The 56367-nt window shown below is 63.1% G+C and carries 52 protein-coding genes (1 of these 52 only partly in view); 24 read left to right on the top strand and 28 right to left on the bottom strand.

Annotated features, from left to right (window positions below; all coding sequences use genetic code 11):
• Together JVX98_RS11785 and JVX98_RS11780 are read right to left on the bottom strand one after the other, a co-directional pair.
• A protein-coding gene (locus JVX98_RS11785; RefSeq protein ID WP_205238705.1) for an SDR family oxidoreductase crosses the window boundary here: on the bottom strand, positions 1-536 show its 5' portion. 277 nt of this gene lie to the left of the window's left edge; the window shows 536 of its 813 coding nt (coding positions 1-536); the start codon lies at positions 534-536; its stop codon lies off the left edge, out of view.
• A gap of 88 nt (positions 537-624) precedes the next feature.
• Positions 625-1818 carry a phytanoyl-CoA dioxygenase family protein gene (locus tag JVX98_RS11780; RefSeq protein ID WP_205238704.1) on the bottom strand — a complete coding sequence of 398 codons (1194 nt, stop codon included), beginning with the start codon at positions 1816-1818 and terminating at the stop codon, positions 625-627.
• 103 nt (positions 1819-1921) lie between these two features.
• Between JVX98_RS11780 and JVX98_RS11775 the strand changes: the two genes are divergently transcribed.
• Positions 1922-2941: a LacI family DNA-binding transcriptional regulator gene (locus JVX98_RS11775; RefSeq protein ID WP_205238703.1), complete on the top strand. Its 1020-nt coding sequence runs from the start codon at positions 1922-1924 to the stop codon at positions 2939-2941.
• Positions 2942-2967: 26 nt separating this feature from the next.
• Here the strand turns inward: JVX98_RS11775 and JVX98_RS11770 are convergent, their stop codons facing one another.
• The 5 genes from JVX98_RS11770 to JVX98_RS11750 all read right to left on the bottom strand — a co-directional run bounded on the left by JVX98_RS11770 (position 2968) and on the right by JVX98_RS11750 (position 9480).
• Entirely contained in the window at positions 2968-4455 is a 1488-nt protein-coding gene (locus tag JVX98_RS11770; RefSeq protein WP_205238702.1) for a diguanylate cyclase domain-containing protein, read from the bottom strand.
• 250 nt (positions 4456-4705) lie between these two features.
• Entirely contained in the window at positions 4706-6442 is a 1737-nt protein-coding gene (locus tag JVX98_RS11765; RefSeq protein ID WP_205238701.1) for an ankyrin repeat domain-containing protein, read from the bottom strand.
• Positions 6443-6607: 165 nt separating this feature from the next.
• On the bottom strand, positions 6608-7435 hold the full coding sequence (locus JVX98_RS11760; RefSeq protein ID WP_205238700.1) for a TolB family protein: 828 nt from the start codon (positions 7433-7435) through the stop codon (positions 6608-6610).
• 23 nt (positions 7436-7458) lie between these two features.
• Entirely contained in the window at positions 7459-7794 is a 336-nt protein-coding gene (locus JVX98_RS11755) for a hypothetical protein (protein WP_205238699.1), read from the bottom strand.
• A gap of 3 nt (positions 7795-7797) precedes the next feature.
• A complete protein-coding gene (locus tag JVX98_RS11750) occupies positions 7798-9480 on the bottom strand; it encodes an NAD+ synthase (protein WP_205238698.1) in 1683 nt (560 codons plus the stop codon).
• A 268-nt stretch (positions 9481-9748) separates the two neighbouring features.
• Here JVX98_RS11750 and JVX98_RS11745 point away from each other — a divergent pair, with 268 nt between their 5' ends.
• The 5 genes from JVX98_RS11745 to JVX98_RS11725 all read left to right on the top strand — a co-directional run bounded on the left by JVX98_RS11745 (position 9749) and on the right by JVX98_RS11725 (position 15954).
• Positions 9749-11680 (top strand): LTA synthase family protein, encoded by a 1932-nt coding sequence (locus JVX98_RS11745; RefSeq protein WP_192447157.1) that lies wholly within the window; start codon positions 9749-9751, stop codon positions 11678-11680.
• A 183-nt stretch (positions 11681-11863) separates the two neighbouring features.
• Entirely contained in the window at positions 11864-12412 is a 549-nt protein-coding gene (locus JVX98_RS11740) for a DUF1003 domain-containing protein (protein WP_205238697.1), read from the top strand.
• A gap of 285 nt (positions 12413-12697) precedes the next feature.
• Positions 12698-13120, top strand: coding sequence for a TadE/TadG family type IV pilus assembly protein (locus JVX98_RS11735; protein ID WP_043616402.1), 423 nt, complete (start codon positions 12698-12700; stop codon positions 13118-13120).
• Position 13121: 1 nt separating this feature from the next.
• Complete coding sequence (locus tag JVX98_RS11730; RefSeq protein WP_246765004.1) at positions 13122-14855, top strand: TadG family pilus assembly protein; 1734 nt, start codon at positions 13122-13124, stop codon at positions 14853-14855.
• A gap of 181 nt (positions 14856-15036) precedes the next feature.
• Entirely contained in the window at positions 15037-15954 is a 918-nt protein-coding gene (locus tag JVX98_RS11725; protein ID WP_205239432.1) for a hypothetical protein, read from the top strand.
• Between the two features lie 3 nt (positions 15955-15957).
• Here the strand turns inward: JVX98_RS11725 and JVX98_RS11720 are convergent, their stop codons facing one another.
• The 3 genes from JVX98_RS11720 to JVX98_RS11710 form a co-directional block, all read right to left on the bottom strand.
• Positions 15958-16356, bottom strand: a complete 399-nt coding sequence (locus JVX98_RS11720) for a GFA family protein (RefSeq protein ID WP_205238696.1) — start codon at positions 16354-16356, stop codon at positions 15958-15960.
• 184 nt (positions 16357-16540) lie between these two features.
• A complete protein-coding gene (locus JVX98_RS11715) occupies positions 16541-17914 on the bottom strand; it encodes a class II 3-deoxy-7-phosphoheptulonate synthase (RefSeq protein WP_043616467.1) in 1374 nt (457 codons plus the stop codon).
• Positions 17915-18280: 366 nt separating this feature from the next.
• Entirely contained in the window at positions 18281-18544 is a 264-nt protein-coding gene (locus JVX98_RS11710) for a hypothetical protein (RefSeq protein ID WP_205238695.1), read from the bottom strand.
• A 153-nt stretch (positions 18545-18697) separates the two neighbouring features.
• Here JVX98_RS11710 and JVX98_RS11705 point away from each other — a divergent pair, with 153 nt between their 5' ends.
• Positions 18698-19561 (top strand): LysR family transcriptional regulator, encoded by an 864-nt coding sequence (locus tag JVX98_RS11705; protein WP_192446273.1) that lies wholly within the window; start codon positions 18698-18700, stop codon positions 19559-19561.
• A 6-nt stretch (positions 19562-19567) separates the two neighbouring features.
• Here JVX98_RS11705 and gor read toward each other — a convergent pair whose 3' ends face one another.
• The 3 genes from gor to rpiA form a co-directional block, all read right to left on the bottom strand.
• Complete coding sequence (gene gor / locus JVX98_RS11700) at positions 19568-20956, bottom strand: glutathione-disulfide reductase (protein WP_205238694.1); 1389 nt, start codon at positions 20954-20956, stop codon at positions 19568-19570.
• 191 nt (positions 20957-21147) lie between these two features.
• The gene (locus JVX98_RS11695) at positions 21148-21696 is read right to left on the bottom strand and encodes a DUF2059 domain-containing protein (protein WP_043616419.1); all 549 of its coding nucleotides are present in this window, start codon (positions 21694-21696) and stop codon (positions 21148-21150) included.
• 119 nt (positions 21697-21815) lie between these two features.
• The gene (rpiA, locus tag JVX98_RS11690; protein ID WP_205238693.1) at positions 21816-22511 is read right to left on the bottom strand and encodes a ribose-5-phosphate isomerase RpiA; all 696 of its coding nucleotides are present in this window, start codon (positions 22509-22511) and stop codon (positions 21816-21818) included.
• Positions 22512-22736: 225 nt separating this feature from the next.
• On the opposite strand from rpiA, the gene JVX98_RS11685 reads away from it, so the two are divergent.
• Positions 22737-23411 carry an HAD family hydrolase gene (locus JVX98_RS11685; protein WP_205238692.1) on the top strand — a complete coding sequence of 225 codons (675 nt, stop codon included), beginning with the start codon at positions 22737-22739 and terminating at the stop codon, positions 23409-23411.
• A gap of 40 nt (positions 23412-23451) precedes the next feature.
• On the opposite strand, the gene JVX98_RS11680 is transcribed toward JVX98_RS11685, so the two are convergent.
• Complete coding sequence (locus JVX98_RS11680; protein WP_205238691.1) at positions 23452-25344, bottom strand: murein L,D-transpeptidase; 1893 nt, start codon at positions 25342-25344, stop codon at positions 23452-23454.
• Positions 25345-25854: 510 nt separating this feature from the next.
• Here JVX98_RS11680 and fumC point away from each other — a divergent pair.
• Both fumC and JVX98_RS11670 read left to right on the top strand, forming a co-directional pair.
• The gene (gene fumC / locus JVX98_RS11675; protein ID WP_043616470.1) at positions 25855-27246 is read left to right on the top strand and encodes a class II fumarate hydratase; all 1392 of its coding nucleotides are present in this window, start codon (positions 25855-25857) and stop codon (positions 27244-27246) included.
• Positions 27247-27438: 192 nt separating this feature from the next.
• Positions 27439-28509 (top strand): GGDEF domain-containing protein, encoded by a 1071-nt coding sequence (locus JVX98_RS11670; RefSeq protein ID WP_034795108.1) that lies wholly within the window; start codon positions 27439-27441, stop codon positions 28507-28509.
• Positions 28510-28604: 95 nt separating this feature from the next.
• Here JVX98_RS11670 and JVX98_RS11665 read toward each other — a convergent pair whose 3' ends face one another.
• The 3 genes from JVX98_RS11665 to JVX98_RS11655 all read right to left on the bottom strand — a co-directional run bounded on the left by JVX98_RS11665 (position 28605) and on the right by JVX98_RS11655 (position 31068).
• On the bottom strand, positions 28605-29390 hold the full coding sequence (locus JVX98_RS11665; RefSeq protein ID WP_246765003.1) for a M15 family metallopeptidase: 786 nt from the start codon (positions 29388-29390) through the stop codon (positions 28605-28607).
• A 46-nt stretch (positions 29391-29436) separates the two neighbouring features.
• Positions 29437-30045, bottom strand: a complete 609-nt coding sequence (locus JVX98_RS11660) for a pyridoxamine 5'-phosphate oxidase family protein (protein ID WP_192446280.1) — start codon at positions 30043-30045, stop codon at positions 29437-29439.
• Between the two features lie 114 nt (positions 30046-30159).
• Positions 30160-31068 carry an alpha/beta fold hydrolase gene (locus JVX98_RS11655; protein WP_205238689.1) on the bottom strand — a complete coding sequence of 303 codons (909 nt, stop codon included), beginning with the start codon at positions 31066-31068 and terminating at the stop codon, positions 30160-30162.
• A gap of 47 nt (positions 31069-31115) precedes the next feature.
• Here JVX98_RS11655 and JVX98_RS11650 point away from each other — a divergent pair, with 47 nt between their 5' ends.
• The gene (locus tag JVX98_RS11650) at positions 31116-31613 is read left to right on the top strand and encodes a MarR family winged helix-turn-helix transcriptional regulator (RefSeq protein WP_371826541.1); all 498 of its coding nucleotides are present in this window, start codon (positions 31116-31118) and stop codon (positions 31611-31613) included.
• On the opposite strand, the gene JVX98_RS11645 is transcribed toward JVX98_RS11650, so the two are convergent.
• Complete coding sequence (locus JVX98_RS11645) at positions 31610-31984, bottom strand: gamma-butyrobetaine hydroxylase-like domain-containing protein (RefSeq protein ID WP_205238687.1); 375 nt, start codon at positions 31982-31984, stop codon at positions 31610-31612. The two genes, JVX98_RS11650 and JVX98_RS11645, sit on opposite strands and share 4 nt — an antisense overlap.
• Positions 31985-32198: 214 nt before the next feature.
• Between JVX98_RS11645 and moaA the strand changes: the two genes are divergently transcribed.
• On the top strand, positions 32199-33248 hold the full coding sequence (gene moaA, locus JVX98_RS11640; protein ID WP_205238686.1) for a GTP 3',8-cyclase MoaA: 1050 nt from the start codon (positions 32199-32201) through the stop codon (positions 33246-33248).
• 267 nt (positions 33249-33515) lie between these two features.
• Here moaA and JVX98_RS11635 read toward each other — a convergent pair whose 3' ends face one another.
• A complete protein-coding gene (locus tag JVX98_RS11635) occupies positions 33516-36059 on the bottom strand; it encodes a methyl-accepting chemotaxis protein (protein ID WP_205238685.1) in 2544 nt (847 codons plus the stop codon).
• A gap of 453 nt (positions 36060-36512) precedes the next feature.
• On the opposite strand from JVX98_RS11635, the gene JVX98_RS11630 reads away from it, so the two are divergent.
• Genes JVX98_RS11630 through mobB form a run of 3 tightly spaced genes read left to right on the top strand, consistent with a single transcriptional unit; the run spans position 36513 to position 38620 of the window.
• Positions 36513-37421 carry a DMT family transporter gene (locus JVX98_RS11630; RefSeq protein ID WP_205238684.1) on the top strand — a complete coding sequence of 303 codons (909 nt, stop codon included), beginning with the start codon at positions 36513-36515 and terminating at the stop codon, positions 37419-37421.
• Positions 37422-37430: 9 nt separating this feature from the next.
• Positions 37431-38096: a molybdenum cofactor guanylyltransferase MobA gene (mobA, locus tag JVX98_RS11625; RefSeq protein ID WP_205238683.1), complete on the top strand. Its 666-nt coding sequence runs from the start codon at positions 37431-37433 to the stop codon at positions 38094-38096.
• The gene (gene mobB, locus JVX98_RS11620; RefSeq protein WP_205238682.1) at positions 38093-38620 is read left to right on the top strand and encodes a molybdopterin-guanine dinucleotide biosynthesis protein B; all 528 of its coding nucleotides are present in this window, start codon (positions 38093-38095) and stop codon (positions 38618-38620) included. Before mobA ends, mobB begins: the two co-directional genes overlap by 4 nt.
• A 28-nt stretch (positions 38621-38648) precedes the next feature.
• On the opposite strand, the gene JVX98_RS11615 is transcribed toward mobB, so the two are convergent.
• The 3 genes from JVX98_RS11615 to JVX98_RS11605 all read right to left on the bottom strand — a co-directional run bounded on the left by JVX98_RS11615 (position 38649) and on the right by JVX98_RS11605 (position 43581).
• Positions 38649-40250 carry a tetratricopeptide repeat protein gene (locus JVX98_RS11615; RefSeq protein WP_205238681.1) on the bottom strand — a complete coding sequence of 534 codons (1602 nt, stop codon included), beginning with the start codon at positions 40248-40250 and terminating at the stop codon, positions 38649-38651.
• Between the two features lie 206 nt (positions 40251-40456).
• Entirely contained in the window at positions 40457-41200 is a 744-nt protein-coding gene (locus tag JVX98_RS11610; protein WP_205238680.1) for a polysaccharide deacetylase family protein, read from the bottom strand.
• Between the two features lie 113 nt (positions 41201-41313).
• Positions 41314-43581, bottom strand: a complete 2268-nt coding sequence (locus tag JVX98_RS11605; RefSeq protein ID WP_205238679.1) for an OmpA family protein — start codon at positions 43579-43581, stop codon at positions 41314-41316.
• A 418-nt stretch (positions 43582-43999) separates the two neighbouring features.
• Here JVX98_RS11605 and JVX98_RS11600 point away from each other — a divergent pair, with 418 nt between their 5' ends.
• The 4 genes from JVX98_RS11600 (at position 44000) to JVX98_RS11585 (ending at position 47014) form a co-directional block, all read left to right on the top strand.
• Positions 44000-44782, top strand: a complete 783-nt coding sequence (locus tag JVX98_RS11600; protein WP_034795139.1) for an ABC transporter substrate-binding protein — start codon at positions 44000-44002, stop codon at positions 44780-44782.
• A gap of 169 nt (positions 44783-44951) precedes the next feature.
• Positions 44952-45755 (top strand): ABC transporter permease, encoded by an 804-nt coding sequence (locus tag JVX98_RS11595; RefSeq protein WP_205238678.1) that lies wholly within the window; start codon positions 44952-44954, stop codon positions 45753-45755.
• Positions 45752-46582, top strand: coding sequence for an ABC transporter permease (locus tag JVX98_RS11590; RefSeq protein WP_205238677.1), 831 nt, complete (start codon positions 45752-45754; stop codon positions 46580-46582). The genes JVX98_RS11595 and JVX98_RS11590 overlap by 4 nt, the downstream gene beginning before the upstream one ends.
• Before the next feature lie 165 nt (positions 46583-46747).
• Positions 46748-47014 (top strand): usg protein, encoded by a 267-nt coding sequence (locus tag JVX98_RS11585; RefSeq protein WP_043625476.1) that lies wholly within the window; start codon positions 46748-46750, stop codon positions 47012-47014.
• A 60-nt stretch (positions 47015-47074) separates the two neighbouring features.
• On the opposite strand, the gene JVX98_RS11580 is transcribed toward JVX98_RS11585, so the two are convergent.
• Entirely contained in the window at positions 47075-47800 is a 726-nt protein-coding gene (locus JVX98_RS11580) for a DUF2270 domain-containing protein (protein WP_192446291.1), read from the bottom strand.
• Positions 47801-48004: 204 nt separating this feature from the next.
• On the opposite strand from JVX98_RS11580, the gene JVX98_RS11575 reads away from it, so the two are divergent.
• The 3 genes from JVX98_RS11575 to JVX98_RS11565 all read left to right on the top strand — a co-directional run bounded on the left by JVX98_RS11575 (position 48005) and on the right by JVX98_RS11565 (position 50506).
• On the top strand, positions 48005-48832 hold the full coding sequence (locus tag JVX98_RS11575) for a class I SAM-dependent methyltransferase (RefSeq protein ID WP_205238676.1): 828 nt from the start codon (positions 48005-48007) through the stop codon (positions 48830-48832).
• A gap of 112 nt (positions 48833-48944) precedes the next feature.
• Positions 48945-49814: an NAD(P)-dependent oxidoreductase gene (locus tag JVX98_RS11570; RefSeq protein ID WP_205238675.1), complete on the top strand. Its 870-nt coding sequence runs from the start codon at positions 48945-48947 to the stop codon at positions 49812-49814.
• Positions 49811-50506 carry a DNA alkylation repair protein gene (locus tag JVX98_RS11565; RefSeq protein WP_205238674.1) on the top strand — a complete coding sequence of 232 codons (696 nt, stop codon included), beginning with the start codon at positions 49811-49813 and terminating at the stop codon, positions 50504-50506. Before JVX98_RS11570 ends, JVX98_RS11565 begins: the two co-directional genes overlap by 4 nt.
• A 13-nt stretch (positions 50507-50519) precedes the next feature.
• Here the strand turns inward: JVX98_RS11565 and JVX98_RS11560 are convergent, their stop codons facing one another.
• From JVX98_RS11560 to JVX98_RS11550, 3 genes are all read right to left on the bottom strand, one after another.
• Positions 50520-51008 carry an Lrp/AsnC family transcriptional regulator gene (locus JVX98_RS11560; RefSeq protein WP_034795162.1) on the bottom strand — a complete coding sequence of 163 codons (489 nt, stop codon included), beginning with the start codon at positions 51006-51008 and terminating at the stop codon, positions 50520-50522.
• 65 nt (positions 51009-51073) lie between these two features.
• Positions 51074-51712: a uracil-DNA glycosylase family protein gene (locus tag JVX98_RS11555; protein ID WP_192446295.1), complete on the bottom strand. Its 639-nt coding sequence runs from the start codon at positions 51710-51712 to the stop codon at positions 51074-51076.
• Complete coding sequence (locus JVX98_RS11550; protein ID WP_205238673.1) at positions 51705-52292, bottom strand: thermonuclease family protein; 588 nt, start codon at positions 52290-52292, stop codon at positions 51705-51707. The genes JVX98_RS11555 and JVX98_RS11550 overlap by 8 nt, the downstream gene beginning before the upstream one ends.
• A gap of 306 nt (positions 52293-52598) precedes the next feature.
• Between JVX98_RS11550 and JVX98_RS11545 the strand changes: the two genes are divergently transcribed.
• The gene (locus JVX98_RS11545; RefSeq protein ID WP_205238672.1) at positions 52599-54134 is read left to right on the top strand and encodes a HAMP domain-containing sensor histidine kinase; all 1536 of its coding nucleotides are present in this window, start codon (positions 52599-52601) and stop codon (positions 54132-54134) included.
• Between the two features lie 3 nt (positions 54135-54137).
• The gene (locus tag JVX98_RS11540; protein ID WP_205238671.1) at positions 54138-54695 is read left to right on the top strand and encodes a GNAT family N-acetyltransferase; all 558 of its coding nucleotides are present in this window, start codon (positions 54138-54140) and stop codon (positions 54693-54695) included.
• Here the strand turns inward: JVX98_RS11540 and JVX98_RS11535 are convergent.
• Both JVX98_RS11535 and cobT read right to left on the bottom strand, forming a co-directional pair.
• Positions 54685-55098, bottom strand: coding sequence for a diacylglycerol kinase (locus JVX98_RS11535; protein WP_043625459.1), 414 nt, complete (start codon positions 55096-55098; stop codon positions 54685-54687). The two genes, JVX98_RS11540 and JVX98_RS11535, sit on opposite strands and share 11 nt — an antisense overlap.
• A 229-nt stretch (positions 55099-55327) precedes the next feature.
• Entirely contained in the window at positions 55328-56344 is a 1017-nt protein-coding gene (gene cobT / locus JVX98_RS11530) for a nicotinate-nucleotide--dimethylbenzimidazole phosphoribosyltransferase (RefSeq protein ID WP_043625456.1), read from the bottom strand.
• Positions 56345-56367: the final 23 nt, after the last annotated feature.

The raw sequence follows: 56367 nt of genomic DNA, 5'->3' as shown, positions 1-56367 counted from the left end.
CGCAGCAGCGCATAGGCCGTGTTCTTGGTCAGCGTTTCGAGCGCGCCTTTCGACGAGCAATAGGCGGCGATGAAAGGCTGGCCGGCCATCGCCGACATCGAGCCGATGTTGACGATCGTGCCTTCGGTCTTCTCGCGCCGCATGACTTTCACCGCTTCCTGCATCAGGAAGAACGGTGCGCGCACGTTGATCGCGAACATGCGGTCGAAGAGTTCGGGCGTGGTGTCGAGGATCGTGCCGCGGTCGGTGATGGCCGCAGCGTTGACCAACGCATCGACCCGGCCGAATTCGGCGTCGCAAGCGGCGACCACCTTGCGGGCGTCGTCCACCTTCTCCAGATCGGCTTCGACATAGACGACTTTCGCGCCATCTGCCTTGCCGATCTGCTCGGCCTTCGCCCGTCCCTTGGCGGCGTTGCGCCCGCAAATGACGATACCCTTGGCGCCACGCTCGGCGAAAAGGCCAGCAATTGTCGCGCCCAGCCCCTGCGTACCACCGGTGACGATGGCGATCTTGCCTTGTAATTGTCCACTCATCGAATTCCTCCCTCGTAAATGATCGTTTGAAACGGCTGCGGCTCCCGAGCGAAACACGCCGGGAGCCTGTCAAATGGTAGCTCGCGCGTCAGCTCAGCTTGCGCTTCGCCTGCGCCTCAAGCACCGCAAGAAACTCCTCCTCGCCCGTTCCCGCAGTGAGCGCCTCGCGCATCAATTGCGCCTGCGTCTTCGGCGCCAGCCCACCGATTGGCGGGTCTCGGTCGAGATTGGTCGGGAACGAGTAGCCTTCGGCACAGGAGGCGACGGCATTGGCCGCTTCCGCCTGCGACAGCTTGCCGTTTGCCAGCAAGGCCCGCAAGGCCGGATAGAGCGTCGCGCTCATCGTCAGTCGGTCGACGGTTTCCATGGCGCGACCGAAGGCCGAAGACACCTGCAGCAGGTTGGCGACGCGGCGGATATCTCGGGAGCGGTTGGTGCCGGCGGCATGGAAGAGCGCTGGATTGAAGAAGACGACGTCACCCTTTTCGAGCGGGAGCTGCACGTGGTTTGCGTCGAAATAGGCGCGGAACTCCGGCCGGTTGAGTGCCAGATAGCCCGGCACATAGGTCTGGCTATAGGGGAGGAATAGCGTCGGCCCGCTTTCGAGCGGCATGTCGCAATGGGCAACCGCGCCCTGCAGCGTCAGCACCGGCGAAAGCTTGTGGACATGCGCCGGATACTGCTCGATCACGGCCGCGGTCTGGAAGCCGAGGTGATAGTCCCGGTGCGCCGATTGCGCAGCACCGCCCGGGTTGACCCGGTTGACCTGCGCCGTCATCTGGTAGTTCGGCCCGAGCCAGGCCTCGCTGACGAGCGCGATGACGGCGTTGCTGTAATAGGCGGCGAAATTCTCCGGTGCGTTCAGGCAGTGCTTTTCCAGCGAATTCCAGATGCGGTCGTTGGCGCCGGGCTTGGCGAAGTGATCGCCACCGCCGCTGTTGCTGCGATGTTGCTGTTCGATGATGGCGTCGAAGACCCCGCTTGCGACGTCGATTGCCGCCGTATCGGCATAGGCGCGCTTGAAGACCGCCACGCCGGGGCCCGTCGCCAGCGCCTCGTAGATTTCCGCCAGAACCGAACGCCGCGCCTCGCCATCGCCGCACGCCGCAATCAGCGCGGCGCTGTCATAGATCAGGACGTTCTTTTCGCAGCCGGAGGCATGGGGGTAGTCGGACAGATTGGTCTGGCGTTCGACTTCCGCCCGGAACGCCTCGAGATCGCAGGCCTCCTCGGTGAGCCAGACACGGTCGATCCGCTGGCGCGCTTTGTTATCGGTCTTCATCGCGTTTCCTCCTCTGGAACATCCTGATGAACACGACTATAGGCGGCGGCAAAACATGATATAGAGCAAGAATCCATCAAAAATCCATCAGGAGAGCGCGACGATGGCCCATCCGTTTCTGGTCAAGGACATCGCCTTTCAGGCCGGGCTCAGCACCGCGACCGTCGATCGTGTGCTCAACGAGCGGCCGGGCGTGCGCCGCCAGACGGAGGCCCGGGTTCGCGCAGCCATCGAGGAACTGGAAAAACAGCAGGCCGGCCTCGACATCCAGGGGCGCAAGTTCGCGATCGATATCGTCATGGAGTCGCCGCAGCGCTTCACCAATGCGGTGCGGCGCGCCTTCGAGAGCGAGGCGCTGACCTTCGCGCCCACCGTCTTTCGCTGCCGGTTTCACTTTGCCGAGACGATGCGCCCGCAGGACATCGTGCAACTGCTCGACCGGATCCGGCTGCGCGGAACCGACGGGTTGGTGCTGAAGGCGCCAGACGTGCCCGAGATCGTCGCCGCCGTCGCCCGCTTCGAGATGGGCGGCACGCCCGTCGTGACGCTGGTAACCGACCTGCCCCATTCGCAGCGGACGGCCTATGCCGGCGCCGACAACCGGGCGGCGGGCGAAACGGCCGCCTACCTTCTCGGCGAGCGCTTTTGCGGCGCGCCGGCAACCGTGCTGGTGACCCTTTCGAGCGGCCGTTTTCGAGGTGAGGAGGAGCGAGAGATCGGCTTTCGCCGGGTGCTGCGCGAGCGCTATCCGGCAACCCGGATCGTCGAGATCAGCGAAGGCCACGGCCGCGACAGTGAAACCGGGCTCCTGGCCCATGCAGCGCTTTCGGCCAATCCCGACATCAACGCGGCCTATTCGATCGGCGGCGGCAACCGCTCCGTGCTTGCGGCCTTCGAGCGCCTCGAACGCTCCTGCGTGCTCTACATCGCCCATGATCTCGACGAGGACAATCTGGCGCTGCTTCGCGAACGGCGCATTCACTTCGTGCTGCATCATGACCTCAGGACCGATGCGCGCACCGCCTTTCGCACGATGATGTGGCGGCCCGGCGCCCAGGCGCCGGCGATCGGGCCCCAACTTTCCGCCGTGGTGGTGATCACGCCCTATAATGTTCCGGAATAGAGCTGCCGCCGATCGGCGGGTAACGTTCAGGCCGCCGACTGGCCGTCGTTCTTCTCGGCCGGCAACACCATGTCATCAGCCGTCTCGAAACGATTGCGGCCGCGCCGCTTGGCGAGATAGAGCGCTTCGTCGGCAGCCAGCAGCAACTGGCGCGCCGTCTGTCCGTGCCGCGGTGCAAAGGCAATGCCGGCGCTGCCGCCGACGACGAGCATCTGGCCGTTGAAGGCGACCGGCGTCTGCGCGTCGGCAATCAGGCCGGCCGTCAGGCTGCGGGCCTCGGCCTCGCTGCAATCGCCGAGAATGACCGCAAATTCGTCACCTCCGAGCCGGGCGACCGTTCCCTTGGACCCGGCGCGATTGCGAAAACGCTCGGCCATGGCCACCAGAACGGCATCGCCAGCGGCGTGGCCGTGGCGGTCGTTGACCTCCTTGAACTCGTCGAGATCGGCATAGACGAGCGTGAAAGGGTGGGTATTCGCTCGCAGAAGCGCCGCTGCCAGCATGTCGTCGAAGCCGCTGCGGTTCATCAGCCCCGTCAGGCGATCGTGCTTGGCCAGGTGCCGGTTCAGCGCTTCGCTTTGCTGCAGGGCGGCAAAGAGCGTCGAGAAGCGCAGCGCCACGAAGGCCATCAGCAGGGCGGCGACAATCGCCATGATGATGACGCTCGGCAACAGTTCCGCGCGGACAAACCCACCGGGCGATTTCGGCACCCAGGCGGCCACGAAACAGGACGAATCGGTGCAGCGCCCGACAGACGCATAGGCGCTGCCTGCTGGCCGCTCGTTGAGCGGAACAAAGGCCAGTCCACGGATACCCAGCCGCGCCGCGATCTCACGCGTCATCTTCGGCGTGACCGGTCGAACGGCCACCATCAGCACCGGATCGCGCCGTTCCGCCGGAACCACCAAAGTCTCCGGGATGACCGCCTGCACCACCGCAACGCTCATGCGTCCGTCGATGTCGCGCAGGTCCACCGCATGGATGCCGGGCACCGCCGGCATGACGGATTGCGGATCCGGCGTCGTGACATCGAGTTTATAGGTGCCGCCGTTGTTCCTGAGCGCATTGTCGTAGCGGCGCTTGGCCTCCTCCACGAGATCGTCGACCTCGTCGAGCGGCACGCGCGCCACCGCGGCCGGAACCGACACGCCGTTCTTGAGCGCCGTCGAAACGTTGCGCGCCGGATCCGTGAAGATGATCCAGGAGAAGCCGTAGTCTTCCCAAAGCCAGCCCGAAAGCTCGTCCGTGATAAAACTGTTGCTGGCCTGCCCGCTCGCCAGTTCCTCGTAGGTCTTATCCCAGAAGGACACCTGCGCCTGGAACTGAACGACGGCATCCATCTGGTGGCGCAGTTCGTTTGCGACGAGCCGGCGCTCGGCCGAAAGTCCGAAACGATCGGCCTCGGTGACCGACCGGTCGAGCACATAGATGAGGCTTGCAATGATCAGGACCGCGACCAGGGTACAGGCGGCATGGATCGCCCAGACCGTCTTGTCCCGTTTTGCCTGCCGCAACGCCTTTTCCACCACGCCAGTCCCCCTCGTCCGCACCGGCCATGCCGGGCATTCTAGCACTTGTGGAGGTGCGATGCGCAACGATGGCAGCCGATACTGAGGGCACCCTAGCGGCCAATATCGAAGTTTGGCTTAAATAAGCTGGTGATAAAATAATTAACGATTTCAACCGACTGAATCACCCGACAATCAGCGGTCGCAGCGGAGATCTGGAGGTGCGGGCAGTCGCCCGCGCCTCCTCCTGCACAGCCTATTGCGGAGTGGCGGCCGAAGCGCGCAGCAAGGCGATGATCTCCGCATTGCCTTGCTCTACGGCAAGATCGCGTATCGATGGACCCGCGGCGCCATCCCGCAGGCGCGCATTCGCGCCCCTTTCGAGAAGCAGCTGTACCGATTCTGCCTGCCCGTTGATCACCGCGAAGGCCAGCGGCGTCATCCAGTCGTGCTGCGGTTCCGGCCGGCCGCGGCCGCGGAACGTGCCGAATGGCGTTTCGATCAGATCCGGCTGCCGGTCGAGGATATCGGCGAGGCGCGCGGTCACACCGAAGGACGCGGCTGCGAAGACATCGAGCGGCTGATCCTTCAGGAATGCGACCATCTTGTCCTTGCCGTTGTACTTGGCCCAGCCGATCGGCGGTGCATGATGGTAGGGGTCGCGGGCCGAGGCATTGGCGCCGTGATCGAGCAGGCGCCGCGCCATTGCGACATGGCCGTGCAGCGCCGCCTCGTGCAACGGCGTGCGCGAGGTCATGCAGTTGACGTCGAAGCCGAGCGACAGCATCAGCGCCACAGCATCGTGCCGGTCCTCGCCCACCGCCTCGTGCAGGATAGCCGGGTGCGCGGCCTGGGTTCGGGCCACAAGCGTCGGATCCGCGTCGACGAGTTCCCTCGCCTCGTCGGCCTTCACTTCGCCGATGGCGCGGGCCAGCCGCTCGACATCTTCCAGCGGTGCTTCGGTCGCGCCGCGCGACACGAGGTATTGCGCCAGCGCCGGATCGCCGCCGAGCTCCGCCCATTGATAGGGCGTGCGCCCCTTGATTGGGCGATTGACGTCGGCCCCGTGCGCGACGAGCAGCCGGACGCGATCTGCCATCCGCTTTTCCAGCGCCCAGGCAAGCTGATAGTCGAAGACGCGTTCGCCGTTTTCGACCAGACCGCCATCGTTGCGCACCAGCCAGTTGTTGCGGTCGTCGGCATTGAGGCCATGATCGAGAAGCAACTGGAGGCAGGAATTGTCCGGCTCGAACATCCGGTTGTAGAGCGCCTGGCTGTCATTGGCCCGGGCACCGGCATTCAGCAGCAGCCGCGCAAAGGCAAGGCAATCCGGGTGCGGCGGCTGCCGCTCCGGCCCTGCCTCGCCCTCACCGAAAACGCCCGTCAAAGCGGTGAAACGATACTGGCCGTCGTCGAGCCAGTAGGCGTTTGCATCAGCCCCGCGCACGATCAGGCGGGCGCCCGCCGGCAGCGACGAGCGGCCGGGAACGCGGGCATAGGCGGCATAGAGCAGCGGCTCCCAGTCAAACGGACCACCGCGCTTCTCTGCAAGTTTCGGGTCGCCATCGAGAAAGCGGTCGATCGCCGCGGCGTCCCCGAGTGCGGCGGCCACGTGAATGCTGTCCCCGGCAATCTCAGGATGTTCCTTGAGCAGATCGAGCGCCTGAGAGAACCGCTCGGGATCGGCGGCGATGTCGCCGAAATAGGAGACCGTCGCCAGAGCAAGAAACCGGTTTGCGACCTGTTCGGTCGACGGCGTGCCGCTCTCGGCCTTCTCCAGATGCCGCTTCAGCCGCGTCCAGCTGGCAAAGCCGAATTCGCGGGCCAGCACCAGCTGGGCATCCTGAAGGCCCATTGCGGTCGGTTCGGAGAAGTAGGGAAGCGCCCGCTGCCTAACACTGGCATCCCCAGCCTTGACGGCCTTCAAAAAAGCCCTGGCCTGTTTGCGGATCGTATCGAGGGTAATGTTCGCGGAAAGATCGCGCGTGATCATGAAAGACCTCCTTTCATTCACGTCCGGTATCCGCGCCCACAGACTGAAAAGAGGTGTGGCAACCAAGTTCAGTGAGACAGGTGGGCCTCGCCCTTCCCGCGGATCGGATGCGCCCTGCGAACGACCGCATCGCTAGCATGGTCCCGATATACTTGTCCAGCGCGGTCAGCTTTCCGGTTCGTAGCGGACGAAGGCGAAACGATTGCCCGTGGGCGCCCAGTTCGGAACATTGATCGTTCCCTGCCCGCCGAAGAGCGCGAACAGGATGCGGGCATTGCCGCCGTCCATGTCCATCAGCCTCAAGCGAACATCGAGGTCTCTTGGGTGATCGAAGACATCGCCGTCATAGGAAAGCACCAGCAGGTGCTTACCATCAGGCGACGGATGCGGGAACCAGTCGCCATAGGGGCTGTCGGTGATCCGCGTGACGTCGCGTCCGTCCGGGCGGATCCGCCAGATCTGCATCTGTCCGGTACGGCTGGAGTTGAAATAAATCCATTCGCCGTCTGCCGACCAGTCCGGCCCGTCGTTGCGGCCCTCGCCATGGGTCAGCCGCCGCTCCTCGCCGCCATCGACGGAGATCGTGTAGATGTCGAAGACTTGGTCGCGGATCCCGCAATAGGACAGGGTTTTCCCGTCGGGCGACCAGCCGTGCCAATAGGACGGCAGGTTGCGGGTGACGAGCCGCGGCGTGCCGCCTTCGGCCGGCAGCAGATAGATCGCCGATTTTCCGAACTCGGTCTTGTCGCTGATCGCGATTGTCTTACCATCCGGCGAGAGGCCGTGATCGTTGTTGCAGAGCGTGGCAAAGCCGGTGTCGATCTCCACCGGTTCGGATCCATCGAGACTAAGCCGATAGAGCCTGCCGTCGCCATTGATGATCAGATGCTCACCGTCGCGCGACCAGTTTGGCGCCTCGACCAGCCTGTCCGTCTGCCAGACAACCCGCGTCTTGCCGGTCAAGATGTCGTGGATTTCGACGGAACTGCGCATGCTCTTCTCCCCGGATATGGCCGCTATCTCTTGTCTTCACCGACCGGCAGCGTCGCCAACGCCTTGGAACAGACCGATTGCATCAGGATGGAATCGCGCCGATCCCGCCAGGTGGTGAGCAGACCCCAGGCCAGCAGGAGCAGGATGCAGATGAAGGCAACGCCGACGAGAGTGAGGCTCCCCGTCGCAAGGCCATAGGTCCCGAAGATCGCAGGCGTCGCGAAATAGCCGACCTGCGCCGAAAGCTGCCGGCCGGCCGAAACGTCGCTCGCCGACCACAGTCGCAGGAGCCGGATTTCCTCCTCCGTAAATTCTGGACGGCCCTGTCGGCCGTCCGTCTCTTCGGAGCGGGTGTCCACTCCCTAGCCCCGATCGCGGAAGCGATTGGTGATCGGGTAGCGGCGGTCGCGGCCAAAGTTCTTCTTGGTGATCTTGACGCCCGGCGCCGATTGCCGGCGCTTGTATTCGGCGATGTAGAGCAGATGCTCAACCCGGTGAACGGTCGCCTCGTCGTGGCCGCGAGCGACGATTTCGTCCGTTCCCATTTCCTTTTCCACCAGGCATTCGAGAATGTCGTCGAGCACCGGATAGGGCGGCAGCGAATCCTGGTCCGTCTGGTTCGGGCGAAGCTCGGCCGAAGGCGCCTTATCGATGATGTTCTGCGGAATGACGATGCCGGAAGGACCGAGCGCGCCCGGCGGAACCGTGGTGTTGCGCCAGCTCGAGATCGTGTAGACCTGCATCTTGTAGAGGTCCTTGATCGGGTTGAAGCCGCCGTTCATGTCGCCATAGAGCGTGGCGTAGCCGACCGACATCTCCGACTTGTTGCCCGTGGTCACCACCATCGAGCCGAACTTGTTGGAGATCGCCATCAGAATAGTGCCGCGGGTGCGGCTCTGCAGGTTTTCCTCGGTGATGCCGGACTCCGTACCTTCAAACGTATCGGAGAGAGCGCTGAGGAACCCTTCGACCGGCTCGGAAATCGGCACGATGTCGTAACGGCAACCAAGCGCCTCGGCGCATTCCTTGGCGTCTTTCAGCGATTCCTGCGAAGTGTAGCGGTAGGGCAGCATGACCGTGCGCACCCGCTCCTCGCCGAGCGCATCGACGGCAAGTGCCGCGCAGATGGCGGAGTCGATGCCGCCGGAAAGGCCGAGCACCACATTCTTGAAGCCGTTCTTGTTCACATAGTCGCGGAAGCCGAGCATGCAGGCGCGGTAGTCCGCCTCCTCCCGTTCCGGCAGGCGCGACTTCAGGCCGTGCTCGCAATGCCAGCCGCTGTCGCCCTTCTTCCATTCGACGATCGAGATCGCCTCCTCGAACTGGCTCATCTGGAAGGCGAGCGACTTGTCGGTGTTGAAGGCGAAGCTGGCGCCGTCGAACACCAGCTCGTCCTGGCCGCCGAGCTGGTTGGCGTAGATCATCGGGAGGCCCGTCTCGATCACCTGCTTCAGCACCACCTGATGGCGCACGTCGACCTTGCCGCGATAGTAGGGCGAGCCATTGGGCGACAGCAGGATTTCAGCACCGCTTTCGGCCAGCGTCTCGCAGACGCCGAGATCGCCCCAGATGTCTTCGCAGATCGGGATACCGATGCGCACGCCGCGGAAATTGACCGGCCCCGGCATCTCGCCCGGATCGAACACGCGCTTCTCGTCGAACTCGCCGTAGTTCGGTAGGTCGACCTTGTCGCGGACCGCGATCACCTTACCGTCGTCGAGCACGGCTACCGAATTGTGCCGGCCGGTCTTTGCCAGCCGCGGGAAGCCTATAATGACGCCCGGACCGCCATCGGCCGTCTCGGCAGCGAGCTTTTCGACGGCCTGGAGACACGCCTTCAGAAAGGCCGGCTTCAGAACGAGGTCTTCCGGCGGATAGCCGGAAATGAACAGCTCCGTCAAAAGCAGGAGATCGGCGCCCTGGCGCGCCGCGTCGGCGCGCGCCTCACGCGCCTTGGCCAGGTTTCCGGCGATGTCGCCCACGGTCGGATTGAGCTGGGCAATGGCGATGCGAAGGAGCGAAGGGGCGTTTTTATGGGCGGTCATGAGCGGGCCTGTCGGTCTGTCCTGAACGATTGCAGCTGACTTTCGCAATGTTCTTTAGCGCAATCTGCGGGAAAATACCCACAGGCAATCGCAACGACACGAAAAAAACCGAAAAATTCTGTTTTTCCCGGTCCTTATGCTGGGCTGTTCGCGCGGCTTCACGCCACGAAAAGCCACCCTCCATGTCCGTTAAGAAACCATTCATCCCCTGTTCAAAATGACGGGCGTATGACAGTTACACGACGCATTTATGAAATTGGAGAATATGTTGGCCAGTATCGATTCCGCGGTTGCGAGAGGCTCACGTGTCTATGTCGATAGACCGGGCTTCGCCACACGGCACGCCAAGACGCTCGCGGCCACCCGCAGCGCATTCTTCTCCCTCTTCGTCGCAGCCGTTCTGGTATTCCTCGTCGAACTGATCGTGCGTCAGTCGCTTGCCGATAGCATCGCCTACATGCTCGATCCGACGCGCCCGGCGCTGACGACCGTTGGCGCCTTCTTCCTGATCCTGCTCGCTGTCGACGGCATTTTCGGTCGCGAGCACAAGTCGGCCGTGGTGATTGCGCCGCTTGCCATCATCCCCGCCGTCGTCTGCCAGCAGAAGCAGGTCTTCCTGTCCGACCCGCTCTATCCGACCGACTTCCTGTTCGGTCGCCAGATCATGGAACTGATGCCGGTTCTGGTGAAGGACCGCCCCTGGACGGCCGTCGGCATCGCTGTCGGCCTGGTCGTCGCCGTCGTTGGCATCGCCCTTCTGCTGCGCTTTGCCTGGCGCACCTTCCCGAAGCTCACGACCCGCGAGCGCATGGCCCGCCTCGCCTTCGCGCTGCCGCTGCTCGTCGCCTTCTGGAACATCATGGATTACAACCAGTTCTCCTGGATCCGTGATCGCCTCAAGGTCATCCCGATCATGTGGGACCAGACCGAGAACTATAAGCACAACGGCTTTGCGCTCGCCTTTGCCATCAACCTGCCGATGGCCAATGTCAGCGCGCCCGCCGGCTACATGGCCGACGCGATCGACCGCATCCCGGTGAAGCCGCTGCCGGCCGGCACCTCGCACCGCGGCAAGCCCGACGTCATCGTGCTGATGAGCGAATCCTTCTGGGATCCGACCCGCCTGCCGAACGTCAAGCTGTCGCCAGATCCGATGCCGACGATCCGCGAAATGCAGTCGGGCAACGTCTTCTCGCCGGAGTTCGGCGGCATGACCGCCAACGTCGAGTTCGAGGCGCTCACCGGTTTCTCCAACGCGTTCCTGCCCTATGGCAGCATCCCGTACCAGCAGTACATCCGCAATCCGATCCCGTCGCTTGCCACCTTCTTCCGTGGCGAAGGTTATGTCTCGCGCGCCATCCATCCGTTCCAGAGCTGGTTCTGGAACCGGACCGCCGTCTACAAGGCCTTCGGCTTCGACATGTTCAAGTCGGAAGAGAACATGCCGCCGATGCAGAAGCGCGGCATCTTCGCCTCGGACGAATCTCTGACCGACGAGATCATCCGCCAGGCCGACGCGATGGACGATCCGTTCTTCTTCTTCGCCGTCACGCTCCAGGGCCATGGCCCCTATGAGGCCAACCGCTACGCCAACAACACCATCAAGGTCGAAGGCGACCTGCCGGAAGCCGACCGCCAGGTGCTTGCCACCTATGCCCAGGGCATCAAGGAAGCCGACGACAGCCTGAAGAAGCTGATGGACTGGGCCAAGAACCGCGACCGCGAAACGGTCATCGTGCTCTTCGGCGACCACCTGCCACCGCTCAACACCGTCTATACCAGCACCGGTTTCATGAAGGGCGTGACGGCGGAACGCAAAGGTTCGAAGGAGCAGATGAAGGCGCAGCATGAAACGCCGCTCGTCGTCTGGTCGAACAAGACCGGTCCGAAGAAGAACGTCGGCACCATCAGCCCGGCCTTCCTCTCCTACCAGATCCTCAAGCAGTCCGGTTACGAGCACCCCTACTATACCGGTTTCCTCGGCAAGGTGTACGACCAGTACCGCGTTGTCGACCGCTACATGCTGATCCGCAAGAACGGCAAGGAAGTCGCCGAATGGTCGCGCCAGCCGAAGGTGCCGGCACTGCTGCGTGACTACCGCTTCCTGCAGCACGACATGATGTTCGGCGACCGCTTCTCGACCGACCGGTTCTTCAAGTCGCACGCGGACCTGTTCGCAAGCGCTGCCGAAACCCACTGAAACAAGAAGCCGGACCGGTCGCACCCGGTCCGGCTTCGCGCCTTCCGCCATGGCGGTATTGGCTGACGCCTGAATTCCCCCCATGCCTTAAGCTTTTGATGGTTCGCACGCGGGCAAAGCAAAACCGCTGCGGACTTTTGCGCGACATGCCCTAGATTTATCCGGCCAACACCGGAGATCCCCATGCCGCATTTCAACGACATTTCGAAACAGCTTTTCGGCAAGCCGATCAGCGAGCTGGGCGAGATCGAGGCCCGCATCCTCGCCCACGCCCGCGATCGCCGGACGCTTTCCACGGATTCCCACGCGGCGTTTACGGCCGGGCTCTCCTTCGGCGAAAGGCTCGCGGACAATATCGCCCGCGTCGGCGGCTCCTGGAGCTTCATCATCGGCTTCTGCGGCTTTCTCGTCTGCTGGGTCGTGATCAATTCGGTGCTGCTCATCACCGGAGCGTTTGATCCCTACCCCTACATCTTCCTCAACCTGGTGCTTTCGATGCTCGCCGCGCTGCAGGCGCCGGTGATCATGATGTCGCAGAACCGCCAGGCCGAGCGCGACCGCTTCGCCGCGGCGAAAGATTACGAAGTCAATCTCAAATCGGAGGTCGAGTTGATCGCGCTGCATCACAAGGTCGACGACGTGCTGCTGCGCGAGATCTCCGAACTGCGCGCCGACCTGGCGGCGCTCAACCGTCAGCTCGAACATTACCGCGCGCCGCCCGCACAGCAGTGATCGGATACGGGCCCAAGCTGCACTCACTGCCGGCGACATAACCGGCAGCCTTTGCGCGCATCTCAGAGCCCGCACAAGGGGCGCGCGCAGGCGTCGCAGCAGGGCGAAAACTAGCTCATTTTCATAAACCCTAATTCAACTTTGAATACACATTTTGCAACAATCACGAAATGCCTTGGGATTCAACAACTTATCGGAGTATGAAAAAATTAATATTTGAGGATCACGTTAGGGGTGCAGGGACATTCGAAAAATACAGCAACGTGGGTACGCGGAGATGCTGCAATGTCCAATTTCAAGCGCCTGTTAGGTGGCCGAGACGGGGCCGCTGCGATCGAATTTGCAATAATAGCACCGCTCTTCTTCATGTGCGTGCTGACCCTGATCGCATACGGCGTCTATCTGAGTGCCGCCCATTCCATTCAGCAGATCGCCGCCGATGCTGCCCGCACGGCCATTGCCGGCCTCTCCGAAACCGAGCGTGAACGGCTCGCGACCGACTATATCCGTCGCACGACGATGGATCAGGCCTTCATCAAGTCGTCGCGCATGACCGTCACCGTCAAGGACGACGCCAACAACGCAAACCAGTTCACCGTTCGGATCAAATACGACGCCGGCGACCTGCCGATCTTCAACCTGTTCACCTTCGCCATGCCGAGCGAACAGATCGAGCGCTTTGCAACCATCCGCATCGGAGGGGTCTGATATGCTGTGGAATCCCATGCGCTCCCTCGCCCGTGCACGTAGCGGCAACATCGGCGTCTCGGCCGCCCTGGCCATGCCCTTGGTCATCACGTCCATGGCGCTGGCGATCGACTACGGCTACCTCACCGTCCAGAAGCGTGAAATGCAGTCGACGGTCGATCTCGCCGCGATCGCGGCGGCGGCCAACGTCTCGTCCGCGGAGAAGGCCGTGCTCAACCACTTCGCCAACAATGGCCTGAACTACGGCGTGTCGACGCCGAACGGGTTGTTGACCATCGATGGTAAGACCTTGCCGCCCGGTGACATCAACACCGCCAAGCTTGACGGCGTCGCAACCGTGACGCGCGGGCGCTACGTTCCCGATCCGTCGGTCGATGCCGGCCAGCGCTTCATCAAGGACGCAACGCCCACGGATGCCGTGCAGGTCATGCTCGAAAGGAAGGGCGACATCTTCCTCGCCTCGATCTTCACCAAGGCGCCGGACCTCAGCGTCTACGGCACGGCAGCCAGTTCGAAGATTGCCGCCTTCTCCGTCGGCTCACGCCTTGCAAGCCTCAATGACGGGCTGCTCAACTCAATCCTCGGGCAGATGCTCGGAACGACGATCTCGCTCAAGGTGATGGATTACCAGGCGCTCATCGACGCGGACATCGATATCCAGCCGTTCCTGAAGATCATTGCGACCAGGCTCAACCTGACGGCGGCCTCCTATGAGGACGTGCTGAAGGCAAACCTGACAATGCCGCAGCTGCTTGCCTCCATGCGGCTCGTCCAGGGCCTGTCCGGGACGGTCACGGCCGCACTCAAGAGCATCGAGCTTTCGACCTCCAGCGACAAGAGCACCTTCACGCTCGCGCAGATCCTCAACCTCGACCCGAAGAAGAGCCTGCAGATCGACGCCGGCTCCGATTGGGCGATGCGGGTGAGCGCGCTGCAGATCGTCTCAGCCGCCGCCGCGATTGCAAACGGCGAAAACCAGATCGCGCTGAATGCAGTGGCTGGCCTGCCGGGGATCGCATCTGCCAAGGTCAAGCTCGCAATCGGCGAGCCACCGGTCGAAACGCCGAGCCATCGCCTCGGCACGCCCGGTGCGGCGGTACGCACGGCCCAGACCCGCCTTGCCGTCGAAGTCAACGTCGACGGTCTGGCTGCCCTTGCCGGCATTCGCATCCGCCTGCCGATCTATGTCGAGCTCGCCTATGCGGAAGCCAAGCTCGCCGATATCCGATGCTATGGCGGCACGCCTGAAAATGCTTCGGTCAGCGTCGACGCAGTGCCCGGCATTGCCGAAATCGCCGTCGGCGACGTCGATCCGGCCGTCTTGTCGAACTTCTCGTCCGACGCCCGGGTGCAAAGAGCCAAGCTCGTCGACGCGCTGGTGGTCAAGATCGATGCACTCGCCCATGTCGAGGCGCAGAACCTCAAGCCGACGCGACTGAGCTTCAGCCCGTCCGAAGTTGCGGCCCGGTCGATCAAGACCGTCTCGACCAAAGACATCCTGACCTCGACGACGCAAACGCTCCTCAACAATCTCGACCTGAACATCCAGGTTCTGTTCCTGACGCTCGGCAGCCCGACCATCGTGCAGCAGGCACTGGCCCAGACGCTCGGAGCCGTCACCAAGCCGGTCGACGATCTGCTGTACAACCTTCTGCTGCTCGTCGGCGTGCGGGTCGGCGAGGCCGATGTGCGCGTCACCGGCGTCAAGTGCCAGTCGCCGGTGCTGGTGCAGTAGTCCCTTCAACGGGGCGCTCGGCGGCAACCGTCAACGCCCCGTTGAACAAATTCAGTTGCTGACACGTTATGCACAAGGTAGCCCTGCTAGAAGGGTACAGCTGAGTGGCAGCTGGCCGGCGGGGTTCATAGAGTTCCCTGCCCTCGGCGGGCCGCGCGAGCATTGGGGGTGTGCGCAGCAGATGCGGGTGGTGGCAGAGCAGGAAGGTGCTGCGCGGGATGGCTCGCTCACCTTCACAGCGGAAGGTTTTCTTCGTCATCCGGAATTGCGCAACGTGCTCCAGGCGAGCGCGCGCGACCTGATGGCCGCCTACGACACGTTTCCCCGTATCGCCCGCCTTGTTGCCTCCCACCAGAAATGGACCCTCAGCCAGGCTGTCTACGCCCTTCACCTCGAGCGCGAGCCCGGCAATCCCGAATCCGGGATAACGACCGCACGCCTCCTCAAGTTCATCCACGAGACCGGCGGCGCCAGCCGCAACACCGCCGCGGCCTTCATCGCCGAGCTCCTGACCTACAAGCTTCTGCGCGATGCGGATGGCGGGCGGGCGCGCAAGAAGATCCGTCCGCTGGAGCCGACGGAAATCAGCGAAGGCGCCATGTTGCGCTGGTTCATGAGCCAGATGGGAACGCTCGATCGGTTCGACGGCCAATGCCGTGTCGCGCGCGTCGACGCCGACCGCGCTGTTTTCGAGCGCGCTCAGCCGATCGCCGCCCGCCTGCTGCTATCGGACCGCCGGTGGACCGAACCGCCGGAAGGGGTGGCGGCGTTCGTGTGGACCGAGTGCGGCGGCCTTCTGCTCGACGACCTGATGGCGCGGCCGAAGAGTCTCGACCCCGTGGACGGCAAGGTGTGGCTGGAGGCAAACCTCTCGGACCTCGCCACGCATTACATGATCTCGAACACCCATATTCGGCGCATCTTCACCCGCGCCCAGGACCTGGGCCTGCTTGGAAGAGCCGATGAGGGGCAGCGCGGCCTGTTCTGGCTGAGCGAGCGGCTGATCGCGGAATATTGCCAGTGGCAGGCGGTCAAGCTTGCAGGCCTTGCCAACGGCTTCGAACAGGCCGAGCGGCGAGCGGCAAACCCGCCGGCCTGACCTTCAGACGCGGCCGGCCGCGAATTTCGGCAGGTCGTCCTTGATCTCGTAGAAATCGCCCTGGTCTTCACAGAAGATATGGTAGCCGGGCTTCAGCACCGTCGGCTTGTCGAACGTGCCCGCGAGGATCGAGGTATAATCCGAACCGTCCGCCTTCCAGAACATCGCCGACCCGCAGTGCCGGCAAAAGCCCCGGCTGGCGATGTCACTGGCCCTGTACCAGGTTACGTTCTCCGCCCCCTCCAGTTCGAAGTCCTGATCCTGAACGTTGGTTGCGGCGTAATAGAGCCCGGTCTGCTTCCGGCATTGGCTGCAGTGGCAGAAGATCAGTTCGCGCAGCTCGCCGCGCGCCTTGAAGCGAATGGCGCCACAAAGGCAGCCCCCATGATGAATGTCCTGCATGGCCCCTCCTGAAGATCACGATCCTCGATCGTGCCATGGAGCGCGCCGGCCCACGCGACAGCCCGCGCCGCGCCCTGCTCCAGACACGAAAATGCCGGGCCAACTTCCAGAGCCGGCCCGGCATTGTCAAATTCAAAGCATCCAAGCGACGTTCAGAAAACCTGAACGATGCCAGAGATTTAGATCAGCCGTTGACGACCATCTTCTTCTCGTCGCGGCCGCCCTTCATGCGCTCGGCGAGCAGGAAGGCGAGTTCCAGCGCCTGGTCCGCGTTGAGGCGCGGATCGCAGTGGGTGTGGTAGCGGTCGGCAAGATCGTCGCCCGAAAGCGCACGCGCGCCACCGGTGCATTCCGTCACGTCGTTGCCGGTCATCTCGATATGGATGCCGCCCGGGTGCGAACCCTCGGCGCGGTGGATCTGGAAGAAGCTTTCGACTTCCGACAGGATCCGCTCGAACGGACGGGTCTTGTAGTTGTTGAGCGTGATCGTGTTGCCGTGCATCGGGTCGCAGGACCAGACCACCTTCTTGCCTTCGCGCTCGACCGCGCGGATGAGGCGCGGCAGGTGCTCGGCGACCTTGTCATGGCCGAAGCGGCAAATGAGCGTCAGGCGGCCGGCTTCGTTGGCCGGGTTGAGCAGGTCGATCAGCTCCAGCAGGCCATCGGCCGTCAGCGACGGGCCGCACTTGAGGCCGAGCGGGTTCTTGATGCCGCGGCAATATTCGATATGCGCATGGTCGGGCTGACGGGTACGATCGCCGATCCAGATCATGTGGCCCGACGTGGCGTACCAGTCGCCCGAGGTCGAGTCGACGCGCGTCAGCGCCTGCTCGTAGCCGAGCAGCAGCGCCTCATGGCTGGTGAAGAAATCGGTCTCGCGCAGGCTCGGATGGTTTTCCGAGGTGATGCCGATCGCCTTCATGAAGTCCATGGTTTCGGAGATCCGGTCGGCGAGCTTGCGGTAGCGCTCCGCCTGCGGGCTGTCCTTGACGAAGCCGAGCATCCACTGGTGCACGTTGTCGAGGTTGGCATAGCCGCCCATCGCAAAGGCGCGCAGGAGGTTCAGCGTCGCGGCCGACTGGCGGTAAGCCATGATCTGGCGTTCCGGGTTCGGAATGCGCTCTTCCTCGGTGAACTCGATGCCGTTGATGATGTCGCCGCGGTAGGACGGCAGCGTCACGTCACCCTGCTTCTCGACACCCGAGGAACGGGGCTTGGCGAACTGGCCGGCGATACGGCCGACCTTGACCACCGGCTGCTGTGCACCGAACGTCAATACGACGGCCATCTGCAGGAAGGCGCGGAAGAAGTCGCGGATCGTGTCGGCGCCGTGCTCGGCAAAGCTCTCCGCGCAGTCGCCGCCCTGCAGCAGGAAGCCGCGGCCTTCGGCAACATTGGCAAGGGCACTCTTCAGACGACGGGCTTCGCCCGCAAACACCAGCGGCGGATACTTCGCGAGGCGCGCTTCGGTCGCCTCAAGCGCTGCCAGGTCCGGATATTCCGGCACCTGCTGGATGGGTTTCTGCCGCCAGCTGTTTGGAGTCCAAGTCTGTGCCATTTCGATCACCTGTTGTCTGCCGCGGATCCAACCGCGCGGGTCACGCCCTGACGGCCAATGCGGCCGCCCGGTATTCTGAAATTTCACTCACCATCCGCAGGCCCTGCCCCGGTCACTTGGCCAAGCCTCGTGCCCGCCCAGCCGGAAACGCCGCGGAATGCGGGCTTATAGACGTTAAGGAAACGCTTGGAAAGCCATCCTACCAGAATTCATTGCTTTGCAGGGCGCCCGGCGCGCAACGATATGTCCTGGGAGCGCACGATCCCGAAAGCCCTGCTCCCTATATCGAAAGAACGATGCGCAGTTTCAATGGGATAGTGGCATCCTAGTGCTCCGGCGCAGCCGCCGAGATCGGCGACAGTATGTTCAATGATCGTGCCCGGCTGCTTGCGGCCGGCAATGGCTGGCCCTCGCGTCCCAGCGCGCGCCTGTACGTCCTGTGAGTGTCGCATCGGAACGCGTCAAGCGCGCGTCCGATCTGCGCCGGTTAAGCAGGAACGAGAAGATCGGCAGCACCCAGTGCAGGCCGCGCCACTCCGGTCCGTCGAGCGGATCATCCAGGCCGTTGCGTGCCCCGTCGCGACGTTCGCGCTGCAGAACCGTCCACATGACTGCCCAATGTTCAAACATGGTCTCGCCTCCTTTGCCTTGAGACAGGGGGAGACCTAATGTCTTTGCCGGCAGCGTTGTAGGCGCACCGTTGAAAGACGTCTTTCATCCGCGAATGGAAGCCAAGGCGGACGCTCCGCGTTAGGACGAGACAGTAACCTCCATGGAGGACTTATGGCCGAGGCAGCCTGGGACGATTTGAAACTGTTCTATCACGTTGCGACCGAGGGCGGCTTGAGCGGGGCTGCCACGCGGACGGGCCTGAGTGCGCCGACCATCGGCCGGCGCATGCTCGCACTCGAGCGGGCGACCGGAAGGGTACTCTTCATCCGCAGCCAGCAAGGCTATCGCCTCGCTCACGACGGCCAGATCCTTCTCGAACATGTCCGCGCCATGCAGAATGCCGCCGAGAACATCTCCGACTGGCACCGCGACGCCTTTGCCCTGCCGATCGTGTCGGTCGCAAGCGATGCCTGGCTCGCCGGCTTCGTCGCCGATCATTCAACCGACATCCGTGCCTCGGGCGACGGTTTTCGCTTCTGCTGCAAGCACGCGCATCGCGGCCTCGACCTGACCTTCAGAGAGGCCGATGTCGCCGTCCTGCACGAAAAGCCGCACTCAGGTAATGTAGCAGTGCGCCGCTCGGTGGACATAGCCTATGCCGTCTATCGCGCCGGCAACATGCCGGAGCGCGAGGACTTTCCCTGGATATCGATTGGCACCGAAGTTGCCAGCTCGCCGGCGGAAAGATGGGTCTTTGAAAACCGCGAGCAGCAGATCCATACGTGGACCGACAGTGCCGCCCTTCTCGTGCGGCTGATCCGCAACGGCGCCGGCCGCGGCGTCCTGCCCGCCTTTGTCGGCGAAGGAGATCCATTCCTTAAGCGCGAAGGCGGATTGATCGAGGACCTGACGCATCCGTTGTGGATCGCGGCAAACGACGACGACCGGCGCCGTCCGGAGGTCCGGACGGTCATCGATCGTCTCGCCGATCTTTTTAAACGCGAGGAGGCGCGGTTTGCGGGAGCGTCTGCCTGAGGCGGCTCAGACCCGCTCGCCCTTGCGGATGCGATAGGACGGCGAATACATCGTCACCAGCTCTTCGGCTGCCGTCGGGTGCACCGCCATCGTCCGGTCGAAGTCGTCCTTCGTGCAGCCGGCCTTCAGCGAAATGCCGAGCAACTGCGCCATTTCGCCCGCGTCATGACCAAGGATATGAGCGCCGAGCACCTTGCGGTCGGCGGCATTGACGATCAGCTTCATGATCATCTTTTCCTTGCGACCGGAAAGCGTCGCCTTCATCGGCCGGAACTCGGCACGGTAGACTTCGAGTTCGTCGAAGCGGCGCGCCGCGTCCTCTTCGGTCAGGCCGACCGTGCCGATTTCCGGCTGCGAGAAGACCGCGGTCGCGATCAGGTCGTGGTCCGGCGACACCGGATTGCTCTTGTACTCGGTCTCGATGAAGCACATCGCCTCATGGATCGCGACCGGCGTCAGTTGCACACGGTCGGTCACGTCGCCAAGCGCATAGATGCCGGGCGCGCTGGTGCGCGAGAAGGCGTCGACCACGATGGCGCCGCGCTCGTCCGTCTTCACGCCGGCGGCCTCCAGGCCGAGACCCCTGGTGTTCGGCACGCGGCCGAGCGCCAGCATCACCTGGTCGGCGGCGATGTCGCCGTGCTTCATCGTGCGCGCGACGCGCTTGCCGTCGGCGCCGAGCGTGACGGACTGGATGATGTCCTCGCAAAGGATGCGGATGCCCTTCTCTTCCATCGCCACATGCAGCCCACGGCGCAAGTCATGGTCGAAGCGCGACAGGATTTCCTTGCCGCGATAGATCAGCGTCGTCTCGACGCCGAGGCCGTGGAAGACATTGGCGAACTCGACGGCGATGTAGCCGCCGCCGGCGATCAGGATCGACTTCGGCAGCTCCGCAAGGTCGAAGGCTTCGTTGGACGAAATGCAGTGCTCGTGCCCCGGCAGCGCGTCATGCGGGGTCGGATGACCACCGACGGCAATGACGATGCGTTCCGCCGTTACCGTCTTGCCGCTGTCGAGCAGGCGAACCGTGTTCGGACCGACGAGCTCGGCGCGCGTATGCAGAATTTCGGCGCCGGAATTGTTGAGGCCCTTCTGGTAGAGCCCTTCGAGCCGGGTGATTTCCTGTTCCTTGGCGGCGACCAGTTTCTTCCAGTCGAACGTGCTTTCGCCGACTGTCCAGCCGAAGCCGGCTGCGTCTTCGAAGTGCTCGGAAAACTGAGACGCGTAGACATAAAGCTTCTTCGGCACGCAGCCGCGAATGACGCAGGTGCCGCCATAGCGATACTCTTCCGCGATCGCGACCTTCTTGCCGAGGCTTGCGGCGAGCCGCCCGCTGCGCACGCCGCCCGAACCGCCGCCGATTACGAAAAGGTCATAGTCGAAAGCGGGCATGGGCAGTCTCCTGAAAGCAAGCGGGCCGAAATGGCGATCTGAAAAGCGGGCCGAACGATGCTTGGCCGACACGCAACCGGACGCAGCCGATGGCTGCGTCGCAGGCACATATAGTGGAGCCTCCGGGCAAAAGAAAAGCCCGGATCGCTCCGGGCTCCTCGAAACGTGATGAAGGCGCTAAGCGCTACAGCTTATTGGGCCGGCGCCTGAACGGCGCCTTCGGCTGCTGCCGGCTGGGCGGAGCCGACCTTCTCGTCGAGCGACTTGGTGGCTTCCTGGGTCAGGTCGCGCGATACGCCCGATGCCCAGATGTCGGCAGCCTTCAGGAGTTCGCGCGAGGCGATCGGGCCGTCGTTCAGGAGCTTCTTGCCGGCGGCCGAGTTGTAGAACTCGGTGATCGCGTTCAGCTCTTCGAGCGAAAAGGTCTTGGCGTAGATCGTCGCGGCTTCGTTCTCGAGATCGGCGCGGCGGGCGGCAAGGCTGAGCGCCTTATCGTCGACGGTCGCGGTGATCAGTTCCTGATGGTTCGGCGATGCCTGGATCAGCGTGTTCTTCAGGCGCTCGGCCAGGTTCGGCAGGATGTTGTCGAAGCTGTTGGTTACGCCAAGAGCAGCGATCGTCGCGCGCGCCGCCTTGATCTGGTCTTCGGAGACGTCCTGGGCCTTGACCGCCGGAACGGACGCGGACAGCAGAACCGCGGTGGCAGCGAAAGTGCGGACAAGACCTGCGAGTTTGTTCATTTTTACCCTTGCTCCTGTGTTTGTCGCATGCTGCCCGGGCGATTGTCGCCGCCAGGCCCGCATGTATGGAAACCTGTTGTCTTCACCGCTCCTGCCCCTCATGGGGCAGCGAGGCCGGCTCAGGACGCAGTCAGCGTGCGTGCCCCTTGCGGCCCGGCAATGATTGCCAGCGAAGCGATGCCGATGAAAAGCCCGTGCTCGACGACGCCGGGAATGGCATTCAGCTCCCCCGCGAGCGCATCTGCATCAGGAATACGGCCAAAAGATGCATCGAGAATGAGGTGCCCACCGTCCGTCAGGAAGGGGCCGTCATGGGACTGGCGCACGGCGATTTCGCCCGAAAGTCCGAGGCGGGAAGCCACCTTTTCGACTGCGATCCGCGTTGCCACCTGACCGAAGGGATTGACCTCGATCGGCAGCTTGAAGGCGCCGAGAACGTCGACCACCTTCGTCTCGTCGGCAATCACGATCATGCGCTTCGACGCAGCCGCAACGATCTTTTCGCGCAGCAGCGCGCCGCCGCCGCCCTTGATCAGCCGCAACTGGCCATCGACCTCGTCGGCGCCGTCGATCGTCAGATCCAGTTCCGGCAGTTCGTCGAGCGACTTCAGCGAAACACCGAGTTCGAGGCAGAGCCGCGCCGTGCGCTCCGATGTGGGAACGCCTTCGATGCGAAAGCCCGCTGCGACCTTCTCGGCCAGGAGCCGCACAAACTCCTCGGCCGTGGAACCCGTGCCAATGCCGAGACGCATGCCGTCTTCGACATATTCCAGCGCCGCGGCCGCGGCTTTGATCTTCATTTCGCGGGCGTCCATGCGCCGGTCGCTCCCTTGTGATTCGCACGGGCAGCAGGCCGCAATCAGCGAACGGCCGCCCGTTTTTCCGCTGTGACACTTACACGCCCCACGGCGCAAACAAAAGTCAAAATGAAATCAGCACTCAGGATTCCGCGTGCTTTGCCGCGCCCGCTTGCCATTGCAATCGCCGATGAGTTCGCCTACCCGATCAACAACGGTTTTCAGCGCCAAGAGGTTTTCTCCTTGTCTTCTCCCATTGTCGTTTTCGATCTCGACGGAACGCTCGTCGACACGGCGCCAGACCTGGTCGCCAGCCTCAACCATGCGGTTACCCAGGCCGGCGTCGAGCCGGTTACCTACGGCGACCTTACCCATCTCGTCGGCCACGGTGCCCGCGCTATGATCGAGCGCACCTTCGCGATGCGGCAAAAGCCGCTCTCCGAAGACGTGCTGGAATGGCAGCTGAAGGAATTCGTCGATTTCTACCATGGCTCGATGCCGGGCGATTCGCTGCCCTATCCAGGTCTCGTCGACGCGCTCGACCGCCTGTCCGGTGCCGGCTTCAAGCTCGCCGTCTGCACCAACAAGCCGGAAAAGCTCGCCACGCGCCTGCTCGAACGGCTCGGCCTGATCGAGCGCTTCGCCGCGATTTCCGGTGGCGACACCTTCGAAGTTCGCAAGCCGAATGCCGCCCACCTGCTGCGCACGGTTTCCAATGCCGGGGGCCTGGCGACCCGCACCGTGATGGTCGGCGACAGCCTCAACGACTTCCTCGTCGCCCGCAATGCGTCCGTGCCCTCGATCGCGGTTCCCTTCGGCTACTCCGATGTTCCGGTCGAAAGCCTCGACCCTACCGTCGTCATCAGCCACTTCGACGAGCTGACTCCAGATCTGGTCTCGGGATTGTTTTCCAAATAGCAGATAAGAAAAAGGCCGCTCGAAGCGGCCTTTTTCTTGCTTATCCTTCCGCCCGGCGCGCGCCGCGCGTCGCGTCGAAGGCCCGGTTCATGTACATGTCGCGGTCGTAGACGTCGTTGAAGTACTCGACCACGCCGTCCTTGTTCGGCCAAGCCGTGAAGTAGGCAACGTAGACCGGAACCTTCACCGGAACCTGCAGCGCCTTGTTGCGGCCGCCGGCGATTTCCTTGCCGACATCGTCAACGCTCGTGCCGAGCACGGCTGCCGCCATCAGGCGCGGATCGGCAAGCCGCACGCAGCCGTGGCTGAGCGCGCGGTTGTCACGCTTGAAGAAGCTCTTCGACGGTGTGTCGTGCATGTAGATCGCGTGGCTGTTGGGGAACAGGATCTTCAACTCGCCAAGCGCATTGTCGCTGCTCGGCGGCTGACGCACGGCAACCGATGCGGTCGAGCCGTTCCAGTTGACCGATGCGGACGGGACGGGGCGGCCACCGACTTCGACCTGGTAGCCCATGCGATCGAGATAGTTCGGGTCGCTCCTAAGCTTAGGCAGCATCTCGTTGACGATGATCGACTGCGGCACGCCCCAGTAGGGATTGACCTCGACCGTCTGGATCTCGTCCTGGAAGAAGTAGGTCTGGTTCGCCTTGGAGCCGACGACGACGCGCATGGAGAACTGCTCGGCACCCTGGTCGGCGTAGGTGGCGGTAAAGGCCGGCTGGTTGATGAAGACGTAGCGGTCGCCGAGACCATCCGGCAGCCAGCGCGCCTGCTCCATGGCGATCTCGAGCTTGTTGATCTTGGCCGCGACCGTGTCGCCGCCGGTCAGGATGCGAAGCGACGCCTGGCCGACAACACCGTCGGCCTTGAGCCCGTGCTCCTGCTGGAACGCCTCGACCACCGTGACCAGTTCCGGCGTATAGTCCGGTGTGCCCTGGTAGGCGGCAAGAACCGTAGCGTGGTCGGTCTTCAGCTTTTCCGAACCCTTGAGCCGGATACCCGCGATGATGTTTGCGAGTTCGGGATTGCTCTGGCCCGGCTTCAGCAGCGTGCCGGGCGCAATCTCGACGCGTTGCTCGACACCCTGTTCGGCGCGCAGTTTTGCGAGTTCCGCGGAAAGAGCCGCAAACTGCGCGCTCTTCGGGCTCTGCTCATTCAACAACGTGGCAACGTCGCTGCTTGCCGACATCTTGTCGAGAAGCGGCAGCAGCTCCACCGTCTTGCGCTTGAAGTCGTGGTAGCCGGAGATCTTGTTCGGATCGATGCGGCCGCGCACGGTGTCCTGCGCGTAGCTGAGCGTCGCGGCCGAAAGCGCGATCTCGAACTGCACCAGCTCCTTTTCGCGGGCGATCATGTCGCCGCGGTCGAAAGTGTCGGAGGGCACGCTGACGGCATAATCCTGGGGATCGAGGCCGACCTTGGCGGCGTCGGCAAGAACGGCAACCGCCGCCTTCGCCTTGGCATTGACGCCTTCAGCGCCGATCCAGATGTAGTCCATGCGGGCGCCGTAGTGGGCTTCGACCGCCTTTGCGACATCGCCCGAGGCACGCACGTTGATGCTGGGAAGGAACTGGCGCGCATCGGCCAGCGGCGTACGCAGCATCGGCGGCAGCGCGTCGTTGCGCACGGAACCGGTAACCAAGGGATCGAGCAGCTTGTCGGTTGCGATCCGGCGCAGCGGCTCGGCCTTGTAGGTATAGTATTTCGGGCCGGTGATTTTCGGCAGCGGTTTGGCCGCCTGCTGCTGCGGATCGACCATCGCCCCGACGCCGGGAAGCGCCTCGTTGGTCGGGGCCTGCTGTGTTTCCGGCTTCTTCCGGCCTGCCCGGATGAAATCGCCAAGTGTGAAGGCCGAAGCCGGCCGCGCGTCCATGGTCGCGATCGCACAGCCGCTCATGAGCGCTACGATCGCTGCCGTCTTAAGAACTCTCATATGAAACTACGTCCCCGTATCGCGTTGTCGCCGAATTCGGCTGAAGCCAGATTCTCGCCACGCCCTCGTGCGCTAAAAGTTATAGAAAAGGATGGTGAATGAAAAGGAAACGCGCCGGCACTGATCGCCATCGGACCTCCTGTCAAAAGCTCCCGAACGCCTCATTTTAAAGACGTAGGGAGAGCGATAAAAATTTGATCCCAATGGATTTTATTTCGGCATGCGCGCTTGCGCCGGCAGCGGCAGGCGATCGTCGCCGGAAAAGAAGATGGCGTCTGTGACCGAAACATCACAACGCTGCCGGAGGCCCGGCAAAGACCGAATCACGGTGGCGCAGCGTGGACCCGCCACGCCCGTGGGGTTTCAAACGATTGTAGCATAGCCAGCCCGGGCCCGCCCCTTTACAAGCTCCGGCCGTCGGGGCAGAGAGAGGCCCGGCACCCTGGAGAGATCCGCCACACGGCCCCTCGCCCAGGCTTCATGAACCGCATGATCAAGGCAGGTATCACGATGACATCGACGCGCACGGAAACAGATACGTTCGGCCCCATCGAAGTGGCGAACGACCGCTATTGGGGCGCTCAGGCCCAGCGTTCGCTCGGCAACTTCAAGATCGGTTGGGAAAAGCAGCCGGCTTCGATCGTCCGGGCGCTCGGCATCGTCAAGCAGGCGGCCGCCCGCACCAACCAGGCACTCGGCCGCCTCGACTCGACCGTAGCCGATGCGATCGTCAAGGCTTCGCAGGAAGTGATCGACGGCAAGCTCAACGACCATTTCCCGCTCGTCGTCTGGCAGACCGGCTCCGGCACCCAGTCGAACATGAACGCCAACGAGGTCATCTCGAACCGCGCCATCGAACTCATGGGCGGCGTCATGGGCTCGAAGAAGCCGGTGCATCCGAACGACCACGTCAACATGAGCCAGTCGTCGAACGACACCTATCCGACGGCGATGCACATCGCCTGCGCCGAGCGCGTCATCCATGACCTGCTGCCGGCGCTGAAGCACCTGCACAAGGCGCTCGAAGCCAAGGTGAAGGCATTCGACCACATCATCAAGATCGGCCGCACCCACACCCAGGATGCAACGCCGCTGACGCTGGGCCAGGAATTCTCCGGCTACGCAGCCCAGGTCGCCTCCTCGATCAAGCGCATCGAAATGACCCTGCCGGGCCTTTGCGAACTCGCGCAGGGCGGCACGGCCGTCGGTACCGGCCTCAATGCACCTGTCGGCTTTGCCGAAAAGGTCGCCGAAGAGATCGCCAAGATCACCGGCATCGCCTTCACGACCGCGCCGAACAAGTTCGAAGCGCTCGCCGCCCATGATTCCATGGTCTTCAGCCACGGCGCGATCAACGCGACGGCCGCAGCGCTCTTCAAGATCGCCAACGACATCCGTTTCCTCGGCTCCGGCCCGCGCTCGGGCCTTGGCGAATTGTCGCTGCCCGAAAACGAGCCCGGCTCGTCGATCATGCCGGGCAAGGTCAACCCGACCCAGTGCGAAGCGCTGACCCAGGTCTGCGTCCAGGTCTTCGGCAACCACGCCGCGCTGACCTTCGCCGGCAGCCAGGGCCATTTCGAACTCAACGTCTTCAACCCGCTGATGGCCTACAACTTCCTGCAGTCGGTTCAGTTGCTCGCCGATGCGGCCGTGTCTTTCACCGACAATTGCGTCGTCGGCATCGAGGCCCGCGAAGACAACATCAAGGCAGCGCTCGACCGCTCGCTGATGCTGGTGACGGCGCTCGCTCCGAAGATCGGCTACGACAACGCCGCCAAAATCGCCAAGACCGCGCACAAGAACGGCACGACGCTGCGCGAAGAAGCGGTCGGCGGCGGCTATGTGACGAACGAAGAGTTCGACGCCGTCGTTCGTCCGGAAACGATGATCAGCCCGGCCTGATCCATTTTGATACACCACGGCGCCTCCGCGGCGCCGTGGCCTTGATGTCGCGAACGCACTGTCGATCGGCAAAACCTGCCGCGATCGGTCACGATGCGGCGGCGCGACGGCGGCAAATATTAAGACTTCGCAAATCATTTGCCCCTAAAAATAATGACCGATAAGCAGCGTTTCATATTAGGGGGTTTGCACATGCAAACGGCAAGCTCGGGCAAGGCTCAGACGCCCGATATCGCAGCGCAGGTAACCCATGCGATGCGCATGATGGGCGTGGCGCCCATCCCCCGCAATTACGAGCTTTATTACGAAGCCTATCTCGGCTCCAATCCGCAATTGTCGAAGGAACTGGCCGCACTCGGCAGCCGCGCGACCCAGGAGGAACTGGACGCGATCGGTGCGCAGTATTTCAGCCACATCCATCGCTCCACCGGCATCGAGCGCGCCCACACCACGCTTGCCGCCAAGCTTGCCGAACTCGTGACCCTGTTGCGCGACGAGCAATACGCACTCGAGAACTACAACAAGGTTCTCGACGAAGCCTATGTCAACATCGTCAGCAAGAGCGCATCGAGCGCCGATATCCTGCGCCACGCGATCGGCATTCTGACCGATGCGACGGCCGAGACGATGAGCCAGGGCAAGGAACGCGTCGAGACCGTCGTGCAGAAGTCCTTCGAGATGGAGGTCATCCGGCAGGAACTCGACGAGTACAAGCGCATCGCCAACACCGATTCGCTGACGCGGCTCGCCAACCGCCGTGCCTTCGACGACAATCTGGCGGCTGTCTACAACAACGAGCACCTGAGAAACTTCACCGGCCTGCTCGTTGCCGACATCGACCACTTCAAGAAGGTCAACGACACCTTCGGCCATCCGGTTGGCGACAAGATCCTGGCGACCGTCGGCGGCGTGCTACGCGCCAATCTGCGCCGCGAGGCTTTCGTCGCGCGCACCGGCGGCGAGGAATTCGCCATCATCCTCGGCGACAGCAGCCAGGAAGAGTGCCTTCAGATTGCCGACCGCATCCGCACCGTGTTGGCCGCGACGCCCTTCCGCAATTCCAAGACCGGCGTCAATTACGGCCCGATCACGCTGTCCGTTGGCGTCTGCATGGCGACCGCCGCCGAAGACCCGGTCGACCTCTACAACAAGGCGGACATCGCGCTCTATTCGGCCAAGAACGCGGGCCGTAACAAGACGGTTCTCTTCGAAGACGGCATGCGCAAGGAATCCGGCCGCAATTGGCTGATCTATCGCCGCTGAGAAGCGGCAACGCCCTCGTCGACCAAACTGACAATGGGCGCCCTCCACGGGCGCCTTTTGCGTTTCATGGCCCGCGAGTCCGTTTCCCGCTGAGACTACTGGTGACACGCATCGGCGCCTGCGGCGCGAGCGATTGCGATCATCTCCGGCCGGTATTCGAAATGCATCGTATCGAAGTGATACCAACGGCCGCCCCAGATGAAGCCGCGCTTTTCGAAGGCTTGAACGATGCCCAGCGGGTAGCGGTTGCGATAGCCGCCGCGGGCCTTTCCGGCCCAGCGCCAATAGTCGGCAAAGCGCGTGTTGATATCGATGGCCGCACCGAAACTGTGGACCGACAGCGTCGCGGTGCCGGCAATCGGCCGCCAGTTGAAGGTGCCGGCACTCGGGCTGAGATAGCGCCTGAGTTCGGCTTGTCGCGAAAGGTCCGCGGCAACAGCCTTCAGCGCCGCCGCCATCCCGTGCTTCCTCGTTACCTGCAGCCGCTCGCCGAACCAGTCCACGCCGACGAGATCCTGCCGGACGGTTGTAGCGCTGCCGCCATAAAGCCGTTTCAGAAGCGCTTCGCTGCGTATGCGCCCCGGGTCGAAATCGACCGCTGGCGGCGTCGCACAGGCACCGATCGGATAGACTTGTGACAGGCTGTCCTCGACGTCCCCCGCAGCGAGTTTCTCGGCATGGCTTTTCGTTCGGCCGTCGTCGATGACGATCGGCGGCCCGCCATCCCCAAGGATCAAGGCGTTGCCGTCGATGCGCTCGATGGCATCCGGGTAACTTGCTGCCAGCAGATTGAGCTTTTCCGCCAGCGACGGCTCACCAGCAGACGTCTTGCCAGCCAGGAGGGCGAGCAGGAATGCACCTGTCAGAGCTTGCTGCCGCACCCTCGCCTCCAGTCTCTGTGCTTGCCTGATCGCGCCGATCAGCCGGTTACCACATGGTCTTGGCGGCGCGCTCCGGCCATTCGCGGTCATAGGTCTCGCGGTCGAAATCCGCCTTGGCGGCCTTCAGCAACGTGCCGGGCGTCGGCAGCAATGCCGGATCAAGGAAGCGGTCGGGGTTCCAGAGCTGGGCGCGCATGACGGCGCGGGCGCATTGGAAATAAACCTCGCCAATCGTCACGACGATGACGCTGCGCGGGTGCTTGCCGTCGACCTCGAAGCTTTCCGTCAGGGCGGGATCGACGCTGAGCACCGCCGTGCCGTTGATGCGCATCGTCGTGTTCGAACCGGGGATCAGGAACATCAGCGCCACGCGCGGATCGCGCACGATATTGGCGAGCGAATCGACGCGGTTGTTGCCGCGCCAGTCCGGCAGAAGCACCGTCCTGTCGTCGCCGATCCGCACGACGCAATCGTCATCCCCGCGCGGCGAGCAATCCAGTCCCTCCGGACCGACGGTCGCGAGCGCGCAGAAAGGCGATGCCTCGATCATCAGCCGGTATTCGGCCGTCAGCGTCTTGGTGACCTTGGCCACCGATGCTTCGCTGACGCCGCCATAGAGCGCGTTGAGTTCCTCGACCGAGCTGATGATCGACATGCCGTCCTCCAATGCTGCCAAAAATCCCGGGAGCAATCTGGATACAGAGAATCCCAGGCCAGCGACCCTTCGGCCGATAGCATGACAGACTGATGACGCGGTCAACGAAAATAGTCAGGCGGCGGCTTTTTGATCTTCCGCGTGTATGAAGGCGTTGATCCGCGCAATCACTGGTGCGGCCGAAACAATGCGCCGGTGGCCAAATCCGTTTGCCCAGTGCATTTCGACATTGGGCCCGGCTGCCGCATAACGGCGCGCATGGTCGGCGGAAACCTCCTTGTCGTCTTCCGCATGGATGACGAGCGTCGGCACGGCGCGCGCCTGGATCACGTGCGCTGCATCGAAATCCTGAAGTCGGCGGCCGGAGAGACGTTCGACAACGCCTTCGAAGGCCACCTGCGCCTTCGGGGAAAGGCGAAGAATTCTCCCGAAGCCTTTGAAAAGCCAAGTCATCTCGCTTGGCGCGCCGATCAGCACCAGCTTCTTCGGGATATGGCTGTGCACGTCGCAGACGATGCCGCCGGCAGCGCAAGCCAGGCTGCCGCCGCCGAAGGAATGGCCGACACAGACGTCGAAATTGCCGAAGTGCCGCCAGGCCGCGTCGATCGCCCGAACCGCTGCCGGCATCGTCAACGTGCGCCCCGGCGAAGCTCCGTGCCCGGGCCAGTCGAGCGTCACCACCTCGGCGCCGCCCTTCACCAGGCCGTCGATCATCGCTGCCAGATAGTCGCTGCGCGATCCCCAACCGTGCAGGAGGAGAATGCGCTTGGTGTTGGCGGCCTCGCGCGGCGCCGCGAACCGGCGCGCCAGCACCCAGCCGCCGGCATAGGAGAGCGTCACCGGCTGGCCCCGGGCGATCACCGGAGCGGCAGCGGCGAGCGCCGCCCTTTCCTTGGCGTTCTTCGGCTTTCTGCCGGGCGTGAGAGTGAACAGCCTGAAAGCGAGCCGCCCGGCCGCCTCGGGTGAAAACGCGTCGACGCCCTTCAGCGCGTTGCGGATGACCTTGATCGCAAAGGATGCCATAGTGAGAATCTCTTGTTATGTTCAATGCTGAACATAATTGTACAACGTTGAACAAAAATCAAGTGACGAGCGAACACCATTTTCCCTGGGACCATCCCCGCTTTCGCAGCTGGATCGCGGTGGCGCGCGCCTGCCAGCTCATGCAGCAGACCTTGACGCGCGAGATCGCCCATCTCGACATCAAGCCGCCGCATCTCGACATCCTGATCAATCTCTACCGTTTTGACGGCATCTCGCAGCAGGAACTGGCGCGCAAGCTGCTGGTCGGCCGATCCAACATGAGCATGCTGCTGCCGCAACTGGAAAAGCGCGGCCTGATCCTCAGGCGTGGCGACGAGAAGGACAAACGGGTGCTGCGTCTGTCGCTGACGCCGGAAGGCCGCAGCCTGACTGAAGCCGCGATGGAAATTCACACCGGGCTGATCGAGAAGTCGATGGAAGGCTCGCCGATCGAGGAATGCATGATCGTCGCCAAGTCCATGGAGCGGCTGATCGGCATTTTGCTCAAGGAAGAGAGCGAGCTGTCGGAAGAGCGCGCGGATTAACGCGGCTTTTCGGCCTTGTCGCGTGACATGCCCTTGTCGGCGAGCTCCTGCTCGTAGGCAGCAAAGAGTTCCGCGCCCCTTTCACCGAGCTCATGCAGATAGCTCCAGGTGAAGATGCCGGTGTCGTGGAAGTCGTCAAAGCCGATGCGGACCGCATAGTTGCCGGTCGGCTGCACGGAAATGATCTGCACATTGCGCTTGCCGGGAACCGTCACCCGCTGGCCGGGACCATGGCCCTGCACTTCGGCGGACGGCGAAAGCACCCGCAGCATCTCCGCCGAAAGATCGAAGGACGCTCCGTCGCTGAACGTCACCACAAGCCGGTGGCGATCCTTCGACACCCGCAATTCCGTCGGCCAGAATTCGCTCATTTCGCTGCTTCCTTTCGCGTACGACAAACCGGATGCCGCCCATTCGCCGTAATCTGCGTCCCCGATGCGGCATTGCTCTAAGGGACGACAATGCACTAGCGCAGAAATCGGCGCGCGAGAATTACCCGTCTCTTCCGATCAACACTTTGCGACAGTATGCGCCTTGACGCGACCATCTTCGACGACGACATTGAAGGGGCTGGGAGAAAGACGCTTGAACACAGCAACGATAGACAGATTTGGCGCTTTGCCACTGGAGCAGAAGACAGCCCCGATGATCGACCCCTTCGGCCGGGCGATCACCTATCTGCGCGTGTCCGTCACCGACCGCTGCGATTTCCGCTGCACCTATTGCATGGCCGAGCACATGACCTTCCTGCCGAAAAAGGATCTGCTGACGCTCGAAGAATTGCAGCGTCTCTGTTCCGCCTTCATCGAGAAGGGTGTCCGCAAGCTCAGGCTTACCGGCGGCGAACCGCTGGTGCGCAAGAACATCATGTTTCTGGTGCGCGAACTCGGTCGTGAGATCGAGGCCGGCCGGCTTGATGAACTGACGCTGACGACCAACGGCTCGCAGCTCGCGAAATATGCCGCCGAACTCGCCGACTGCGGCGTCAAGCGCATCAACGTCTCGCTCGATACGCTCGACCCGGCAAAGTTCCACCAGATCACCCGCTGGGGCGAACTCTCCAAGGTCATGGAAGGCATCGACGCCGCCCAGGCCGCCGGCCTCAAGATCAAGATCAATGCGGTGGCGCTCAAAGGCTTCAACGACCAGGAGATCCCGGACCTGATGCGCTGGGCCCATGGCCGCGGCATGGACCTGACGCTCATCGAAACCATGCCGATGGGCGAGATCGAGGAAGACCGCACCGACCACTACATGCCGCTGTCGGAAATGCGCCGACAGCTGGAAGAACAGTTTATCTTCTCCGGTATTCCCTATCGCACCGGTGGCCCCGCCCGCTATCTCGAAGTGGCGGAAACCGGCGGAAGGCTCGGCCTGATCACGCCGATGACCCATAATTTCTGCGAGAGCTGCAACCGCGTCCGTCTCACCTGCACCGGCACGCTCTACATGTGCCTCGGCCAGAACGACGCGGCCGACCTGCGCACGGCGCTCAGGGCCTCGGAAGACGACGCCTATCTCAGCCAGGTGATCGACGAGGCGATCGGCCGCAAGCCGAAAGGCCACGACTTCATCATCGACCGCGAGCACAACCGCCCGGCCGTTGCCCGCCACATGAGCGTCACCGGCGGCTGACCTTTCATCAGGATACCAATCTTGGAAAAACAACCGGCAGGCGGCCCCTCAACCGCCTGCCGGCACCTTCTCCGCGCAGATGGGGAGAAGGGAATGTGGGGCACATCTTCATGTCCCCACGTACTCCGCGTGTCAGTGGATAGCGCCTGCATCTGGGCGCTCGGCAGCCCGGCACGCTCTCCGTGCCTGCCTGCCGGTGAGGTCTGGTCCCCGGATTGACTTCGAGGACATTGAGCTAGCAGAGAGACCAGCCACCCGCTCAGAGGCTCAAGCCGCGTAGCTTCGATGCCCCTGGCCCCGCGCGCCGATTCCGTCCGTCCCGGTGCGGAAGCGTTCGATCTTCTCGTTGAGCGCTTCCACCTGTCGGCGCAGGCCGTGGATTTCGGCAGTGTTCTCTTCGACCATCGCGGCATTCTGTTGGGTGATCAGCTCGACCTCGTGCACCGCCGAGTTCACTTCGTTGAGGCCGGTATACTGGTCGGCGGCCGAAGCCTCGATGTTGCTGACGAGGTCGTGGATCGTGCCGATGTGGCTGTTGATCACCGTCAGCGCGTCGCCGGTTTCCTGGACGAGAGCGACGCCGCTTCTCACCTGTGCCGAGCTTTCGGAGATCAGCCCCTTGATCTCGCGGGCAGCCCCGGCGCAGCGCTGGGCGAGCTCGCGCACTTCCTGCGCCACCACGGCAAAGCCGCGGCCCGCCTCGCCTGCCCGCGCCGCCTCGACGCCGGCATTCAGCGCAAGCAGGTTGGTCTGGAAGGCGATCTCGTCGATGACACCGATGATCGTGCTGATCTTCTCCGAGGAGCGGTTGATCTCGGCCATGGCATCGATCGCCTTGGCGACCACCTGGCCGGAATGCTTGGCGTAGGAATTGGTCTCGCCGACCGAAACCGTCGTCTTGCGGGCGCTTTCGGCCGTCGCGCGGACGATATCGGTCAACTGCCGCAGCGCCCGTGAGCTTTCTTCGAGCGCCGCCGCCTGTTGCTCGGTCCGGCGCGCCAGGTCGTCCGCAGACGAAGCGAGATTGCCGGTGCCGCCGGTGATCTCGCCGGTGACGACGCGCACGTCGGCAAGCGTCGCCCGCAGCGCCTCGACGGCATTGTTATAGGTGCGGGCCATGATCACGTAATCGGCCGGCAGGTCCTCGGACATGCCCTCTTCGAGATCGCCGTCGGCAAGTGCCGCCAGCACGTCGGAGAGCGCGTTCAGCGCCTGCATCTGCTCGGCCTCGATGCGGGCGCGCTCGGCCGCCCGGCGCGTTTCCTCTTCCGCAGAAAGCGCACGCGCAGCCTCGGCCTCGCGACCAAGCCGCACGTTCTCGACCGCATTGTCGCGGAAGACGGCAACCGAGCGCACCATGTCGCCGATCTCGTCGCCACGGTTGCGGCCCTCGATGGCAACGTCGAGATCGCCATTGGCAAGCCGCGTCATCGTTTCCGTCACGCGCTTCAGCGGGCCGCGCAACGTCTCGACCAACATCAGGCCGCCGATGATGGCGAGCAGCGTGCCGGCGATCATCGCCACGATCGAAACATCGGCCGAGCGCTGGCTGTCGACCTTGCCGGCCTCCTGGGCGCTGCTGACGAAGCTCTCAAGCGTCGTGCTGGCGGTTGCGACCATCGTCGCCGCTTCGCTCTTTGCCGCCTGCCAGCGGCCGCCGACATCGATCAATGCTGCCGTGTCCTTGTCGATGTTGTCGAGCGATGGGCCGAGCTTGCCCGGCAGATCGCGAAGGGCTGCATTCTTGCCGCCGAGTTCGCCAAGTTTGGCTGCCGTCTCGCGAACTGCCTGGATGTCGGCCATGACCGGCGCGCGGCCGGCTGCATCGAGCTTGCGATGCAGCTCGCTGATGTGCAGCCGCGTGCTGTCGAGGCCCTTGAAGGTGTCGCCCATCAGCGCGATCAAGGTCTTCAGCTGCGAGATCTCGGCATCCATGCCGACGAAACGCTTGGCGGCCGTGTCGGAATTCTTCGCAGCCTCCTTGGCAAAGTCGGCCTCATATTTCGAGAACTTGCTGAGGATCGGCACCAGCGCGTTCTTCTTCGCCTCGTTGTCCTCGCCGCCGGCAAGGATCGCCTGCACCTTCGTTGCCTGGTCCTTCACTTCGGCAATCGGCGCCTGCACCTTTTCCGAGGCGATCTTTTCGGCTTCGTCAATCTGCTTCATGAGATGCGGCAGAAGCTTGTTCGCCTGGTCGACCTTGGCGTCGGGATTGACGGCCATTGTCACCGGCAGGCGGAATTTCTTGATGCGCTCGGCAAGACCCTGATAGGCGGCGGCATCGAAAAGCAACGCCTTGGCGAAGGCTTCCTTTTCGCCGGATTCCTTGCGGATGATGTCGATCTGCTTGTAGGCGCCGTTGCCCTGTTCGGTCATGTCGGCGAGCGCCTTGTCGAGCGACGCTGTCACCTGGTCACGTTCGATCTTGGTCGCCCAGAGCTTGTCCGTCTGGCTGCGCATCGCGCTTCCGAGCGCCAGCACAGAGGCGATCTCCGCCTTGTCCTCGGCACGGTTCAACAGGTCGTCGAGCGCCTTCACGCCGCTTTCCTGTTCGTCGATCTGGCTCGACAGGGCCGTGCGTGTCTCTTCGCTCGGCGCATCGGCAAACGCTTGCAGCGCGCCGCGCAGCGCCTGGAAATCCGAGAGATTGTTGATGGTTTCCCGCGTCACGGTCATATGGCCGTTGAGCGTACGGGCAGTGAAGAAGCCGATGAGACCAATGCCGGCGATAAGCGCCACGAGCGGAACCACAAAAAGCAGAACCTTGGTGACGATACGCAGCCGTTGCAGCAAGCGATCGATGAAAGACATTGCGCACCCCTGATTATTCTTATGGGAAGCAGGCCCGCGCGGCGGCTTTTCTTGGTGGAAACACCGATGGGACATCGGCCGAAGGCTCTCCCAAGCCTCAAGCAAACGTCCCTGGAATGGCCACCCTGCAAGTTTTATTGCGGCGCCACCCCGCCGATCGCGTCATGCGAATGGATGCGGAATTGCGGCGACGATAGGCAGTGAAACTTAAGATTCCGCGAATAAGCTTATGTTCGAGCGCACCCGTTTTACCGGCGAACGACAGTCTTTCCTGCACGGGGTTCGGCGCGAAAACACCCCTTCTACTTGTCGAACAAGAAAAGTCGTCGCGTCATGCGATCCCGTTTGCACAAGGCGGCAGCCAATGCTTAAACATTAGGCGATCCATTCACGGATTCGCCTCCCATTCGCCGGCAGCGCAGCCCGCTTGTCCGGCGCCGCAGGACAGCCAGCATGCAAGCCTCCACCAATTTCCGCGGCATTCTTTTCATGTGCCTGGCGATGGTCACGTTTTCCTGCAACGACGCGCTCGTCAAATCCGTCACCGGTGCGATGAATGTTGGGCAGATCATCTTCGTGCGTGGCTTGCTGACGACGCTGATGGTCGTGCTCGCCGCCTGGCACTTTCGCGCCTTCCGGCCGATCGGAACGCTGATGCGGCCGGTGATCCTCTTGCGCATCGCCATGGAGGCGCTGGCCTCCGTCACCTACATCTCGGCCCTTGGCCAGATCCCGCTCGCCAATGCCTCGGCGATCATGCAGGCGCTGCCGCTTGCAGTCACGCTCGGCGCCGCACTCTTCCTCGGCGAGCCGGTCGGCTGGCGCCGCTGGACCGCCATTATCGCCGGCTTCATCGGCGTGCTGATCGTGCTCCGGCCCGGCCCCGAGGGCTTCACGCCGGTGGCGCTGACCGTGGTCGGCTGCGTCTTCGTCACCGCCACCCGCGACCTCTGTACCCGCCGCATCGGCCACGACGTGCCGGCGCTCTACATCACCGTATCGACTTCGCTCGTCACCACCATCGTCGGCGCCCTGCTCATCCAGCCAATGGGCGGCTGGCAGCCGATGTCGACGACGACCTTCAGCCATATCGCTGCGGCAAGCGTTCTTTTGATGCTTGGCTACCAGACGATCGTGCTGGCGATGCGTGCCGGCGACATCTCGGTGATCGCCCCCTTCCGCTACACCAGCCTGATCTGGTCGATTGCGATCGGCATCTTCTTCTTTGCCGAGGTGCCGGATCACTGGATGCTGGTCGGCGTCGCGATCATCATCGGTTCGGGCCTCTACACCTTCTACCGCGAGACGCTGCGTGGCCGTAAAGCCGTCGCCCAGCGCTCGTTGACCGGCCCGCTGGAATAGGAGCCGACAATGCCCGAAAGCCCTCCCTCGCCCCTGATCAGCGCGTCCCGGCCCGCCGTCGTCCTTGCCGGCGGATTGTCGCGCCGTATGGGCAGCCCGAAGTTCGGCCTTCCGCTCGGCGGCCAGACGATGTTGACGCGCATCGTCGCCCGGCTTCAGCCTCAGGTGACGAGCGTCGCCGTCAACCTCAACGCCGATCCGGCTGGCGCCATGGATGAAAGCGTGCCCGTCATCGCCGATACGGTCCCCGGGTTTCTCGGTCCGCTTGCCGGCGTGCTGACAGCGATGCGCCATGTCGCGGCCAACAATCCGGCTGCAAGCCACGTCGTCGTCCTTCCGACCGATACGCCGTTCTTTCCGGACGATCTCGTCACCCGAATGGTGGCCGCCCTGACAGAGCAGCAGCAGATCGCCGTTGCGGCATCCGACGGGCAGATGCATCCACTGTTCGGGCTCTGGCCGCTCGCCCTTGCCGACGAACTTGAGGCCTTCCTGACCAGCGATCCGAAGCGCCGCGTTCGCGCCTTCATCGAAAGCCACCCGTCGGTCACGGTCGATTTTCCGCTCGTTGCGACGACAAAAGGCGCATTCGACCCGTTCTTCAACGTCAACACGCCCGAGGATCTGATCGACGCGGAGCAATGGTTGCGTTTCTTCGAGGATGACATGACATGAGCGCCATGAAGATCTTCGGCATCGCCGGCTGGAAGAATTCAGGCAAGACCGGCCTGATGGTGCGGCTCGTCACCGAACTGACGCGGCGCGGCTACGTCGTCTCCACCGTCAAGCACGCCCACCACGACTTCGATATCGACAAGGTCGGCGCCGACAGCTACCGTCACCGCGAGGCCGGCGCCCATGAGGTGACCATCGTCTCCGGCACGCGATTTGCGATCATGCATGAATTGCGCGGCGCGCCAGAGCCAAGCTTCGAGGATATCCTGGCGCGGCTTGCGCCCTGTGATCTCGTGCTCATCGAAGGCTACAAGCGCGAACCGATCCCCAAGGTCGAGGCCCGCCGGTTGGAGTCGGCAAACCGCGAGCCGCTGGCCCCCACGGATCCGCACATCTGCGCGATCGCCGCCGACCATCCGGTTTCCGATAGCGATCTTCCGGTCTTCGACCTCGATGACACGGACGCGATCGCCGACTTCGTCGAGAAGGTCACGGGTCTCAAGCGCAAGGACGCGGCTTCCTGATCAAGGCGCGCGGGCCCGAGGCCTGCAGTCAAGGCTTCGTGGTGTCGCGATACTTCTGCGGCAGCCCGTCGAGCAACTGCTGCGCCTTCTGCATCCCTTGTTTCGCCGCCCTGGCATACCATTCGGCAGCCGACGCAAGATTTTGCTCCACCCCGGCGCCCCTTGCATAGGCGATGCCGAGATTGAGTTGCGCGTCGGCATTTCCCTGCTCGGCGGCCTTGCGAAACCATCTGGCAGCAGCCGCAGCGTCGCTTTCCACACCGATGGCATTGAGATAGGCCACGCCGAGACTGAACTGCGCCAGAGCATAGCCCTGATTGGCCGCGAGTTCATAAAGCCGCGCCGCCTCCTTGAGGTTCTTCTCGAGGCCGAGGCCGCCTGCGTACATCACCGCCAGATGGAACTGGCCGCGGGGATCCCCGCGATCAGCCAATGTCAGAAACCAGCGGTGCGCTTCCGCGACGTTTTCTCCGGTGCCGGTCCCCTTCAAGTACATGAGGCCGACGTTCAACTGGGCTTTGGCATCCCCTTGCTTGGCCGCCTTCAGGTAGAGGTCAAAGGCCGCTGCCGGATCCTTCTCGACGCCGCGACCGAGCATGTAGAAGGTGGCGAGGTCCATCTGCGCTGCAACCATGCCCTGGTCGGCCGCCTTGCGGCACCAGTTCACCGCCTCCCGATCGTCGCGTCCGACCCCGAAGGCGCGCACGTAAACGCCGCAGAGCAGATTTTGCGCCTCCTTATGGCCGGCGTTCGCAACCGGGCGAAGCCAGCGAAGTCCCTCCTGGGCATCGATCCGCCCCGCCTCGCTGTTGAAATAGAGCCGGCCGGCATTCGCTTGCCCATCGACATATCCCTGCTCGGCAGAACGCAGGTACCAGCGCAGCGCTTCGGCCATGTTGCGCTCCACGCCGACACCCTTCTCGTACATGAAACCGAGGTTGTACTGGGCACGCGCCTCTCCGGCGACCGCGGCTCGCGACGTCCATCGGTAAGCCTCCGCGTCATTCTTCAGCGTGCCGCTGCCTTGGAAATAGGCGATGGCCAGATTGTGCATGGCGGCCACCAGGCCTTGTTCCGATGCTTTCCGATACCATACAAACGCCGCGGCCGGGTCGCGCGCCGTACCGCGCCCCTGCTGGTAGAGAAAGCCCAGGTTGAACTGGGCCGCCGCATAGCCTTGTTCAGCCGCCAACCGGTAATAGGTGAAGGCCTGCGCATCGTCCTTGGCGACGCCCAGCCCCTGTTCGTAGATCACCCCGAGACTGTATTGGGCCTCCGGAACGCGATGCTCGGCGGCAAACCGAAACCATCGTCCGGCCTCCTCATAGTTCTGCTTCACGCCTTCGCCGCCGTTGAAATAGATGGTGCCGAGGTGGAATTGCGCCTTCGCGTCGCCACTCTCGGCCGCCTTCCGGTACCAGCCGATCGCCTTCAGGAAGTCGCGCTCAACGCCCTCGCCGGTGTGGTAACGCATACCGAGATCGACCTGCGCCTGGACATCGCCGTCTTCAGCCCGCTCCAGCACCTTGTCGAACGGCGGCAGGCCCGGGGCCGCACCGTCCGCGTGGACGGAGGACGAGAACACCGACGACATCAGGGCGACAACGAGTCCGAAGACGACGCGCTTCATCCACACCTCCCAGGCTACCGCTACGCGGAAAAATCCTATGGCGAGGTTCCTTCAACCGAAAATCGATTTCGACAGACGGCTTCAACGCGTCGAGCAGCGGCCGTCAATTGCTGGGCTGCGCACCATGCGCGCCGACCAATCAACTCCTCGGCCGGGCGCCCGATGTACCTCGGGGATGCCGTGGGCCACGGCCCTGCTGGTCATCGTCAGTTCGTCGCGCCGACGGCCGTTTGGTCCGGAATGTCGTTCAGACGCACGAAGCTGTAGCCCTTGGCCTTGAGATCGAGAATGCCGCGGGCAACGCCGGCGCCGGCCGAATGGGTCGGCTGGTTGATGTGGGCGATGATGACGTCGCCGTCCTTGGCGGCGCGAATGCGCTTTTCAGCCATTGCGGCCCCCAGCAGCGAGCCGCCGTCGCCGTTCACCGAGTAGCCGGCGATGCGGTAACCCATAGCGCGGATCTGGCTCATCGACGAATGGGTGTATTTGGCCGTCGCGCCGCGAAACCACTTCGGCGCCGGCAGTCCATGCGCCTTGATTGCGACAGCGCCGCCATCGACTTCGGCCGCGACCGCCGCCTCGGAGCCGGCCGCCGCGATGCCATAGACGGAGATCTTCACGTCGATCGGCGGCACGTGCATCGCACCGTGGTCCTCAATCTCGAACAGATCAGGATGTGCCTTCATCACCTCGACGACGAGGCCGTTGCGCTTCAGCCAGCGCGCGGTGACGAAGATCGTCGCCGGGATACGGTTTTCGATCAGCGTGCCGAGGATGCGCATGTCGGTGGCGCCGCTGCAGGCGTCAAGCGTCAGTGCAACCCGCGGGGCTGCGCCCTTTCCGCCAGGATTGGAAGGCAGACGCAGATCCGGCTCGACGAGCCCAGGCGCAGCGGTGGCCGAATGGGCGAACGTGGTGGCGGCAACAAGCGCGAGAACAAGGGCTTTCATGGCAATCCGAGAAAGAATGTCTGGGAAGGAATGTCAAATGACAGAAACCCGCCTTTTGCGAGGCGGGTTTCCGAGATTTAGGTGGGCAGCCCTGCCCGAAGCTTGATCGGCGCCTAGCGCTGCGCGACCGGGCGAACCAGCGGCGTCACACGGCGAATGGTGACGCGACGGTTCTGCTGCTCGGCATCCTGGGTGCGAACCTTCAGGAAGCGCTCGCCATAGCCCTGGGTCGCCAGGTTTTCCGGCGGAATGCCGTAGACCTCGGTGAGCAGCGAGGCGACCGATTCGGCGCGCTTGTCGGAGAGCACCAGGTTCGAGCGGTCCGAGCCGACGGCATCGGTGTGGCCTTCGATGAAGAAGGTTTCACCCGGATCCTTGGCAAGGATCTTCTCCATCGCGGCTGCGACCTTGCGCATGGTCTTGGCCTGCGACATCGACACTTCGGCACTGCCCGTCGGGAAGGTGATGGTGTCGAGGTCGACGCGGCGAACCTTGTCACGCAGGCGGGCGGAGTGGCGCACTTCGTCCATCGTGTAGACGCGTTCGACACGCTCGACCGGCGGCTCGGCGAGGAACTGGTAGTAGTCGCGATCCGGATCGTCGGAAACGTCGGCGATGTAGTCGCGGACCGGGATGCGCAGGCGCATCGGCGGCAGTTCGTAGCCGACGTCGATGATCGCCGGACGCGGGCCTTCGTCACGCTCGGGCGCATAGATCATCAGGTATTCGTTGCCGTCGCGGTCGACACGCGAGCGCTGCAGAATGTCGCCGTAACGGTTGTAGACGGTGACGATCCGGTAGCCGCCCGGACGCACGATGGTTTCGCGGGTGCGGCCACGCGGAAGCTGATCGTAGTAGGTCTCTTCCGCATCGTAACGCAGGCGCGGACGGTCGTCGCCACGCACGAAGATCTGGTCGCCCACCCCGAGGATCACCCGGTTGTCGATCTGTTCGACGATCTTCACCTCGGTGATGTTGTTGGTGATGTTGTTGACCGTCGTGTTGTTGTTGATCACCGTGTTGTTGATAACGGTGTTGTTGACGATGTTGGTCGTCTCCGGAACCACGAAGACCGGAGCCTCGTCGACGCGCGTACCCTTTTCGTTGAGGTTCGCTTCGATCTTCTGCGGCAGGTCGGCCTGGATCTCGGCAGCGATCGCAGCCTGCGCTGCGGCATCGTCGGCTGGCGGCGGTGCGTCCTCTTCCTTGGCGCGCAGTTCCTCGCGCAGCTTCTGACGCTCTTCGCGCGCCTGGTTGCCGCCGGCATTGTCAGCGTCCTTGTCGCTGTCGAGCACGGCCGCACCGTTTTCGACCGGCAGGACGACGGTTTCGTCGGTCGCAGCCGGATCGTCGGCGATCTTCACCTTCTCTTCTTCGGTACGGGTATCGACCACTTCCGGAGCCGGCTGCTGCACCTGCGGCTGCTCGGCGGTCACCGGCTGCTCGGTACCAGGCACAGGCTGGCCTTCACCCGTCTGCGGTTGTTCCGTGCCGGGTGCAGGCTGCCCTTCGCCGGTCTGCGGCTGCGGCTCGACGGCAGGAGCGGTTTCGCCACCGGCCTTCTGCTCTTCGGCAGCCTTCTGCTCTTCGGCAGCCTTCTGTTCGTCAGCAGTCTTCTGCTCTTCGGCAGCCTTCTGCTCTTCGGCAGCCTTCTGCTCTTCGGCAGCCTTCTGCTCTTCAGCAGCCTTCTGTTCGTCAGTAGTCTTCTGCTCTTCAGCAGCCTTCTGCTCTTCAGCAGCCTTCTGCTCTTCAGCAGCCTTCTGCTCTTCAGCAGCCTTCTGCTCTTCAGCAGCCTTCTGCTCTTCGGCAGCCTTCTGTTCGTCAGCAGCCTTCTGCTCTTCGGCAGCCTTCTGCTCTTCGGCAGCCTTCTGCTCGTCAGCAGCCTTCTGTTCCTCAGCAGCCTTCTGCTGCTCGGCGGCCTGACGGGCAGCTTCTTCCTCAGCGGCCTTCTGCTGTTCGGCGGCCTGGCGCGCAGCTTCTTCCTCAGCGGCCTTCTGCTGTTCGGCGGCCTGACGGGCAGCCTCTTCCTCGGCAGCCTTCTGCTGTTCGGCAGCCTGGCGCGCAGCTTCTTCCTCAGCGGCACGCTGCTGTTCGGCCGCCTGGCGCGCTGCCTCTTCCTCGGCAGCACGCTGCTGCTGCTCGGCGGCTTGGCGCGCGGCCTCTTCTTCAGCGGCGCGCTGCTGTTCGGCAGCCTGGCGCGCAGCTTCTTCTTCCGCCTGGCGCTGTTGCTGCAGCAGCAGTTCCTGGTCGGATTGGCCACCGCCCTCCTGTGCAACCTCGAATGGCTTCATCAGGCTGTCGGCCACGGCAGGCGGAACCGCCACGGACACCGACAGCACCGGCAGCGCGACGGTCGCAAACAGCTTGGATCGAATCGACATTTTGTCTTCCTTCCTCTTCCTGGGAGGTCCTGGCCCGCATCCTCTCGTCAACCCATGACACGCTGACGAAGGGAATACGAACACGAATACTTACGGGGCCTTGACCCAAGGTTTCGGCTTTTTTGTGTTGGCCGCGAGACGCGCGGTCCAATGCAACGCCCAAACCGCGAACCGGTTCCTTGACAAGGGCTAGCGGAGGCAAGATTAACCGCCGCTGAACGCCTTGTTCGTGTTTCTCCGACGCTGAAAAGCACAATCATCGGTCGAATTCCGATTCCCGTTGAGCGCCTTCGCTTTCCTGTTGATTTTTAGTGGAAAAGAGTACGAATATCGCCACAACCGGCGGCAGACGCCCCGGCTGAAATTGGCATCCGCGAAAAACAACAATGCCGGATGTCGACCAACAGAGAGGACTATCATGCGTATTTCCAAGCGGCTGGCAGCCGCCGCATCGGCTGCCGTTTTCGTGCTCATGGCAGGCTCGGCCATGGCCGACGGCGAAAAGGTCGTGATCGGCACGGAAGGCGCCTACCCGCCCTTCAACAACCTGGAAGCGGACGGCACGCTGACGGGCTTCGACATCGACATCGCCAAGGCGCTGTGCGTGGAAATGAAGGCCGAGTGCACTTTCGTGACGCAGGACTGGGACGGCATCATTCCGGCGCTCATCGCCAAGAAGTTCGACGCCATCATCGCGTCCATGTCGATCACCGCCGAGCGCAAGGAAAAGGTCGACTTCACCAACAAGTACTACAACACCCCGCCGGCAATCGTCGTGCCGAAGGATTCGCCGATCACCGAGGCAACCGCAGCCGCCCTTCAGGGCAAGGCGCTCGGCGCGCAAGGCTCGACCACCCATTCCAACTATGCCGAAGCGCATATGAAGGGTGCCGAAATCAAGCTCTATCCGACGGCTGACGAGTACAAGCTCGACATCGCCAACGGCCGTATCGATGCGGTCATCGACGACGTCGTCGTGCTCTCGGAATGGCTGAAGACTGCTGACGGCGCCTGCTGCAAGCTGCTCGGCACCCTGCCGATCGACCCCGTCATCAACGGCGACGGCGCCGGTATCGCGGTCCGCAAGGGCGACGATGCGCTGCGCGAGAAGTTCAACAAGGCGATCGAAGCGATCCGCGCCAACGGCAAGTACAAGGAAATCAACGAAAAGTACTTCCCATTCGACGTTTACGGCAGCTGATTGACTGTTTCCGGTGCGATTTCCTAGTGAATCATGCCGGAAAAACGTCGGTTGATGCGAAAATTGCAACGGCGGATGGCTTGCCCTTCCGCCGTTTTTGTTTGACAAGTGCCTAAAACAAAGCGCGATCGATACGCATAAAAACAGCGCAAAAGGGGAAATCTCTGACATGAGCGGGTTGTTTGCCGGCTTCTATTCCATCCTCTCCTGGATCGGATCGATCGTCGATCCATTCTGCGGCCCGGTCGGGGTCTTTACCTGGCTCGCACCTGGCACGCTTCTCGCCTGCGGCGACACCGGATGGGGTGACGATATCGCCCACGGCTTCGTCATTACCGCGAGCCTTGCCATCGCAACGCTGCCCGTCGGCCTGTTGATCGGCTTCTTCATCGCGCTCGGCAAACAGTCCGAAGAGCGCACAGTTCGGCTCGCGTCGAACATTTACACGACGATCTTCCGCGGCCTGCCCGAACTGCTGACGCTCTTCATCGTCTATTACGGCTTGCAGATCCTCGTTCAACAACTGCTGGCATCGCTCGGCTACAACGGTCCGGTCGAGATCAATGCCTTCTTCGCCGGCATGATCGCACTCGGCGTCGTCTTCTCCGCCTATTGCTCGGAGGTGCTGCTGTCGGCTTTCAAGGCCATCCCGCATGGACAATACGAAGCCGGTGACGCCCTTGGCTTGCATCGCGGCCGCACCATGCGCCTCATCATCCTGCCGCAGCTCGTGCGCATCGCCCTGCCCGGCCTCGGCAATCTCTGGATGGCGCTGCTCAAGGACACGGCCCTCGTCTCGGTCGTCGGCCTGACGGACATCCTGCGTCAGACCGGCATTGCCGCCCGCGTGACCAAGCAGGCCTTCGAATTCTACGGTGTTGCCTGCGTGCTCTTCCTGATCCTCGCGATGATTTCCTCGATCGTCTTCTCCTATATTGAACGGCGAACCAAACGTGCGGAGATGGGCCGATGAGTGTCGTTGCAACGATGATCCCGCCGCAGGCGCCGCCGCCGGTTCCGGCGAAGCCCTACACGCTCACCCGCTTCGTCGGCAGCGTTGCGCTCGGCATCTGGCTGGCGCTCGGCGTCGGCATCTTCCTGACCGTGGTCGGCGGCTGGGATCCGGACAAGTTCGCCAAGTACGGCCCGCGTTTCATCAACGGCCTCGGCGTCACGCTGACGCTGGTCGGCCTTTCGATCGTCATGGGCGCCATCCTGTCGCTGCCGATCGCCTTTGCCCGCATGTCGAAGAACAAGGTCCTGTCGTGGCTCGCCTACGGTTATGTCTACTTCTTCCGCGGCACGCCGCTGCTGGCACAGCTCTTCCTCATCTATTACGGCCTCGGCAGCTTCCGCCCGCAGCTCGAAGCGGTCGGCCTGTGGTGGTTCTTCCGTGACGCCTGGAACTGCGCGATCTTCGCCTTCACGCTCAACACCGCAGCCTACCAGGCGGAAATCCTGCGCGGCGCGATCGAGAGCGTGCCGCGCGGCCAACGCGAGGGCGCTGACGCGCTCGGCCTTCCCCAGCGCGTCGCCTTCTGGAAGATCATCCTGCCGCAGGCGATGATCGTGGCGCTGCGCCCCTACGGCAACGAAATCATCCTGATGATCAAGGGCTCGGCGATCGTCGCAATCGTAACCGTCTTCGATCTCATGGGCGAAACACGCTACGCCTTCTCCCGCACCTTCGATTTCCAGATGTATATCTGGGCAGCCATTCTCTACCTCATCATGGTCGAGATCCTGCGCAACATCTGGAGCCTGCTGGAAGCGCGTCTGACGCGCCATCTGAAGCGCTAGGTTTTCTACGTCGATTTCGAACAGGCTTGGCAGCACTCCCAAAGAGAGGCTGCCAAGCTTTTGTTATTTCACGAGAAAGTTTCAATTCGGGACAAATATTAGCCCTTGATTAACAAATCAGGCGTTTCATCATAGAGACCAACCTTTGCGAGAAGTGAGGTCCACATGACGAACGAGATGGAACTTCAGCTCAAGGGCTACGGACTGACGACGGCGCAGATCCTCTACCACCTGCCCGACCATCCGGCCTTCCTCCAAACCTACATCTGGCAGCACTACGACCTGGCACCGGAATTCCCGGAAATGCGCAGCTTCCTGAAATTCTGGGAAGAGAAGCTCGACGGGCCGTTGCATTCGGTGCGCTACGTGCACCGCAAGCTGATCTCGGCCACCGAATGGCGCGCACTGAAGGGCGAGTTCATTCTGCACTGAGAGCTTCACTGGTGATCGCTCTCTGTCTTCGAGACCGGCGAGACGTGACGCCCGGCGCCTTCAGACATGCACCTCCCCATGCGCCAGTTCGCCCTCGTGCGGCTCCTTGTGCAGCGAGCCGTAGAGCACCACCCCATAGAACAGCACGACACCGATGATCACCGGCCAGCCGGGCAACGGACCGAGGGCTGCATTCTGGGCGACGTCCATCCAGGAGCGCACGTGGCCGAAAGGCTCGCCATTGGTGGAGATCTTCGGCGACGAAATCTTCAGCGCCCAGGCGAGCAGCAGGATCAGGTACATCCAGCAGTAATTGCGTTGCAGCCGGCGGCAGACCGCTTCCCGGTAGCTCATCAGGAAGGCGGGCTTGCGCAGGCTCTTGGCGATCGACGCCGCCCAATTGAGGTTCGGCGTGCCGTCGGGCGCCAGGATCTGGGCGAAGTAGCCGCGCTCCAGTTGCCGCACCCGGGCGCGGTAGACGTCGAAGAAGCGATAGCGCCGGGCTTCGATCAGAAGCAAGAGCGTGATCAGCAGCATGGCAAAGAGCAGCACGCCATGATGCGACGACGGCGTCGATAGTGAGACCGAAAGCAGCGCTGCAACGACAGTGATTGCCCAGTTGGACGTCCGGTCAATGCGGTCGCGCCAGCCGGCCATGCGCCCCATCTCGCCGCGATAATAATGCACCACGGCGTTGATCTGTTCCTGCGACGTCTGCGGCAAAGGCGGGCCTTTCGGCTCCTTCGTTTCGGCGCTCAAGATCAGCGGCCCAAGCTCGGCGGACATCGGCATTCCTCCCGTCTTTTCTTATGCTTGCGATGATGACTCCTTTCCTGTCGCCGATAAATCCCGATGACGCCGCATGGCGACGTTTTTCGTTCAAAAGATCAATGAAATCCTGCCACTGGCCACAGGCACGCCCGACCTGCCGCCGCAAAGCTTTCGCCGACGGCGATTGCCAAAGACCGGCTGCGGACGTAAGAAGCGCCCATGACCCAGAAAAGCACGAAAATCGACGAGGAAGCGCTGGCCGAGGCCTATAACCGCGCCCTTTCCCTGGAAAAGTCCGGCAAGTTCGATGCCGCCGCCGACGCCTATCACGAAGTGCTGGCGCTCGATCCGGAAGACCACGGCGGCGCTGCCGTGCGGCTGGCCTCGATGGGACGCGGCGAAACGCCTGTGAAGGCGCCCGACGCCTATGTCGCCACGCTCTTCGACCAGCATGCCGAAGTCTTCGACAACGTGCTCGTCGACCAGCTCGGCTACTGCGTGCCCTTGCTCGTTCGCCAGCGCCTGCAGGCGCTTGAGCTCGGGCCGTTCGACCGCGTGCTCGACCTCGGCTGCGGCACGGGGCTGACCGGCGGCGCGCTTCGCGACATGGCCGAAGACATCACCGGCGTCGATCTCTCCGAAAACATGGTCGAGATCGCCCATGAGAAAGACCTCTACGAGACGCTCTACGTCGCCGAAGCGGTCGACTTTCTCGACGACAATGACGACGAGCCCTTCGACCTGATCGTCGCCACCGACGTGCTTCCCTATATGGGCGCGCTCGAGGCGCTGTTCTTCGGCGCCGTCGACAACCTCGTGCCGGGCGGCCTGCTGATCTTCTCCAGCGAGACGCTGCCCGCGGAAACCTTCTCCGGCCGCGATTTCATGGTCGGCCCGCACCAGCGCTTCGCCCATGCCGAGAGCTACCTGCGCGACCGCCTCGCCGCCACCGGCTTCGAGATCGTCGAAGTCGGCGACATCACGGTTCGCCTGGAAGAAGGCGAGCCGATTGCCGGACATCTGGTGGTCGCACGCTTCAAGCCCTGATTGGGCCATGACGGCATCATGAGAAGGGAGCATCGCACGATGCTCCCTTCTCTCTTTTCCGCACCCGCGCCATCGGCTACACCAAGGCGAAAGCAATGGGAGTATTCGGAAAATGGCAAAGGTTGCATTCATCGGTCTCGGCGTCATGGGCTACCCCATGGCCAGCCACCTCAAGGTCCGCGGCGGGCACGAGCTGACGGTCTATAACCGCACCTTCGCCAAGGCCGAGAAATGGGCGGCCGAGTTCGGCGGTCGCGCGACAAGTACGCCGGCGGAAGCTGCCGATGGCGCCGATTTCGTCTTCTGCTGCGTCGGCAATGACGACGACCTGCGTTCAGTCACCACCGGCAAGGACGGCGCCTTCGAGAAATTGAAGGCCGATGCCGTCTTCATCGACAACACCACGGCCTCCGCCGAGGTCGCCCGCGAACTTTACGAGGCGGCCAAGGCCCGCAACGCTCACTTCATCGACGCCCCGGTTTCCGGCGGCCAGGCGGGTGCCGAAAATGGCGTGCTGACGGTGATGTGCGGTGGCGACGAGGCCGCCTTTGATCGCGCCAAGCCGGTCATCGAAGCCTTTGCCCGCATGGTCGGCCTGATGGGCCCGGCCGGCGCCGGCCAGATCACCAAGATGATCAACCAGATCTGCATCGCCGGCCTCGTCCAGGGGCTCGCCGAAGGCATTCATTTCGGCAAGAAGGCCGGCCTCGACATCGAGAAGGTCGTCGACGTCATCTCCAAGGGAGCGGCCGGCTCCTGGCAGATGGAAAACCGCCACAAGACCATGAACGCCGGCAAGTACGATTTCGGCTTTGCCGTCGACTGGATGCGCAAGGATCTCGACATCGTGCTCGCCGAAGCCCGCCGCAACGGCGCCAAGCTGCCGGTGACGGCGCTGGTCGACCAGTTCTACGGCGATGTGCAGGAAATGGGCGGCAATCGCTGGGATACGTCCTCGCTGCTCGCCCGCCTCGAAAAGTGAGCCTCGGCCCCTCCTCGACCGCAGACGAGATCATCGCTCATCTGCGGTCACTCGGCTCCAAGGACAATCTCCCCGGTATGGCACGTTTCGGCATCGTCACCGATAGCGCGATCGGGCTCTCCAATGTCGAACTGCACAAGATCACCCGGCTGGTGAAAGCTGATCACAGCCGTGCGCTGGAGCTCTGGCAGTCCGGCATTCGCGAGGCGCGCATCCTGGCCGCCTTCACCGCCAATCCGCAAGTGTTGACGCTCGACGAGGCGCGCCGCTGGGCGGAGGACTGCAATTCCTGGGAAGTCGTCGATACCGTCGCCGACCTTTTCATTGACGCACGCTTCGAACGCGAACTGATCCCGGAGTTTGCCGCCGACGAACGGGAATTCGTCCGCCGCATCGCCTTTGCGATGATCGCCACGGCTGCGGTTCACCTGAAGAAGGAGCCGGACGCAACGCTTCTCGCCTGGCTACCGTTGATCGAGCAGCATTCCGGCGACGATCGCAACTTCGTCAAGAAGGCGGTCAACTGGGCGCTCCGGCAGATCGGCAAGCGCAATGCCGCCTGCCACGGCCCGGCACTTACACTGGCTAAGAAACTGGCGGAAAGCGAAAACCGCGCCGCCCGCTGGACGGGCAAGGACGCGGTTCGCGAACTGTCGAACGAAAAGATCCTGGCAAGGCTTGGCCTCGCCTGAGCCTTAGCTGAGGTCAGTCCTCGCTGGACTTCGCCTGGTCGATCATCATGTAGTCGAGCGGCAGCTCGGTCGTATACTTGATCTGCTCCATGGCGAAGACGGAGGAGACGTCGCGGATCTCGATCTTGGCGATCATGCGCTTGTAGAAGGCGTCATAGGCCGCGATGTCAGGCACGACGACGCGCAGCAAATAGTCGACGTCGCCGCTCATGCGGTAGAACTCGACCACTTCCGGAAATTCGGACACCACCTCGGAGAACCGGCGCAGCCACTCCATCGAGTGGGAATTCGTGCGGATCGAGACGAAGACCGTGACCTTGGTGTTGATCTTCACCGGATCGAGCAGCGCGACGCGACGGCGGATGACGCCGTCCTCTTCCATCTTCTGGATGCGCCGCCAGCACGGCGTGGTCGAAAGCCCGACCTTCTTGGCAAGGTCGGCAACGGCCAGCGTGGAATCCTCCTGCAGCAGGCGCAGGATTTTGCGGTCTAGGCGATCCATGAGAGTCCCTCTCGAATTATTTTTCCCTCTATAGCGCGAAATTAGTGAAGATAAAGAAAATTGTTTCAGTTCGCGAGAACGGAAACACGTTCGCGCAGAAAGGGCAGCACGTCCGCCTCGAACCAGGGATTGCGCTTCAGCCAGCCGGTGTTGCGCCAGCTTGGATGCGGCAGAGGCAGGATCGCCGGCACAGCGTTGCGCATGGCGTAGCGCCGCCAATCCTTCACCGTCTCGGTCATCGATTTCGGACAGTCCGGGCCGATGTGCCAGCGCTGCGCATAGTGGCCGATCGCCAGCACCAGCTCCACCTGCGGCATCTGCTCCATTACCCGGTGGCGCCAGAGCGGCGCGCATTCGCGCCTCGGCGGCAGGTCGCTGCCATGGGCGTCATAGCCCGGAAAACAGAAGCCCATCGGCACGATCGCGAATTTATCCGGATCGTAGAAAGCCTCGCGATCGACGGCCAGCCACTGCCGCAGCCGGTCGCCGGACGCATCGTTGAACGGCAGGCCGCTGTCATGCACGCGCAGCCCGGGCGCCTGCCCGGCAATCAGGATGCGCGCGGCAGTGGAGATCACCGCCACCGGCCGCGGCTCGTGCGGCAGCCGGTCGGCCTCGCCACGCTGCGGATTGTCGCGACAGATGCGGCAGGCGGCAATGTCTGCCCGCAACCGTTCGAGTTGAGCAATGCGGTCGTCAGGCATCGGCGATACCGGAAAAGAGTGCGGTCAGGCGCTCGAGCAGCCAACCGCGGATCGCGGCAAGCCAGCCATCAATCAGGTGCGGCCCCTCGTCGGGATGACCGTTTGTCCGACGCCACTCCTGCGGCTTCACGAACTGGCCGGCCCAGAGCCCACGCTGCTCGCGTTCTGCCCTTGCCTCCTCGGCCTCATAGCGTCCGTAGCTCACCGCATAACCCGAAAGCACCATTTCGCGCCCGACATCGCGGCTGGCCGCATCGCAGATACCAAGCTCGCGGCCGTATTTGTCGCGGCCGTGAAAACGACAGCGCACGTCGCCCGCCGATATCAGCGCCCGCAACCGGTCGCGCGCCTCTCGGCCGCAATCCCAGGCAACACCGTCGCGTTTGCAGGTCTGGCCGAGTTCCGGCGCATCGATGCCCTCGATGCGGACGCGCTTCCCGTCGATCCGCAGGCTGTCGCCGTCGCTCGCAATCGCCGCGCCCCGTGCTGAACCGGTCGAAGATCGTTCTCCGACCGGCAGCCGATCGGCGAAAAAGGCGCCGATCGCAAGCAGCAGAAGAATGATCCATCCGCCGGCCATGCCGCGACGTCCGCCGGACGGCGCATGACCGCGGGACCTGCCGCGGCCCCTGGGAAACCGATATGTCGTCCGCCCGAATTTCACGCCTGCCCTAACCTCGTTTGCCCGCACGGTGCCTGACAGACCAGCGCATCATAAACATGGTCGATTCCAAAAGATTAGAGAAGGAATCTCACATGCAGCACGATCTGTTGCGCCCTTGAACACGGCTGCGCCACAATGGTTGTCGAATCCTTCACGCACCGCAGCAACTTCTTAAGGATTGCTCACTAGACTGCAACGCAATCGCAACCGTCGCATATGAGCATGAGTATCGCTGCCAGCACATCGACCGATAAGATTATCGTCGACAAATCGCGTAGCCATCGAAACAAGGCTGTTTCGAGGACGGTCCGCGCAACGCGCGAACGGCTGCAGACGGGCTCGTCGGTGCCTTCGGGCTTCGAGCGCGAGATGCTCAATCTCTACATCGACAGTGCGCTGCATGGCGCGATCGCCATCCCGGTGCTCGTCGCGCTGATAACAGCGGTCGGCATCTACCTCTCCGGCAATCTCGGCTTCGTCCTCTGGGCGGTCATGACGCTTTCGGCCCATGCCGTCACGCTCTTCTTTGCGCGTAAGGCACGCCGGGAAGACATGAGCGCCGAGAAGGTTCCGGTCTGGCGTCGCCGCTTCCTGCTCGGCCAGGTGCTGATGGGCCTCTGCTGGGCGACCTTCGTGGCGCAGGATTGTGCCAGCTGCGGCAATGTGCGCTTCGGCTTCTTCGAGGGTACGGTGCTGCTGGTCGCGCTTGCTGCGACCGCCATGGGCACGTTCCTGCTGCGCAACGCGCTCCTCTACACGTTCGCACCGGTCGTCGCCGCCCTCGCCTTCGCATCGCTCACGACCGGCGACCCCATCTATGTCGGCCTCACCGGCATCATCTCGCTGTCGCTGCTCTTCCTGGTGCTGATGACGGACCGGATGAACCGCGCAAGCGTTCACATCCTTTCCGTTCAGTCGGAAAAGGACGACCTGATCGCGGAACTCGAAGTGGCAAAGTCGATGTCCGACGAAGCCCGCCGGCGCGCTGAAGAAGCCAACCTCGCCAAGTCGCGCTTCCTCGCATCCATGTCGCACGAGCTGCGCACGCCGCTGAACGCCATTCTCGGCTTCTCCGAGGTGATGTCGACCGAGGTTCTGGGCCCGCTCAGCAACCCGACCTACAAGGAATACACCAACGACATCCACCGCTCGGGCGAGCATCTCTTGAACCTCATCAACGAGATCCTCGACCTGTCGCGCATCGAGGCTGGCCGCTACGATCTCAACGAGGATTCAGTCAGCCTCGTCGATATCGCCGAGGATTGCATCGGCATGGTGCAATTGAAGGCCCGCGCCAAGAACATCACGATCCACCAGCAGTTCGAACACGGCATGCCCTCGGTCTGGGTCGACGAAAAATCGATGCGCCAGGTCATTCTCAATCTGCTGTCAAATGCCGTGAAGTTCACCAACACCGGCGGCGAAGTCACCTTCAAGGTCGGCTGGACGGCCGGCGGCGGCCAGTATCTCTCGATCAAGGACAACGGCCCCGGCATTCCCGAAGAGGAAATTCCGATCGTGCTCTCAGCTTTCGGCCAGGGCTCGATCGCCATCAAGAGCGCTGAACAGGGCACCGGCCTCGGCCTGCCGATCGTCCAAGCCATCCTTGCCAAGCACAATGGCGAATTCATTCTGCGCTCGAAGCTGCGCGAAGGCACTGAAGCCATCGCCATCCTGCCGGCCCGCCGCGTGCTCGAAAGCCTGCCGGCGATCGAGGATGTCTCAGCCCCGGTTCGCCGCCGCAAGAGCTTCGCCTGATCCATGCGCATCGAAACGCAACGCCTCAGGCTTCGGCCCTGGGAGGAACGCGACATCGCGCCCTTTGCGCTTGCGAATGCCGATCCCGAAGTCCGGCGCTACTACTATCCGGCCATTCTGACGCACGACGAAACGGCAGCGATGATTGACGACTGCACCCGTCACCTCGCAGACCGCGGCTTCGGTTTCGTCGCCGTTGAACGCAAGTCCGATGGGGCGCTGATCGGCGGTCTCGGCCTTTCGGAGGCCGGAGACGAAATCCCCGGCGGTCCGCATGTCGAAATCGGCTGGATCCTCGCCCGCGCCCACTGGCGGCAGGGTTATGCGCTGGAGGCGGCGAGCGCCTGCCTGGACCATGCGTGGCGCGCACTCGGCCTTGCCGAGGTCATCGGTTACACCTCGCGCATCAACCAGCCGTCGCGGGCACTGATGGAACGATTGGGCATGCGCACGGATCCGGCCGAGGACTTCGACGACGTCACGGTGCCCGTGGGCAACCCGCTGCGTCCGCACGTGCTCTATCGGGTGAAGGCGCCGGCCGGCTGGCCGATTAGTTCATGAAGCCGTCGAAGATCACGACATAGGCGGCATAGACGCCGTTGGCGACGATCAGGCAGAGGCAGGCGAAGGATCCGAGATCCTTGGCGTTCTTGCCCATTTCCGAGATTTCGGGAGAAACGCGATCGACGATTTCCTCGATGGCCGTGTTGATCGCCTCGAAGGCCATCATCAGCAGGAAGAGGATCGCCATCGCCACATATTGGAAGAAGGTTGCGCCGACGACGATGAAAGCGACCATCGCAGCAGCAAAGGCGATCAGCTCATGGCGGAAGGCCGCCTCGCCGATCAGCCGCTTGGCGCCGCCGAGCGAATAGCTCGCAGCGGCAAACAGATGCCGAATGCCGGTCTGCTTTTCGACAGGACCCGTCTGTCCAATGCGGTGCGTGGTGTTCTTGGCGTCCATTTCGTCTCGACAGGGCTTGAAACTATGCTTGCTTCGACATCGTGATTGAGGCGAATGCAAGGCGGTTTCGGTTGCAGGCACCCAAGGACTATAGCTAGGGCGCGCATTTGCGCTTTGGATAGGCGAGAAGGACGCATCCATCAAGGCCCGGCACACGACGGCGTCGCGCCCGTGACAGGCCTTGGACAGAAACCGGCCGGTCTTCCTGCAAAGATCGGCCGAAACTTCACTATTCCTTGTTGCTGACGCCGGCCTGGGCAAAGGTCGCCATGCCGCTGTGGCAGGCGGCTGCCGCCTTGACGATGCCGGCGGCGAGCGCCGCACCCGTGCCTTCGCCGAGCCGCATGCCGAGCGCCAACAGCGGCGTCTTGCCGAGCTTCTCAATTGCGCGCAGATGCCCCGGCTCGCCCGAGACATGGCCGATCAGGCAATGGTCGAGCGCGGACGGGTTGGCTGCCCTTAAGATCGAGGCCGCGGCGGTCGCCACGTAGCCGTCGATGATCACGGGCACCTTCTGCACACGCGCCGCCAGGATGGCGCCGGCCATGGCCGCAATCTCGCGGCCGCCGAGGCGGCGCATCAGTTCGAGCGGATCGGACAGGTGGTCGCGATGCAGCGCCACGGCCTTTTCGACGGCAGCGATCTTGCGCTTCAGCACCTCGCCTTCGGAGCCGGTGCCCGGGCCGACCCACTCCTCGGCCGTGCCACCATAAAGGCCGAGATTGATCGCGGCCGCGATCGTGGTGTTGCCGATGCCCATTTCGCCGATGCACAGCAGATCCGTGCCGCCGGCAATTGCCTCCATGCCGAAGGCCATGGTCGCCGCGCAATCGCGCTCGGAAAGTGCCGCTTCCTCGGTGATGTCACCGGTCGGATATTCGAGCGCCAGGTCGAAGACCTTCAGCCCGAGGTCGTGGCTGACGCAGATCTGGTTGATCGCAGCACCGCCGGCAGCAAAGTTCTCGACCATCTGCGCGGTGACGGACGACGGGAACGGGGTCACGCCCTGACGGGTGACGCCGTGGTTTCCGGCAAAGATCGCCACCAGCGGCCGGTTGACGGCCGGCGCCTTGCCGGTCCAGGCGGCAAGCCAGAAGGCGATTTCTTCAAGGCGGCCGAGCGCGCCGGGTGGCTTCGTCAGCTGGGCGTCCCGCTCCCGTGCGGCAACCAGCGCGGCCGCATCCGGGCCCGGCAGGTTGCGCAACAATTCGCGAAAGTCATCAAACGGCAGGCCGCTGGCACTCATGGGAGGAATCCTTGCATCATCGT

The sequence above is a fragment of the Ensifer sp. PDNC004 genome (genome assembly GCF_016919405.1).
Classification (GTDB): Bacteria; Pseudomonadota; Alphaproteobacteria; order Rhizobiales; family Rhizobiaceae; genus Ensifer.
This window is presented reverse-complemented; position numbering and strand designations above follow the sequence as displayed.

Coding starts and splice junctions, on each gene's coding strand:
- JVX98_RS11605 (WP_205238679.1), bottom strand. CDS start 43,581: ATGTCGATTCGATCCAAGCTGTTTGCGACCGTCGCGCTGCCGGTGCTG.
- JVX98_RS11610 (WP_205238680.1), bottom strand. CDS start 41,200: ATGAAAGCCCTTGTTCTCGCGCTTGTTGCCGCCACCACGTTCGCCCAT.
- cobT (WP_043625456.1), bottom strand. CDS start 56,344: ATGAGTGCCAGCGGCCTGCCGTTTGATGACTTTCGCGAATTGTTGCGC.
- JVX98_RS11635 (WP_205238685.1), bottom strand. CDS start 36,059: ATGTCTTTCATCGATCGCTTGCTGCAACGGCTGCGTATCGTCACCAAG.
- mobB (WP_205238682.1), top strand. CDS start 38,093: ATGAGCGCCATGAAGATCTTCGGCATCGCCGGCTGGAAGAATTCAGGC.
- JVX98_RS11660 (WP_192446280.1), bottom strand. CDS start 30,045: ATGTCGATCATCAGCTCGGTCGAGGAACTCAACGCGCTCTATGGCGGC.
- rpiA (WP_205238693.1), bottom strand. CDS start 22,511: ATGGACGCCCGCGAAATGAAGATCAAAGCCGCGGCCGCGGCGCTGGAA.
- gor (WP_205238694.1), bottom strand. CDS start 20,956: ATGCCCGCTTTCGACTATGACCTTTTCGTAATCGGCGGCGGTTCGGGC.
- JVX98_RS11765 (WP_205238701.1), bottom strand. CDS start 6,442: ATGATCACGCGCGATCTTTCCGCGAACATTACCCTCGATACGATCCGC.
- JVX98_RS11740 (WP_205238697.1), top strand. CDS start 11,864: ATGCCGCATTTCAACGACATTTCGAAACAGCTTTTCGGCAAGCCGATC.
- JVX98_RS11585 (WP_043625476.1), top strand. CDS start 46,748: ATGACGAACGAGATGGAACTTCAGCTCAAGGGCTACGGACTGACGACG.
- JVX98_RS11590 (WP_205238677.1), top strand. CDS start 45,752: ATGAGTGTCGTTGCAACGATGATCCCGCCGCAGGCGCCGCCGCCGGTT.
- JVX98_RS11630 (WP_205238684.1), top strand. CDS start 36,513: ATGCAAGCCTCCACCAATTTCCGCGGCATTCTTTTCATGTGCCTGGCG.
- JVX98_RS11695 (WP_043616419.1), bottom strand. CDS start 21,696: ATGAACAAACTCGCAGGTCTTGTCCGCACTTTCGCTGCCACCGCGGTT.
- fumC (WP_043616470.1), top strand. CDS start 25,855: ATGACATCGACGCGCACGGAAACAGATACGTTCGGCCCCATCGAAGTG.
- JVX98_RS11725 (WP_205239432.1), top strand. CDS start 15,037: ATGCGGGTGGTGGCAGAGCAGGAAGGTGCTGCGCGGGATGGCTCGCTC.
- JVX98_RS11715 (WP_043616467.1), bottom strand. CDS start 17,914: ATGGCACAGACTTGGACTCCAAACAGCTGGCGGCAGAAACCCATCCAG.
- mobA (WP_205238683.1), top strand. CDS start 37,431: ATGCCCGAAAGCCCTCCCTCGCCCCTGATCAGCGCGTCCCGGCCCGCC.
- JVX98_RS11545 (WP_205238672.1), top strand. CDS start 52,599: ATGAGTATCGCTGCCAGCACATCGACCGATAAGATTATCGTCGACAAA.
- JVX98_RS11655 (WP_205238689.1), bottom strand. CDS start 31,068: ATGGCATCCTTTGCGATCAAGGTCATCCGCAACGCGCTGAAGGGCGTC.
- JVX98_RS11775 (WP_205238703.1), top strand. CDS start 1,922: ATGGCCCATCCGTTTCTGGTCAAGGACATCGCCTTTCAGGCCGGGCTC.
- JVX98_RS11645 (WP_205238687.1), bottom strand. CDS start 31,984: ATGAGCGAATTCTGGCCGACGGAATTGCGGGTGTCGAAGGATCGCCAC.
- JVX98_RS11570 (WP_205238675.1), top strand. CDS start 48,945: ATGGCAAAGGTTGCATTCATCGGTCTCGGCGTCATGGGCTACCCCATG.
- JVX98_RS11535 (WP_043625459.1), bottom strand. CDS start 55,098: ATGGACGCCAAGAACACCACGCACCGCATTGGACAGACGGGTCCTGTC.
- JVX98_RS11550 (WP_205238673.1), bottom strand. CDS start 52,292: ATGGCCGGCGGATGGATCATTCTTCTGCTGCTTGCGATCGGCGCCTTT.
- JVX98_RS11575 (WP_205238676.1), top strand. CDS start 48,005: ATGACCCAGAAAAGCACGAAAATCGACGAGGAAGCGCTGGCCGAGGCC.
- JVX98_RS11580 (WP_192446291.1), bottom strand. CDS start 47,800: ATGTCCGCCGAGCTTGGGCCGCTGATCTTGAGCGCCGAAACGAAGGAG.
- JVX98_RS11540 (WP_205238671.1), top strand. CDS start 54,138: ATGCGCATCGAAACGCAACGCCTCAGGCTTCGGCCCTGGGAGGAACGC.
- JVX98_RS11710 (WP_205238695.1), bottom strand. CDS start 18,544: ATGTTTGAACATTGGGCAGTCATGTGGACGGTTCTGCAGCGCGAACGT.
- JVX98_RS11780 (WP_205238704.1), bottom strand. CDS start 1,818: ATGAAGACCGATAACAAAGCGCGCCAGCGGATCGACCGTGTCTGGCTC.
- JVX98_RS11615 (WP_205238681.1), bottom strand. CDS start 40,250: ATGAAGCGCGTCGTCTTCGGACTCGTTGTCGCCCTGATGTCGTCGGTG.
- JVX98_RS11750 (WP_205238698.1), bottom strand. CDS start 9,480: ATGACCGCCCATAAAAACGCCCCTTCGCTCCTTCGCATCGCCATTGCC.
- JVX98_RS11555 (WP_192446295.1), bottom strand. CDS start 51,712: ATGCCTGACGACCGCATTGCTCAACTCGAACGGTTGCGGGCAGACATT.
- JVX98_RS11670 (WP_034795108.1), top strand. CDS start 27,439: ATGCAAACGGCAAGCTCGGGCAAGGCTCAGACGCCCGATATCGCAGCG.
- JVX98_RS11680 (WP_205238691.1), bottom strand. CDS start 25,344: ATGAGAGTTCTTAAGACGGCAGCGATCGTAGCGCTCATGAGCGGCTGT.
- JVX98_RS11705 (WP_192446273.1), top strand. CDS start 18,698: ATGGCCGAGGCAGCCTGGGACGATTTGAAACTGTTCTATCACGTTGCG.
- JVX98_RS11560 (WP_034795162.1), bottom strand. CDS start 51,008: ATGGATCGCCTAGACCGCAAAATCCTGCGCCTGCTGCAGGAGGATTCC.
- JVX98_RS11720 (WP_205238696.1), bottom strand. CDS start 16,356: ATGCAGGACATTCATCATGGGGGCTGCCTTTGTGGCGCCATTCGCTTC.
- JVX98_RS11595 (WP_205238678.1), top strand. CDS start 44,952: ATGAGCGGGTTGTTTGCCGGCTTCTATTCCATCCTCTCCTGGATCGGA.
- JVX98_RS11730 (WP_246765004.1), top strand. CDS start 13,122: ATGCTGTGGAATCCCATGCGCTCCCTCGCCCGTGCACGTAGCGGCAAC.
- JVX98_RS11735 (WP_043616402.1), top strand. CDS start 12,698: ATGTCCAATTTCAAGCGCCTGTTAGGTGGCCGAGACGGGGCCGCTGCG.
- JVX98_RS11600 (WP_034795139.1), top strand. CDS start 44,000: ATGCGTATTTCCAAGCGGCTGGCAGCCGCCGCATCGGCTGCCGTTTTC.
- JVX98_RS11760 (WP_205238700.1), bottom strand. CDS start 7,435: ATGCGCAGTTCCGTCGAAATCCACGACATCTTGACCGGCAAGACGCGG.